Consider the following 57,306-nt stretch of genomic DNA (forward strand, 5'->3'; position numbering starts at 1 on the left):
CCCCCCCCCCCCCCCCCCCCCCCCGCCGCCCCCCCCCCCCCCGCCCCCGCCCCCCCCCCCGCCCCGCGGGGGCATACTGGTCTCCTGGGCGGTGGGCACCTCCGCGATGTTAGGACACAATATGGAGCATCACCTTACGTTCGATCAAGCCAGCGTGGCGTAGGACAGGCGGATGTAGTCAAGCATGGCGGGAGTGACCCAGGTGCCGTTCAACAGCGCGGGTTCCTGGTCGTGCGCGGCACGGATCTTGGCCAGCGTGGCCGGATCGCCGCCGATCTGCGCCAGGTAGAGCGCCATCCACTGGCGCGCCAGCGCTTGCGCCGACGGCGCGTCGTGCGGGATCCCGGTTTCCAGATGCCGATGCACGGCGGCGATCAGCGCAATCCATTCGTTCTGGTTCTTGCCGCTGTTCTCGCGCATGCCGCGCATCTCGTCGGCGCTCAGGTACTTCGCGTAGATGCACAGCTTGCGCGCGCCAAACGCCGCCGACACATACTGCTTCAGCGCCGGCGTGATGCGGGTGTGCTGCTGGGCCGCGGCCTCCTGGTCCAGCATCAGCGTCAGGCGGCGCGCGAACTCCGGATTGGCGGCGGTGTCGCGCTCCAACGTTTGCATCCAGCGTTCCGACAACGCGCCCGCTTGCGGGTCGTCCGCCGGCACGCCTTGCGCCATCAGCGTTTCCGCCTCGCCCACCAGCGCGATCCAGGCGGCGTTGCGGCGCGCATCCTGCTGCCAGAAGGGCAGGCGCCGCAACTCCTCCGGCGTGAAGTATCGTTCGTACAGGTTCATATGCTCCAGCGCCGCCAGCCAGTCTTCCAGTTCGGGATCGCTGCCGCTTGCCATTTGCTGTTGCAGCTGCGCGAGCTGCGCGCGCAGCGCGGTCGCCTGTTCGATCTGTTTGCCCAGCGCGGCGATCTGCTGCGCGACGATGTCGGCGAACGGCGCGTCGGGACTGGCGAGGAAGGTCGCGATGTCCGCCAGCGACATGCCGAACCGCCGCAGCGCCTGGATGTTGTGCAGCCGCGCGACGTCGGTGCGGTTGTAGAGACGGTAGCCGGAACCGGCGCGTGCCGACGGCGTCAGCAGGCCGATGCTGTCGTAGTGGTGCAGCGCGCGCACCGTCAGGCCGGAACGCGCGGCCAGTTCGCCGATCTTCAGTACTGATTTATCCATGCCGCATAGTTTACGTCAAACCGTGGCCCTGATCATGCGGAAGATGCCGCTCAGGCGCTGGCCGTTGTTGTGGCAGGCCAGATAGCGTTCTGTGAGCTCCTTCGGGCCGAAGTGTTCGACCTGGCTGTAGCCGAAGCGGCCCAGCATGTGCTCGAGCTTTTGCGGATCGAAAGAGCTGAGCAGGTGTTCGCCCTGCGCGGCCAGCGCCGTGGTCACCACTTGCAGGCCGGCGCGCTCGGCATCGGTCAGCTGGTCGTCGTGCACGCGGTAGTCGAACACGATGCTGCTGCCCGGCGCGCAATTGGCGATGTCCTGCAAGGTGTGCATCACCTGGTCCGGGCGCAGATACATGGTGACGCCCAGCCAGGAATGGCAGGCCGGCTTGTCGTCGGCCAGGCCGGCCCGCTGCAGGTCCGCGCTCAGTGTATCGTTTTCAAAATCGGTGGCGACGTAGCGCAGCGTCGCGGGTTCGCCGATGTCCGCCGCGCGCAGGCAGTCGCGCTTCCATTGCTGCGTGGCCGGCAGGTCGACTTCGAACAGGCGGGCGGATGGCGCGCAGTCGGCGCGGTAGGCATAGGTATCGAGGCCGGCGCCGAGGATCACGTATTGGTCGACCGCGCGGCGCTGCGCTTCGTACCAGCTGTCTTCGGCGAGGCGGGCGCGGACCGCCATCGTGGTGCGCATGGCGACGGAGAGCTGGTGGCGCTGGCGTACTCCATCGGCGCGCAACCGGGCTTCGGCATCGGGGCCAAGGATGCGCAGGGCGACAGAGTCGCGCAGGATCAGCGGCTCATCGAACAACTGGTGCGCGGCGCGCAGGGTGGCGGTCATCCAGGCGCTGGGCTTGGGGGCGGATGTGGGCTGCATGGTCATCTCCTTCACGATAATGCAGCCGATCGTAAAGCCTGACGTAGCGTCAGGCTCAAGCAAAATCTACTCGGGATCGCGAGGATGCAGGCTGGCCCACAGGTGGGCGGCGGCCATGGTGCGGTGAGGGCTGTATTGGGCGAGGATTTTTTCGGTGCGCGGCATGTCGGGCTTGGCGTCCTCGCCCAGCAAGGCTTGCAGCGCGGCGCGGATCGCCACGTCGCCGTGCAGCGAGCAGTCGGCGTAGCCATAGCCGCGCAACAGGCCGTAGTTGACGGTCCAGGGGCCGATGCCCTTGACGGCCAGCAGCGCGGCCGAAATCTGTTCGATGCTATTGGCTGGTGTGACGTCCAGCAGCAGTTCGCCGTCGCTGACCAGGTGGGCCAGCCGCAGCAAGGTCTCGGCCTTGGCGCGCGAGAATTTGCGGCTGGTGAGGTCGTCGACGGTCAGGCGCGCCACGTCGGCCGCGGTGGGGTAGCACCACAAGCCACTGCTGTGCTGGCGGCCGGCCTGCAAGATGAAGGTGCGGCGCAGCGAGATGGCGAACGACAGGTTGATCTGCTGGCCGATGATGGCCCATGTCAGCGCCTCGAACACGGTGGCCGACTGCACGATGCGCAGGCCGGGCTGCGCGCGCGTCAGCGGGCCGAACATCTTGTCCCCGGCGGCGAAGACGCTGAACGGTTCGGGATCGATGCGCAGGCCGAGGATGCTCAGCGCCGCCTCGCGCACCTGCTCCTGCGCGGCCTTGGACAGCTTGCCGTCGGCGTGGACGGTGCAGCCGGCGCTGGTCGGAGTTGAGACGCTGTCGGGCACGATCTCCAGCACCACCGGCACGCCGCCGGCCAGCATGCCTTTGCGCAGCCGCTCGGGACTCACTTCCTCGGCCACGCTTTCGGTGTCGCGGCTGTGGAAGGCCAGCACGTCATGCAGACGGTAGTTTGCCGGCAGGGATAGGGTAAAGGGCTTCACGCCGTCTTGGCCTTGCCGAGGAAGCCCAGGCTCGGACGGAAGCCGGTCACCAGCGCGGTGCCGGCGATGACCACGGCGGCGCCGACGAAGGTGTACCAGCCGACGCTCTCGCCGAGGAACAGCATGCCCCACAGGATGCCGAACAGGGGGCTGAGGAAGGTGACCGTCAGCGCCGACGACGGGCCGACGTCCTGGATCAGCCGGAAGTAGATCAGGTAAGCCACGCCGCTGCACAGGATGCCCAATGCGAGCACCGCGCCCATGATGCCGATGGTCGGTTCGCCCGGCGCCGGGAAGAACGGCAGCGCCGGCAGCACCAGCAGCGTCGACGCCCACATCGAGCCATGCGCGTTGGAGAACGGCTCGACGGCCTTGGCCTGCTTGGCGTAGTTGCTGGCGATGCCGTAGTTGAAGGAGGCGAACAGCACCGCCGCGATGGCGATGCCGGCGCCCGGCTTGGTGGTCACGTGGTCGAAGCCGACCAGCAGCGCGACGCCGCAGGCGCCCAGCAGCAGGCCGAACATCACCTTGGCGCTGACCATGCTTCGGGTCCAGATGGCGGCGATCAGCGTGCCCCACAGCGGCGTGGTGGCGTTCAGCACGGCCAGCAGGGAGGCCGACAGCGTGCGGGCGGCGAAGGCGAACATCAGGAACGGGACGGCGGAGTTGAACAGGCCGAGGATCAGGTAGTGCTTCCAGTTCTGGCGCAGGTTCAACGGCTTTTTCAGCACCAGCGCGATCACCGCCAGGAACAGCGAGGCGAACAGCACACGGTATTCGATCAGCACGGCGGCGCCCAGCACCGGCGCGGCGATCCGCATGAACAGGAAGGAGCCGCCCCAGATGGCGGCGAGGAAGATCAGGCGTAGCAGATTGGCGGTGCTCATGCGGATTCCAATTGTAGGTGCGGCGCCGGACAGCGCGGCGTCGCTATTGTCCCGCACTCGCGTGCGGCGGGCCAGCCGGTTCTTGCTTTTGAATTGTCCAGGCTTGCGCTTTTTATACCGCGCCGCTGTCGACCGCGCAGACTGCCTCGCCTGGCGCGACCGGCGAGGCGGCGTGCGGCACCAGCATCCCCGTTGGCACGCCGTTTTTAATCGCGGTCATCTCGGCCAGGATGGAAATCGCGATCTCGGACGGCGTCTTGCTGCCGATGTACAAGCCGATTGGCCCATGCAGGCGAGCCAGCTGTTCCGCCGTCAGGTCGAATTCCAGCAGCCGCTCGCGGCGCTTGCTGTTGTTCAGGCGTGAGCCGATCGCGCCGACATAGAAGGCGTCCGACTTCAGCGCCTCCATCAGCGCCAGGTCGTCCAGCTTCGGATCGTGGGTCAGCGCGACCACGGCGCTGCGGCGGTCGAGCTTCATGTCGATCACGATATCGTCCGGCATGTCGTGCACCAGCTGCACGCCGTCGACGTGCCAGCCGGCGCGGTATTCCTCGCGCGGGTCGCAGACGATGACGTGGTAGTCCATGGCCGTGGCGATCTGCGCCAGGAAGCGCGACAACTGGCCGGCGCCGATGATCAACAGGCGCCAGCGCGGGCCGTGCAAGGTCACCATGGCGCGTTCGCTGACCTGCATCTGCGCGCCCGGCGCGGCCTTGGCCAGTTCCACTTCGCCGGTCTGCAGATCGAGCCGGCGCTGCACCAGCTCGTGCTGTTCCAGCCGCACCAGCAGTTCGGCGATGCGGCTGCGCCCGGACAGCGGCTCGATCGCCAGTTCGATGGTGCCGCCGCAGGGCAGGCCGAAGCGGTGCGCCTCGTCGGCGGTGATGCCGTAGCTGACGATTTCGGGAATGTCGCGGCTGATGCCCTCGTCGCGCACGCGGGCGATCAGGTCGTCCTCGATGCAGCCGCCCGAGACGGAGCCGATCACCGTGCCGTCTTCGCAGATGGCCAGCGTGGCGCCCACCGGACGGGGACTGGAGCCCCAAGTCTTGATGACGGTGATCAGTTCGCAGCGGCGCCCGGCGGCGATCCATGCTGCGCTGGTTTTGAGTACTTCGAGATCGATACTATCCATGGATGGAATATACTACGCCTCTACAAAGCTTGCAGGGACTGCCCCATGACCAACCCAAAGGAAGACGACGGCTCGCCTAAATTCGGCCGTTTGCTGATCGTGCTGATACTTGCCGTGCTGCTGTGCGCCGGCCTGACCTGGCTGATGGGGAATGTGTTTCCCAATTTTCCCAACTAAGTTCCCAACTAAGTTCCCCGGCTAGCCCTTGCAGACGGCCGCCAGCGCGTTGTCGAACGGGCTGTCCGGCACGATGTCTTCCGGGCTGAATTTCTCGTATTTGTAGTTTTCAACCGGCTCGCCCTTGCCCATGGCTTCCGGATAGTAGATCTGCGACAGCAGCACCGTGGTGCGGTCCTCGCAGGAATACACGTGCAGCGCCTTGACCGAGCGGTAAGGCTTGCCCTCGGGCGTGATTTGCGGCTTGCTGAAGGTGTGCATGGACCAGACCTTGCGGGTCTTGTCGGCCTTGATGATGCTGCCCTTGTCGATGTAGAAGACGTCCGTCTTGCCGCCGCCAACCCGCGCCCATTGCGCCGCCTGGACCCCGCCGCACATCAGTATCAACATGAATGCCAACAAGCGGCGCATGGCTGTCTCCCGGTTTTACGGCATCAGTGTTTTCTTGGCCGCCTGCTTGCCTTTGATTTCGACGATGGTCTGGTCGATCACGGTGAGGCGCTTGCCGATGGCGGGATGGGTGGCAGTATAACCGTTCAGCACCGTCGCCGGATATTGGGCGGCCATGCGCTGCCAGAAGGCGTGCGCGTGATCGAGGTTGTAGCCGGCGCGTGCCACCATGTACAGCGACAGGTAGTCGGCCGCCGTGTCCAGATCGGCCGGCACCGGCTTGACGCCGGCGCTGCCGATCAGCATCGACAGGTCCGGCCGCACGGCGACCAGGTTGTCGATGATGCTGCCGACGGTGTAGGCCTGCTTGGTGATGGCGGCGTGGCCCAGCACATTGTGGGCGATGTCCTTGGCCAGCACGTAGGCGATGTTCTCGTCGGTTTGCGCGAAGTTGACCATGCCGCGCGTGATCATCACGCGCTGGCCGTCGGAATAGGAATTGATGTTGTCCGAATTGCCGATGTCGATCTTGAAAGCGCAGGCGCGGGTGACCGGTACGTTCAGTTCCTGGTTGCGGCCATTGCGGGCGACGATCAGGTTCAGCGACTGGTGGCCCGATACCAGCGGGCCGAGGATGCCGGCCGCCTGCGTTTCGGCGTTCTGGCCGGTCGGCAGGCTCTTCGTTTCGGCCGCCACCAGGCCGTCGCCCTTGCGCAGGCCGGCGCGCGAGGCGCCGCTGCCGGACAGCACGCTGGCCACTTCGAGGCGGTCGCCGTAGTTCAGCACCGCTTGCGCGGCGTCGACGAATTCGCCGGTGTACGAGTATTTGTTCTTGGCGGTGAAGCCGAGCAGGTTGCGCGCCTGCGTGCGACACAGGTCCGCATTGTTGATCAGCAGGGGACCGGCGATGCGGTACAGGCGGTCCTGCAGCGCCACCATCTGGCCCAGCGCCTCGCGCGCGGCGGCCATCTTGGCGGTGACCACCGGCGGTTCTTCGTTGATGACGCGGGCCACCACCGGCGCCGGTTCGGGCGCCGCGGGTTTGGATTTGAAGACCGAGCAGGCCGATAGCAGGGAGACCGCCGCCACGGTGGTCAAACGCCAAGACAACGAAGCGAGTTTATTGATTTTCTTTGTCTGCTGGACCATCCCGGTCTCCGTATGTTTTTTTAGTGTTTTCCAGTGCTGCCGAAGCCGCCGGCACCGCGTTCGCTGGTGTCGAACTCCTCGACCACGTTGAAACCGACCTGCAGCACCGGCACGATGATCAGCTGCGCCAGGCGTTCCATCGGGTTCAGCGTGAAGGCGCTGTGGCCGCGGTTCCAGGTCGAGATCATCAGCTGGCCCTGATAGTCGGAGTCGATCAAGCCTACCAGATTCCCCAGCACGATGCCGTTTTTGTGGCCCATGCCGCTGCGCGGCAGGATCATGGCGGCGTAGCCCGGATCGGCGACGTGGATCGCCAGGCCGGTAGGAATCAGCACGGTCTGGCCGGCTTCGATGACCATAGGCGCGTCGATGCAGGCGCGCAGGTCGAGACCGGCGGAACCCGGGGTGGCGTAGGCCGGCAGCTGGTCTTTCATGCGCGGGTCGAGGATTTTGACGTCGATGTTTTTCATTTATTTGGCAAATAAGGAGTGCTGGGAGATCCGTTTGGAGATCTCGGAAATCAGTTGGCGCGCCAAGGTCAGTTTGTCGGCGCGCGGCAAAATGGTGTGGCCGTTCTCGTCGAACAGGATGATGGTGTTGTCGTCCTGGCCGAAGGTGTGGTGGCCGATATTCCCGACCAGCAGGGGGATGCCTTTTTTCTCGCGCTTGTCGGCGCCGAACTGGATCAGGTTTTCCGATTCGGCGGCGAAGCCCACGCAGTAAGGATAGCCGGCCAGCGTGGTGCGGGCGGCGACGGTGGCCAGGATGTCCGGGTTCTGCTCGAACTTCAGGTCCGGCACCGAGCCGTCCGGGTTCTTTTTCAGTTTCTGCTCGCTGGAATTGGACACGCGCCAGTCGGCGACGGCGGCCACCGCGATGAAGATGTGCTGGTGGTCGACGTTGGCCATCACCGCGTCGTGCATCTGCATGGCGCTTTGCACGTTGATGCGGGTGACGCCGAACGGCGCCGGCAGCGCGGTCGGGCCGGACACCAGGATCACTTCGGCGCCGGCTTCGCGCGCGGCGCGGGCCACGGCGTAGCCCATCTTGCCCGAGGACAGATTGGTGATGCCGCGCACCGGGTCGATCGGTTCGAAGGTCGGGCCGGCGGTGATCAGGATGCGCTTGCCCGCCAGGACCTTCTGCTGGAACGACGCGATCAGCTCTTCGAGCAGCTGCGCCGGTTCCAGCATGCGGCCCATGCCCACTTCGCCGCAGGCCTGGTCGCCGGCGGCCGGTCCGAAGATGACGATGCCGTCCTCGCGCAGCTGCTGCGCGTTGCGCTGGGTGGCCGGGTTCTGCCACATCTCCACGTTCATGGCGGGAGCGACCAGCAGCGGCACGTGGCGCGGACGCGCCAGGCACATGGTCGACAGCAGGTCGTCGCAGACGCCGTGCGCCAGCTTGACCATGAAGTCGGCGGAGCAGGGCGCGATCATGATGGCGTCTGCGTCGCGGGTGACGTCGATGTGAGCCATGTTGTTGTCCACGCGCGGATCCCACTGGCTGCTGAACACCTTCTGGCCGGACAGCGCCTGCATGGTGACGGCGGTGATGAAGTGGGCCGCGGCGTCGGTCATCACGACCTGCACCGAGGCGCCGGCCTTGGTCAGCGCGCGGCACAGTTCCGCGGCCTTGTAGCAGGCCACGCCGCCGGACAGGCCGAGGACGATTTTCTTACCGGTGAGTTCCATCATGGTGCTACCTCAGTGGTTAACGATTCACCCGGCGCAGCTCGTCCAGGATGAACAGGCCGGCGCCAAGACAGATGGCCGAGTCGGCGAGGTTGAACGCGGCGAAGTGGCCGAATCCCTGCCAGTGGAAGTCCAGGAAGTCGATCACATGGCCGTAGATCAGGCGGTCGATGACGTTGCCGATGGCGCCGCCCAGGATCAGCGACAGCGCCCACGAGAACATGCGCTGGCCGCCGTGCTTTTTCAGCAGGATGATGATGTAGATCGCCGCGCCGATGCCGATGGCGGTGAAGAAGTAGCGCTGCCAGCCGCCGCTGTTGGAGAGGAAGCTGAAGGCCGCGCCCTTGTTGTAGGCCAGTACCAGGTTGAAGAACGAGGTGATGACTTTCTCTTCGCCGAGCTGGAAGGTCTTGGCGATGGTGATCTTGGACAGCTGGTCGAACAGGATGACGATGGCGGCAATGCCCAGCCAAGGCGTGAGGCTCGACGAGGATTTGGTCGGGAAGATTTTTTTAGTGGTGGCCATAAAATATTCGGTTGGTTCGTGGCGACGGTGCCGCCGATCGGGGTTGGAGATCGGCGGCCATCATATTAAGCGAACTTGCGTTTTTCGCCCGCACCAAACAGATTGCTGTGGCAGCGGCCGCACAGGGTCGGATGGTCCGCATGCGAGCCCACGTCGGCGCGGTAGTGCCAGCAGCGCTCGCACTTTTCAGCCGCCGAGGCGACCACTTCGACCGCCTCGTCCGCTTCGTTCTCCACCTGCACCGCCTGCGCGGCGGAGGTGATGAAGACGAACTTCAGGTCGTCGTCCAGGCTGGCCAGCAGCTGGTACTTGGCGCCGGCGGCCTTGATCGACAGTTCCGCCTGCAGCGACGAGCCGATCGCGCCCGAGGTGCGCAGGTCTTCCAGCTGCTTGGTGACGTCGGTGCGGACCGCGCGCAGGGCGGTGTACTTGTCCAGCAGGGCGGCCGCGTCGGCGGGCTGCGGCAGCGTCCACCAGGTTTGCGTGAAGATGGTCTCGTCGCTGGCCTTGTAGGCTTCCGGACCGGCGAAGATGGCCCAGGCTTCCTCGGCCGTGAACGACAGCGCCGGCGCCATCACGCGCAGCAGGCTTTGCGTGATGTGCCACAGCGCGGTCTGCGCCGAGCGGCGCGCCGGCGACGTCACGGCGGACGTGTACAGGCGGTCCTTCAGGATGTCGAGGTAGAAGCCGCCCAGGTCTTCCGAGCAGTAGTTCTGCAGCTTGGAATAGACCGGCTGGAATTCGTACTGCATGTAGTGCTCGGCGATTTCCGCCTGCAGCGCGGCCATGTTGGCGATCGCGTAGCGGTCGATCTCCAGCATCTGGTCGATGGCCACGGCGTCCTTGGATGCGTCGAAGTCCGACAGGTTGGCCAGCAGGAAGCGCAGCGTGTTGCGGATGCGGCGATAGGCTTCGGTGACGCGCTTGAGGATCTCGTCGGAGATCGACAGCTCGCCGGTGTAGTCGGTGGTGGCCACCCACAGGCGCAGCATGTCGGCGCCCAGCTTGTTCCAGACGTCCTGCGGCGCGACCGTGTTGCCGACCGACTTGGACATCTTCTTGCCTTCGCCGTCGACCACGAAGCCATGCGTCAGCAGGGCCTTGTAAGGCGGCGCGCCGTTCAGCATCGACGACGTCAGCAGCGACGAGTGGAACCAGCCGCGGTGCTGGTCCGAGCCTTCCAGGTACAGGTCGGCCGGGAAGGCCGACTGCTCCTTGTGCGAGCCGCGCAGTACCGTCTGGTGGGTCGAGCCGGAGTCGAACCAGACGTCCAGCGTGTCCTTGTTCTTTTCGTAGATGGCCGCTTCGTCGCCGATCAGGTCCTTCAGGTCCAGCGCCAGCCAGGCGTCGATGCCGCTCTTCTCGATCAGCTTTGCCACCTGCTCCAGCAGCTCCGGCGTGCGCGGATGCAGCGCGCCGGTTTCCTTGTGCACCACGAAGGCCATCGGCACGCCCCACTGGCGCTGGCGCGACAGCGTCCAGTCCGGACGGTTGGCGATCATGCCGTGCAGGCGCGCCTGGCCCCAGTCCGGGAAGAACCGGGTTTCGGCGATGCCCTTGAGCGCGGTTTCGCGCAGCGTATGGCCGCCGTCCTTCGGCTTGACGTCCATGCCGGCGAACCACTGCGAGGTGGCGCGGTAGATGATCGGCGTCTTGTGGCGCCAGCAGTGCATATAGCTGTGGTCGAACATCTTCACTTCGAACAGCGCGCCCACTTCCTTCAGCGCGGCGCAGATCGGCTTGGACGCCTCCCAGATCGTCATGCCGCCGAACAGCGGCAGCGAGGCGGCGAATTTGCCGTCGCCCATCACCGGGGTCAGGATCTGCTCGTCCTTCAGGCCGTGCGCGCGGCACGAGATGAAGTCGTCCAGGCCGTAGGCGGGCGCCGAGTGCACCACGCCGGTGCCGCTTTCGGTGGTCACGTATTCGGCCAGATACATCGGCGACAGGCGGTCGTAGAACGCGTCCGACGCGTGCAGCGGGTGGCGGAAGCTGATGCCGCCCAGCGCCGCGCCGTGGCAGGTGGCGATGGTGGTGCCTTCGAGCTTGTAGCGCGCCAGGCAGGCCTCGACCAGGTCTTGCGCCAGGATCAGCAGCAGGGGCTGGCCGTCACGCTCGGTCTGCACCAGCGAGTAGATCACCTCGGCGTTGACGTTCAGCGCCTGGTTGGACGGGATGGTCCATGGGGTCGTGGTCCAGATGACGACGAAACCGTTCTCGGTCGGCAGCTTGTCCAGGCCGAAGGCGGCGGACAGCTTGTCGAACTCGGCGAACTTGAAGCCGACGTCGATCGCCGGGTCGCGCTTGTCCTGGTATTCCACCTCGGCCTCGGCCAGCGCGGACTGGCAGTCGAAGCACCAGTTGACCGGCTTCAAGCCGCGATAGACGTAGCCTTTTTCCAGCAGCGTGCCGAGGGCGCGCAGTTCGTCGGCCTCGTTCGAGTAGTTCATCGTCAGGTAAGGATTCTGCCATTCGCCCAGCACGCCCAGGCGGATGAAGTCCTTACGCTGGCGGTCGACCTGCTCCAGCGCGTAGGCGCGGGCCTTGGTCAGCACTTCGGCGGTCGGCAGGTTCTTGCCGTATTGTTTTTCGATCTGGATCTCGATCGGCATGCCGTGGCAGTCCCAGCCCGGCACGTACGGTGCGTCGTAGCCGGCCAGGCCGCGCGCCTTGACCACCATGTCCTTGAGGATCTTGTTGACGGCGTGGCCGATGTGGATGTCGCCGTTGGCGTACGGCGGGCCGTCGTGCAGGATGAACTTGGGACGGCCGGCGGCGGCCTTGCGCACGCGCTCGTAGATTTTCTTGTCTTGCCATTCCTTGACCCAGTTCGGCTCGCGCTTGGCCATATCGCCGCGCATCGGGAACGGGGTTTCGGTCATATTGACCGGGTATTTGCTTTCAGGCTTCTTTGCAGATTTGTTGTCGGACATGGTTTTTCTTCAGTGATGTATTCGGGGTGTCTGTGTAGCCGGCGCGCGTAGCTGGTCGCGCGGCTAAATTCGGTCGGTGGCGTTGGTCGCGCCTACGCGCTCTTTGAAAAAGTCGCGGGCGATGGCCGCATCGCGGTCGATGGCGGCGGTCAGCGTCGGCAGGTCGACGTATTTTTCCTCGTCGCGTATCTTGTGCAGGAACTCGACGCGCACCTGCTTGCCGTAGCAGTTTTCGGCGAAGTCGAACACGTGCACCTCCAGCAGCACGCGGCCGCTGTCGTCGACGGTCGGGCGCACGCCCAGGCTGGCGACGGCCGGCAGCGGCTGCGCGGCCAGGCCGTGCACCTGCACGATGAAGATGCCGGACAGGGCGGGGCGGTGCGGCACGCGCAGGTTCAGGGTCGGGAAGCCCAGCGTGCGGCCCAGCTTCTGGCCGTGGATCACGTGGCCGGAGATCGCATAAGGATGGCCCAGCAGCGCCTGGGCGTGCCGGAAGTCGCCCTCGGCCAGCGCGGCGCGCACGGCGGAGGAGGAGATGCGGATGCTGCCGTTCATCACGGTCGGCAGGGTCTCGACGTGGAAGCCGTAGTGCCTGCCCGCTTCCAGCAGCATCTGCACGTTGCCGGCGCGGCGGGCGCCATAGCAGAAGTCGTCGCCGACCATCAGCCATTTGACGTGCAGGCCCTCGACCAGCACTTTTTCGGTGAATTCCTGCGGCGTCAGGGCGGCGAAGGGCGCCGAGAAGTGCTCGACGATGACGCGGTCGATGCCGTTGTCGGACAGCGATTGCAGCTTGTCGCGCAGGTTGGCGATGCGCGGCGGCGCCTTCGACAGGTCGCCGGCCTTGTGCGCGAAGAATTCGCGCGGATGCGGTTCGAAGGTCATCACGGCCGCCTCCAGCCCGAGGCCGGTGGCGGCCGCGCGCACGCGGCCCAGCAATGCCTGGTGGCCGAGGTGGACACCGTCAAAGTTGCCGATCGTGAGCGCGCAGGGCGCGCGCGCCGCTGCATTGGGAAGACCTCGAAATACCTTCATGGGAATCTGCTAAGAACTATCGCGAAATAGAGGATTATACGGGGAATCCCTCGAAGCGAAAAAAAAGCGCTGCCGGCGGACCGGGCAGCGCTTTTTCGCGGCAACTCCCGAATTACATCGGGTGGTTGATGTTCAGGGTCCAGTAGCGGGCCAGGTCGGCGGCGCCGTCCTTGCCTTTGACCGATTTCAGCGTCGACAGCGCGGCGGCTTTCTTGCCGGCGATCGATTGGGCGATGCCCTGGTGCAGTTTCACGGTTTCAGGATACTTGGCCGTGCCCAGCTTGACAGCCTGGTCCATCAGCGCCAGGCCCTTGTCGGCCTTGCCCTGGGAAACCAGCGCGTAGCCCATGTTGGCCAGCGCGTCGGCGTCCTTGTTCTTGACGGCTTCGGCTTCGTTGGCGGCTTGCTTGGCGTCGAACTCGGCCTGGGTCTTGGTGGCCAGGTCTTTCAGGCGCTGGTGACGAGGGGCGTCGGAACCGGTGCCCAGCGCGCCTTTCTTGTAGCCCTGGTCGATGATCTTGATGGCTTCAGCGGGATTGCCCGCTTGCAGCGCCAGCTGGGACATCTCCATGTACTCGCCCGGCTTGGTCAGCAGGCCGTTGGCCAGGCGCAGGCGCAGCACGTCCAGCGACAGCGTCGGCGAGAAGCCAGGCTTGCCCGACACGCGGTTCAGCAGGTCGGCCCAGTAGCTGGTCTTCGGATAGGCGCCGGCCAGGCGCTCCAGCGTCTGCACATAGCCTTCCTTGTCGTTTTGCTTGAGCTGGATGTTGGCCAGCATCTGCAGCGACGCTTCCGAACCGGCTTTCGACGATTGCAGCTCCTTGGCCGCTTCCGAGTATTTGCCGCTGATGTAGTAGGTCTGGATCAGCAGTTCATGCATCTGGCCGTCGTTTGGATTGTCTTTCAGCGAACGCTGGATCCAGGTGATGGCTTTTGGGTAGTCCTTGGCGCGGTAGTAGATGCCGGCCAGGGCCTGGGTGAATTTTGGTTGTTCGGCAGGCGACAGCTTGCCGGAATTGATGACCGCTTCGAAGGCCTTGGCGGCGGCGTCGTTATCGCCAGCGGCAGCTGCGGCCGAAGCGCGGGTGCGCTCGATCAAATAGGATTCGTGTGGGGACTTGCCACCGACAGCGTCGGCTTCTTTCAGTTTGGCGAGAGCTTCCTTGTTCTTGCCTGCCGCAGCCAGTTTCTGTGCTTCTTGCAATGGTTTGCCGATTTCAGCACGCACCGCGTCGGCCGCGTAGGCAACCGAGGAAAGACCAACCATAGGAGCTGCTGCAGTGAAACCAATAGCGGCCATTACCAGGCCGAGATGAGCGAGACGAAACTTGGTCATGGGTAAGTTTTCTTTCTTCAAAATGCGAAATAGGCAGGAATGGTCCTGCCTATCGTTGAACATAGAACTGATTATTGGAACTGTTCGTTGCCGACCAGGCCAATCTTGGTCACGCCGAGACGCTGAGCCGAAGCCATCACGCCTGCCACGACTTTGTACGACACCAGCTTGTTCGGACGCAGATGCACTTCCGGCTGGTCAGCTTGCGCTGCGACATCGGTCAGCTTTGCTTCCAGGGTGCCGCGGTCGGGAACGACAGCGTTATCCCACAGAATCGTGCCGTCGAAGTCGACGTCAATCGTGATCACCACAGGTTCCTTGGTAGGCGGTGGCGGGGTGCCGACCGGCATATTCAAGTTCACCGAGTGGTTGGCTTTTGGAATCGTAATGATCATCATGATAATCAGCACCAGCATCACGTCGATGAGGGGCGTCATGTTCATTTCCATCATTGGTTCCGGATCCGCGCCACCGCTTGGGGAGCCGACATTCATACTCATGGTGTTTCCTTTTAAGAAGGGCAGGCCCGGAGTCCAGGCCTGCGATGCACTAGAGGGAATTAACCCTTGTCAGGCGGTTCGGTGATGAAGCCGACCTTCTGAATACCAGCGCGCTGGGTAGTGTAAATAACCTTGCCGATAGCTTCGTAGCGAGTTTCTTGGTCGCCACGTACATGTACTTCCGGCTGAGGCAATTTGACCGCTTCCACCTTCAGATTGTCGAACAACTCATTCGCGTCGCGCATCCTCCGCTGATTCCAGTAGATATCGCCATCCTTGCTGACAACGATGTTGACATCTTCCGGCTTGGTCTGGATAACCTGGTTGGCTTCTTCCGGCAGCTTGATCTTGATCAGCTTCAAAACAACCGGGCTCGTGATCAGGAAGATAATCAGCAGAACCAACATGATGTCCACCAGGGGCGTCGTGTTGATTTCTGACATGACTTGATCTTCGTCTCCGCTATCGGAGCCTACGGACATCGACATGATTAATTATCCAATCTTTTTAGCGCCGGCTGCGCGGCCAGCTTCGCTGGTGGACATGGCGCCCGAGATCAGTACCGAGTGCACGTCAGCCGAGAACGAGCGCACGTCTTCCATTGCGGCCTTGTTACGACGGACCAGCCAGTTGTAACCCAGAACGGCAGGAACCGCGACGAACAGACCGAAGGCGGTCATGATCAGCGCTTCACCCACTGGACCTGCAACCTTGTCGATCGATGCGTTACCCGACATGCCGATGGCGATCAGTGCATTGTAAATACCCCAAACGGTACCGAACAGACCGATGAACGGTGCGGTCGAGCCCACGGTTGCCAGGAACGACAGGCCGTCTTGCAGACGCGACTGAACTTTGTCGACAGCGCGCTGGATCGACATGGTGACCCAGGTCGACAGGTCGATTTGTTCCAGCAGGGCGCCGTCGTGGTGCACGGTGGCCTTGGTGCCAGTTTCAGCGATGAAGCGGAATGGCGAACCGTCTTTCAGCGCAGCCGAACCAGCAGCGATCGACGATGCTTTCCAGAACTTGGCCGAAGTTTCTTTCGACTGTTTGAAGATCTTCATCTGGTCGATCAGTTTGGTGATGATGATGTACCACGAACCCATCGACATCAGCGACAGGATGATCAGGGTGCCGCGCGATACGAAACCACCGTTCCAGACAGCTTCGAAGCCGTATGGATTGTCCACTTCTTCTTTACCGCCCTTGGCGGCTGGAGCTTCTGCTGCAGGTGCTGGTGCTGCGGCCGCATCCGCTGCTGGAGCGGCTGCTGGTGCCGAAGCGGCTGCCGAGGCTGGCGCGTCAGCGAAAGCTGGTGCGCTTACCAGGGCGGTGGCTGCGGTCACGGAAAACAGCACAGCGGCCAGTACAGCGGACAAACGGGTATTCTTAAACATGCTTCCTCCAAATTGATAAAATAATCAGATCGCTGAACGTAATGACAACGAAAATTACTAGATGAGACGGTGCTCTGCCTCGGTTTTACTCCAGCGTCCAGACGTATTGCATCTGCATCCACGCTTCCGTCGGTTTCCCGTCGGTCAGACCCGGTTTGAATCGGCATTTACTGATGCCGGTTACCGCGGCCTTGTCCAAGTCCCTGAAGCCAGAGGATTTGACGATCTTGGAGTCGGCGACACGGCCGTCGGCTCCAATCAGGAACGATAAGGTCACCGTACCGGTTTCTTCGTTACGCAGGGAGGACTTGGGCCACTCCGGTTTCGCGCAAGTACTGAAGTCGGCCACTGCGGCGACGTTGACCGATTTTGCTGGTCCCGGCGGCGCTGCCGGCGGTGCCGGCGGCGTTCTTTGGATCTCGGTCGTCGCAGGTTTCACGTTGGTCGCGTTAGCGATCGTGTTCTGCGGCGGCGGAGGCTGCTGCACATTCACCTCAACTGGCGGGATGAAAGGCGGCGGTGGCGCTTTCATCTCTGGTGGAGGTGGTGGCGGTGGGAGTTCTTTCGGTGGAGGAGGTTTGACCTCCTCGATGATCTTGGTCTCCACTGGTGCGATCATCTTGCTCACCAGACGTTTACCCAAGCCCGTCACGATCCCATAAGCGACCAGGAGGTGCAACAAAACGACAATGGTAATGCCTGTAAAGTTCTTCCCGGTGCTTTTCTCGTTGTGCGTGAAATTCATGCCTGCTTTCTCCAATACCAACTCTTTTTGTTGCTACTAAACCCCAAAATGGCGACATAAAACAACAGCCGCATCCGGGACGTCGGCGAATTATACATACGAATTCTTGATTTTACATAGAATTTTCATCCCTAAAACCGGTTAAATTTCATAGGGTTTTCCTATATGGTAGCGCTCACTTTGCACTGTTCTAGATCAATCGGCAACACAGTTCTGCTCATTTTCGTGCGCCAACGCACCACGACATTACTTAGTTTTCCCTTAAGCCTAAAAACGGAATTTTATGCACGTAATTTTACTACGAGCAGTTGATAATTTGGCCGCAAAAGTTTCTTTTGTGAAATTATTGCGGATTCCCCGGTGCAAGAACATGCAGAAAAAGATTGACTTCCCGCCCGCTACATGCTTTCCACTAAAAAAAGCAGGGCCAGAACTATTCTTCTGACCCCGCGCCGCCGTCTCCGGCTATATCCCTTGCAAGAGCCGTGCCTGAAATCGGCGCCGGCGTTGCTCTATATATGTTGCTCAGCTCCCGCGCCCCCGTTTCTCGCGCTTGACCTCCATCGAGCTGACGACTTCGCCGTTCGGCCCCACGGTTTCCAGGTGCACGTCGAAGCCCCATAGCCGGGCCACGTGCTTGAGCACCTCGCCGGCCTGCTGGTTCAGCGGACGGCGCTGGAACTGCGTATGGCGCAGGGTCAGCGCGCGGTCGTCGCGGGTGTTGACCGACCACACCTGGATATTCGGCTCGCGGTTGCCCAGGTTGTACTGCTCGGCCAGCTGCTGGCGCACATAACGGTAACCGAGGTCGTCATGTATCGCGGAGATTGCCAGCTTTTCGTTATTGTCGTCGTCCAATACCGCAAAGAAATGGAACTCGCGTATCAGCTTGGGCGACAGGTACTGGGCGATGAAGCTTTCGTCCTTGAAATTGCGCATCGCAAAGTCCAGCGTCTTGCGCCAGTCGCTGCCGGCGATGTCGGGGAACCATTCGCGGTCCTCGTCGGTCGGGTGCTCGCAGATGCGGCGGATGTCGGTCATCATCGCGAAGCCCAGCGCGTAGGGATTGATGCCGCTGTAATACGGGCTGTTGACCGGCGGCTGGTAGACCACGTTGGTATGGCTCTTGAGGAACTCCATCATGAAGCCATCGCCCACCACGCCCTCGTCGTACAGCTGGTTGAGGATGGTGTAGTGCCAGAACGTGGCCCAGCCCTCGTTCATCACCTGGGTCTGGCGCTGCGGGTAGAAGTACTGCGAGATCTTGCGCACGATGCGCACCATCTCGCGCTGCCACGGTTCCAGCAGCGGCGCGTACTTCTCGATGAAGTACAGCAGGTTCTCTTCCGGCTCGGGCGGGAAGCGCGGCGCGGCCTTTTCCGCCTCCTCTTCCTCGCGCCGGGGCAGGGTGCGCCACAGTTCGTTGATCTGCGACTGCACATAGGCTTCGCGCTCCTTCTGCCGCGCCCGCTCCTGCGCCATCGACAGCTTGGCCGGCCGCTTGTAGCGGTCGACGCCGTAGTTCTGGATCGCGTGGCAGGAATCGAGCAGCAGCTCGACCGCGTCGATGCCGTGGCGCTGCTCGCACTCGGCGATGTAGTTCTTGGCGAATACCATGTAGTCGACGATGGCTTCGGCGTCGGTCCAGGTGCGGAACAGGTAGTTGCCCTTGAAGAAGGAGTTGTGGCCGTACGCCGCGTGCGCGATCACCAGCGCCTGCATGGTCAGGCTGTTCTCCTCCATTAAATAGGCGATGCACGGATCGGAGTTGATGACGATCTCGTAGGCCAGGCCCATCTGGCCGCGCTTGTAGCCTTTTTCGGTCGACAGGAAATGCTTGCCGAAGGACCAGTGGTTGTACGACACCGGCATGCCGACCGAGGTGTAGGCGTCCATCATCTGCTCGGCCGTGATGATCTCCAGCTGGTTGGGATAGGTGTCCAGCCCGAAGCCTTCGGCCACGCGGCGGATTTCCTGGTGGGCCTGCTCGATCAGTTCGAAGGTCCACTCGGACTGTTCGGGCAGGGCGCGCGGATGGCGCGGCTTGGGGGGCGGAAATTTCGTCATGTCGTTCATATGCGTTCCACTAAATCGGCTGCCTATTTCGGCTGTTTCTTGAACAGTTCGCGGAACACCGGATAGATATCGGCCGGCGTGACTATTTTCTGCATGGCGAAGTGCGCGTGGTGGTCCGGCACCTGCGAGTACTGCTCCCACAGGTTTTGCGCCGGGCCGTCGGTGATCTCGACGTAGGTGTAGTACTGCACCTTGGGCATGATGGTGTTGATCAGCAGCTGGCGGCACAGCACCGAATCGTTGTCCCAGTTGTCGCCGTCGGACGCCTGCGCCACGTAGCTATTCCAGCTGCCGGCGCCGTAGCGCTCGTCGATGATCTTGTCCAGCAGGTGCAGCGCCGACGACACCACGGTGCCGCCCGATTCGCGCGAGTGGAAGAATTCCTCCTCGTCGACCTCGGCCGCCGCCGTGTGGTGGCGGATGAACACCACCTCGATCTTGTCGTATACCCGCTTGAGGAACAGGTACAGCAGGATGAAGAAGCGCTTGGCGGTGTCCTTGCGGGTTTCATCCATCGAGCCGGAGACGTCCATGATGCAGAACATCACCGCCTGCGTCATCGGCTTGGGCACCTTGACGCGGTTGGAATAGCGCAGGTCGAACGGGTCGATGAAGGGGATGGCCAGCAGCCGCGTGTGCAGATGGTGGATTAATTTCTTCAGCTCGAGCACGCGCGGCGCGTCCAGCGGCGCGCCCTCGAGCAGCAATTCCTCCAGCTCGCGCTCGGCCTCGATGACGCGCTTGCGCGAACTGCCGCCGACCGCGATGCGCCGGCCCAGCGCGCCGCGCAGCGAGCGCAGCACGTGGATGTTGGACGGCGTGCCCGACATATTGTAGCCGGCGCGCTGGTTCTTGAATTCGGTGGTGGCCGTCAGCTGCGTCTTGATCATGTGCGGCAGCTCGAGGTCCTCGAAGAAGTAGTTCATGAATTCTTCGCGCGACAGCTCGAAGATGAAGTCGTCCTCGGTCAGCTGGTCGCTGTTGCCGGCCTTGCCGCGGCCGGCCCCGCCGCCGCCTTTGGGGCGGTTGATCTGGTCGCCCTTCTGGTATTCCTGGTTGCCGGGATTGATGGTTTCCCACACGCCGCCATGGGCGTGGCCGAAAGAAGGCTCGCCCACGTCCTTGACGGGGATGGAGACTTTCTCGCCGTTTTCAATATCGGTGATGGAGCGGCCCTTGATGGCGCGACCCACCGCGTCCTTGATCTGTGCCTTGTAGCGCCGTAGGAAGCGCTCGCGGTTGACCGCGGACTTGTTCTTGCCCTGCAAACGTCGGTCGATGAGATAAGTCAAAAGATGCCTCCTGCTGCGTTTGGTGCGGCGGTCGTAGCGAGGGGCGCGCCGCCGAGGCGCGCCCGGACTGCGGCCGTCTTAAGACGACTTCCTCACGCGCAAATACCATTCGCACAGCAAGCGGACCTGTTTGGCCGTATAGCCTTTTTCCACCATGCGCGCGACAAAGTCGGCGTGCTTGTTGGCGTCTTCGGCGCTGGCCTTGGCGTTGAACGAAATCACGGGCAGCAATTCCTCTGTGTTCGAGAACATCTTCTTCTCGATCACGGTGCGGAATTTCTCGTAGCTGGTCCATGAAGGATTCTTGCCGCCGTTGTTGGCGCGCGCGCGCAGACCGAAGTTGACGATCTCGTTGCGGAAGTCCTTGGGGTTCGAGATGCCTGCCGGCTTCTCGATTTTTTCCAGCTCGTTGTTCAGCGACTCGCGGTCGAAGCTCTCGCCGGTATCCGGGTCGCGGAATTCCTGGTCCTGTATCCAGAAGTCGGCAAAGGTCACGTAGCGGTCGAAGATGTTCTGGCCGTATTCGGAATAGCTCTCCAGGTACGCGGTCTGGATTTCCTTGCCGATGAACTCGACATATTTCTGGGCCAGGTGCTCCTTGATGTAGGAGAAGTATTTCTGTTCGGTCTCGGGCGGGAACTGCTCGCGCTCGACCTGCTGCTCCAGCACATACAGCAGGTGGACCGGATTGGCCGCCACCTCGGTATTGTCGAAGTTGAAGACCTTGGACAGGATCTTGAAGGCGAAGCGGGTCGACAGCCCGTTCATGCCCTCGTCGACGCCGGCGTAGTCGACATACTCGTGCATCGACTTGGCCTTCGGATCGGTGTCCTTCAGGTTCTCGCCGTCGTAGACCAGCATCTTGCTGAAGATGCTGGAGTTTTCCGGGTCCTTCAGGCGCGACAGGATCGCGAACTGCGCCATCATCTTCAGCGTTCCGGGCGCGCACGGGGCCTGGTACAGCGAGGAGTTGGCCACCAGCTTGTCGTAGATCTTGATCTCGTCGGTCACGCGCAGGCAGTACGGCACCTTGACGATGTAGATACGGTCGAGGAATGCCTCGTTGTTGCGGTTGTTGCGGAAGGTCTTCCATTCCGACTCGTTCGAGTGGGCCAGGATGATGCCGTCGAACGGGATCGCGCCGAAGCCCTCGGTGCCTTTATAGTTGCCTTCCTGCGTGGCCGTCAGCAGCGGATGCAGCACCTTGATCGGCGCCTTGAACATCTCGACGAATTCCATCAGGCCCTGGTTGGCCAGGCACAGGCCGCCGGAATAGCTGTAGGCGTCCGGATCGTCCTGCGAATAATCTTCCAGCTTGCGGATGTCGACCTTGCCCACCAGCGAGGAGATGTCCTGGTTGTTCTCGTCGCCCGGCTCGGTCTTGGAAATGGCGATCTGCTTGAGCACCGACGGGTAGCGCTTGACCACGCGGAACTGGTTGATGTCGCCGTTGAACTCGTGCAGGCGCTTGACCGCCCACGGGCTCGGGATGTTGCGCAGGTAGCGGCGCGGGATGCCGTAATCCTCTTCCAGCAGCACGCCGTCCTCTTCCTCGTTGAACAGGCCGAGCGGCGACTCGTTGACCGGCGAGCCTTTCAGGCAATAGAAGGGCACATGCTCCATCAGCGACTTCAGCTTTTCCGCGATCGACGACTTGCCGCCGCCCACAGGTCCCAGCAGATACAGGATCTGCTTGCGTTCCTCCAGCCCTTGCGCGGCGTGGCGGAAGTAGGAAACCACTTGCTCGATCACTTCTTCCGTGCCGTAGAACTCGCGGAATGCCGGGTATATCTTGATGACCTTGTTCGCGAAGATGCGTGACAGCCGGGTGTCGTTGCGGGTATCGACCAATGTCGGTTCGCCGATGGCGGCCAACATGCGTTCTGGGGCGCTGGCATAAGTCAGCCGGTCTTTTTTACAAAGTTCGAGATATTCCTTCATGGACATCTCTTCTTCTTTGGTCCGTTCGTACCGTGCGGCGTAGTTGTCAAAAATGGTCATTTGGGTGTCCTTTAATGTAAGCCTACTTGTCACGGGTCACCGGCAGTTTTGCCTGCCCTGGCCCTGGTCTGTGCATTCCCTTTCTGTATTATTTTTCTTATTGGCCAGCTTCCATTTGGTGGCACGGATTGCCCGTGCCGATGAGCTGGCTTTATCGCCGGTTGGCGGCTTTTATTTGTCGGTCGTAACGCTTCTTACGTCTATGAAATTGATTATTGCGCTATTGGTGCAGGAAGTCAAAAGATATGTCGTAATATCGTTAATACTCTTTCGTAAGCTGTTGATATGTAAAGATAATTTCCAAGAAAACAGTGTTCTTTTCGTGAGTTCAATGACATTTTTTTCGCTCATTTATGCCACAGTATCACGCCTGTGCGCGCCGTGCTGATCGCACCTCAAACAGATAAATTTTGCCGCAACTTGGCGGCCGCTGTCGCACTCTCGCATCATGCGCTAAGATGCGTTGATCCAGCCATCCGTCACAAGGGAAAAAGAATAATGTTGAACGAACAATTGCGCACCGTCGTGCAGCAGATGCCGAAGGCCGAACTGCACATCCACATCGAAGGTTCGCTGGAGCCGGAACTGATCTTCGCGCTGGCCCGGCGCAACAACGTCCAGCTGGCGTACGGCTCGGTGGAGGAATTGCGCGCGGCCTATGCCTTCACCGACCTGCAATCCTTCCTCGACATCTACTATGCCGGTGCCAGCGTGCTGCTGCAGGAGCAGGATTTCTACGACATGACGGCGGCCTACCTGAAGCGCGCCGAGCAGGACAACGTGCGCCACACGGAAATCTTCTTCGACCCGCAGACGCATACGGCGCGCGGCGTGCCGATCAAGACCGTGATCGACGGCATCCACCGCGCCTGCCAGGACAGCCCGGTCAGCGCCACGCTTATCCTCAGCTTCCTGCGCCACCTGTCGGAGGAAGACGCCTTCGCCACGCTGGAGGAGGCGCTGCCTTACCGCGACAAGTACATCGGCATCGGGCTCGATTCGTCCGAGGTCGGCAATCCGCCGGAGAAGTTCGCGCGCGTGTTCGCCAAGTGCCGCAAGCTGGGCTTCCACCTGGTCGCGCACGCGGGCGAGGAAGGCCCGCCGGCCTACATCGAGACCGCGCTCGACACGCTGAAGGTCGAGCGCATCGACCACGGCGTGCGCTGCCTGGAAGACGCGGCGCTGACGCAGCGCCTGGCGCGCGAGCAGATCGCGCTGACGGTGTGCCCGCTGTCCAACGTCAAGCTGTGCGTGTTCGAGCGCATGGAGCAGCACAACCTGCTGCAGCTGCTGGACGCCGGCATCGTGGCGACGGTGAACTCGGACGATCCGGCCTACTTCGGCGGCTACATGAACGCCAACTTCGTCGCCACCTTCGAGGCGCTGCCATTGGGCCTGTCGCATGCGCAGCGGCTGGCGCGCAACAGCTTCGCCGCCGCCTTCCTGCCGGCGCAGCAGAAGCAGAAGTTCCTCGATGAAGTCGACGCCTATTTCGCCGCCCTCGCACTGTAATCCCCCATGTTCAAACTCGCCCTGAAGATGACCGCGCGCGACTGGCGCGCCGGTCAATTGCGCTTCCTGCTGATCGCGCTGACGGTGGCCGTTGCCGCGCTGTCGGCCACCGGCTTCTTCATCGACCGCCTGCGCAGCGGCCTCGATCGCGACGCCCACCAGCTGCTGGGCGCCGACGTCGTCGTCAGCGCCGACCTGCCGGTCAACCCGGCGTGGCGCGCGGAAGCGGCCCGGCGCGGCCTGCGGATGACCGACACACTCAGCTTCCCCAGCATGGCGCAGGCGGGCGAGGGCGAGCAATCGACGTCGCTGCTGGCGTCGCTGAAGGCGGTCGGCCCCGGCTACCCGCTGCGCGGCCAGCTGAAGATCACCACCGACGCCGAACAGGCCGAGCAAAGCCAGGGCGCACCGGCCGCCGGCGTGCCGGCGCCGGGCACCGTCTGGATCGACGCCGGCCTGCTGGGCAGCCTGAAGACGCAGGTCGGCGGCCGGATCAAGCTGGGCGACAAGAGCTTCCGCATCGCCCAGCTGATCGCCTCCGAGCCGGACCGCGGCGCCAACTTCCTCGCCTTCGCGCCGCGCGTGATGTTCGCGCTGGCCGACGTCGAGGCGACCAATCTGATCCAGCCCGGCTCGCGCGTGTCCTACCGCCTGCTGGTGGCGGCACCGGCGTCGCTGAAGAACGGCGCGGCCGTGGCCAGCGCCTACGAGCAATGGCTGCAGGCGGAAATCAAGAACAACAACACCAAGGGCGTGCGCGTCGAGTCGCTGGAGAACGGCCGGCCCGAAATGCGCGCCACGCTGGACCGCGCCGACCGCTTCCTGTCGCTGGTCGGCCTGCTGTCGGCGATGCTGGCGGCGGTGGCCGTGGCGATGGCCGCGCGCCGCTTCATGCAGCGCCACCTGGATGCCTGCGCCATGCTGCGCTGCCTGGGCCTGACGCAGAACCAGGTCACGCTGATGTACCTGACCGAATTCCTGCTGGTCGGCCTGGTGGGCAGTCTGATGGGCGTGGCGGTCGGTTTCGGCGGCCACTACGTGCTGCTGGAAGTGCTGGGCAAGCTGGTGTCGGCCGACCTGCCGGCGCCGACCATCTACCCGGCGCTGCAGGGTGTGGCCACCGGCATGCTGCTGTTGGCCGCGTTCGCGCTGCCGCCGATACTCCAGCTGCGCAAGGTGCCGCACAACCGCGTGATCCGGCGCGAGCAGGAGCCGCCGCAGATGGCGGCGCTGGCCACCTATGGCCTCGGCATGGCCGGCTTTGTCGTGCTGCTGCTGTGGCAGGCGGGCGACGCGCAGCTGGCGCTGTACACGGCGCTGGGCTTCCTCGGCGCGTTCGCCGTGTTCGGGCTGGTGGCCTGGGGCGGGCTGGCCGCGCTCAAGCCGCTGCGCCGCGCGATCGACCACCAGAGCTGGCGCTTCGCCGTAACGTCATTGCAGCGCCGTCCCGGCGCGACGGTGGTGCAGGTGGTGTCGCTGGCCTTGGGCATGATGGCGCTGCTGGTGCTGACCGTGGTGCGCGGCGACCTGATGACGGCCTGGCGCAACGCCACGCCGCCGGATGCGCCGAACCGCTTCATCATCAACATCCAGCCGGAGCAGGCCGCCGACATCGGCAAGCGGCTGCAGGCGGCGGGCGTGGCGTATGCGCCGCAGTATCCGATGATACGCGGCCGCCTGACCGCCGTGAACGGCAAGCCCGTCACCGCCGAGACCTACACCGAGGACCGCGCCAAGGGCCTGGCCGATCGCGAATTCAACCTGTCGACGATGGCGCGCATGCAGGCCGAGAACAAGATCAGCGCCGGCCAGTGGTTCGCCGACAAGCCGGGCGCGCCGGAAGCCTCGGTGGAAGAGGGCATCGCCAAGACGCTGCGCTGGAAGCTGGGCGACAAGCTGCGCTTCGACATCGCCGGCGCGCCGGTGGACGCCACCATCACCAGCCTGCGCAAGCTGGAATGGGGTTCGATGCGGGTCAATTTCTTCGTCATCATCAACCCTGCCGCGATGACGGAAGTGTCGCAGAGCTGGATCACCGCCTTCCATCTGCCGCAAGGGCAGGGCGCGGTGATGAACGCGTTGACGCGCGATTACCCCAACCTGACCATCGTCGACGTCGGCGGCCTGCTGCGCCAGGTGCAGGCGGTGCTGGACCAGGTGGTGACGGCGGTCGAGTTCCTGTTCGTGTTCACCTTGGCCTCCGGCGTGCTGGTGCTGTATGCGGCGCTGATGGGATCGCAGGACGAGCGCACCCGCGAATCGGGCCTGCTGCGGGCGCTGGGCGCCACGCGCAGGCAGCTGTCGCAGGCGCAGCTGATCGAGTTCTCGCTGGTGGGCGCCTTGTCCGGCGTGCTGGCGGCGACCGGCGCGGCGGCCATGGGCTGGGCGCTGGCCACGTACCAGTTCAAGTTCGCCTGGAGCTTCAACCCGTCCGTGTGGGTGGTCGGCTTGCTGGCCGGCGCGCTGTGCGCCATCGCCGGCGGCTGGCTGGGCCTGCGCAACGTGCTGCGCCAGCCGCCGCTGCAGACGCTGCGCGAGGCTTAAGGCTTAAGACTTAAGCCGCCACGCTTTCCTGCGCCATCTGCTCCTTGAGGAACTGGGCGTAGGAATAGGGCCGCTTGTCGAAGTAGTGCGACGGCAGGTCGAACAGCGCCCAGTAGTAGGTCTCGCGGCCCTGGCAGATCTGCGGCGCCGCGCAGTAGCGGTGCCAGTTGTCGGCCACGCGGCTTGAATACATGCCGTCGCCGTAGGGATCGGAGAAGAACGGCAGCACGCGGCGCTCCAGCAGCGCGTCCAGCAGCGACGGCGGGGCGTCGCTGTCGCGGGCGATCTCGTATTGCGCGTACATGCCCTGTTCGGTCTCTATCATCATCAGGCTGGCCTTGCCGTGCTTGTCGAGGAACAGGATGCCGGTCGGCGCCGGGAAGATGTAGTGCTCGACGAAGCCCTTGCTGTCGCTGAGCTGGCGCACCAGCTGGGCCAGCGCCGGGTCGCCGAGGAAGTGGTAGTTATGCAGCAGCACCAGCTCGCGCAGCGTCTCGGACTGCGCGTCGAAATACGCCCGCTGCAGCGCGGCGATCTCCAGCTCCAGGATGTCGAGCGCGTGGTCGTCGCTCTTCTTGATGTAGCGGTCGATCAGGCCGCGGTTGAAGGCGCCCACGGCGATCTTCTCGTCGGCGGCGCCGGTGAACAGGATCTTCTTGCACGGCAGGTGCGCCACCGCCTCGCAGAATTCCAGCCCGTTCATCTGCGGCATCGAATAATCCACCACCAGCACCGACGGCGTCGCGAAGCGCTGGCGCTGCTCGCCGATGCGGTAGATGCACTCCAGGTCCAGCGCCACGTTGCACTGGTCGGCCGGCAGGTTCTGCATGTCGAAATTGACGTGCAGCGGTACGCTCCCCGATTGGGTTCCCTGTCGCAGCCATTGCAGCGCGGCCGTGGTGTCATGGAAGGTCTTGCTGGCCAGCATGGGATCGAGCTGGAACGACAGACTTTTCAGGAACGAGTCGCTGTCGTCGACCAGCACGGTCAGCGTGGGATGGGAGTAGACGGGCAGATGCATGTTTCACCTCGGGAGGGACGGCTGGGGAAATTCCAGGACAAAAATCGCATAGGCGCTCTCGCGCGATACGCAACGGATGGTGGCGTTCCAGGCGCTCATGATTTCTTCGCACAGCGCCAGGCCGATGCCGGCGCCGTTATGCGGCGGAAAGGAGTAGAAGCGGCGGAAGATCAGCGGCATCTGCTGGGCCGGAATGCCGCAGCCGGTGTCGATGAATAGCAGGCGCGGCGGCACATGGGCGCCGTCGACCACGATGCGCACGCGGCCCTTGCCGGCGCGCTGCACGGCTTTCAGCGCGTTGCGCAGCAGGTTCAGCAGGATCACCACCGACAGCTCGGTCTGGCCGGAGAAGGTGAAATTGCGGCGCACCTCGAGCGCGACGATTTTTTGCTGGCCCGCGTTGACGAAGGGGTAGCGCTTGAGCATGCCCTCCACCACGCCGTCCATCATCACCGTCTCGACCGGCCGCAGGTTTTGCCGCACCGCCGTCGCGCTGAGCAGGAACAGGTCGATCATGTGGTTCATGTGGCGCACTTCGAACTGGATGCGGGCCAGCGCGTCGACGGTGCCGAGGCGGTCTTCCAGGTTGCGGCCGCCGGCGTCGGAAAACAGGCGCAGCAGGCCGCGCACATTGGCGTCGACGCTGGTCAGCGGCGTGCGCAGCTCGTGGGCCACGGTGGCCAGGCCGGCGCCCAGGCCGGCCAGCTTTTCCTGCGCCAGCACGTGGCGGCTGATCTTGGCGGCCGACAGCGCGGCGATGGTGAACCAGTGGATCGGCACCTGCTGCAGCACGGATTGGCTGAGCAGCGTGGCGCCTTCGCCCAGCCCGACGACGGCGGCGACCGCCAGCGTGGTGCCGGCCACGTAGGCCTTCAGCGCCAGGCCGGTGTCGAAATGGAACAGCACCACCAGGCCGATCAGCAGCGATTCGCTCCACACGCCCGACGCATGGTTCATCAGGAACATGAAGGTGAAGAAGAACGGGAAAATATAGCTCAGCGTGACCACCAGATAGATCTGCAGCATCCTGCGGCTGAACTGGCGCGCGAACAGTCCCAGCGCGCTCAGCAGGATCCCCAGCAGCCTCAGCGGCAGCGATTCGTATTCCTGCGGAAAGAAATGCTGCCAGATCACGTAGTACAGCGGCATGCCCACCGTGCCTATGCAGGCCAGCAACAGCACGCGCACCATGGCATGGTCCTCGCGGCCATGGTAGAGCAGCAAGGCCTGGATCTTTCCGTGCTGCCAGCGTTTCCAGCGTTCTTGCAGAGGGGGCTTCATTGTGAGATTGACTTTTATCAAGTTCCCATGATCGCCTTAATTTGCAACTTCAACCGGCAATTCAAATCAAGAGTTGATCCGCATCAATCTCTTCATGTTTTTTTGGCCTCATGGTTGGCATTGGATTCATAAAAAAACAACCTTTTCCAAAACCCATACAGGAGCAAAAAAATGCCTCACGCGATTGCTATAGATCATGCCCAGCCCCGCGCTTTTGCTTTACCGGCTGAACAGCAAATGCCCGAATTCGTGACCCGCCGCATGGACGAACATTACATTACCCGTATTGAGCAATTGCTGGGCGGCGAGCATCCGCATGCATGGCAACCGACGCCGGCCGGCGCGGTTTTCCTCGCCGGAAACGATTACCTGTGCCTGGCTGGGGAGCCGGCGCTGGTGGGCGCGCAGATCGCGGCGTTGCGCCGGGGACCGGGCGAGCTGCTGATGTCGGCCGTGTTCCTGCAGGAGGGCAGCGCCCAGCACCGGCTGGAACAGAAATTCGCGCGCTTCATGGGGGCGCAGGACGGCATCCTGGCCCAGTCCGGCTGGGCCGCCAACGTCGGCCTGGTGCAGACGCTGGCGGCGCCGGGCATCCCGGTCTACCTGGACATGCAGGCGCACGCCTCGCTGTGGGAAGGCGTGCAATCGGCCGGCGCCACGCCGGTGACCTTCCTGCACAACGACATGGAACATCTGCGAAAGCAGCTGGCGCGCCATGGCAGCGGCCTGATCGTGGTCGACGCGCTGTACAGCACCAACGGCAGCCTGGCGCCGCTGGTGGAGCTGGTGGAAATCGCCGAACGCTCCGGCTGCCTGCTGATCGTCGACGAATCGCACTCGCTGGGCACGCACGGCCCGCGCGGCGCCGGGCTGGTGGCGGAACTGGGGCTGAGCGAGCGGGTGCATTTCCGCACGGCATCGCTGGCCAAGGCGTTTGCCGGGCGCGCCGGCTTCATCACCTGCTCGACCAAGTTCAAGGGCTATTTCCTGTCGGAGTCGCGGCCCGCCATCTTCAGCTCGTGCATGCTGGCGCACGAGCTGGCCTGGTTCGACGCCGCCGTCGACTTCGTGGCGGCGGCCGACGACCGCCGCGCCGCGCTGCACGCGCATTCGCGCGAGGTGCGCGAGGAATTGAGCGCGCTGGGCTACAACGTCGGCGACGGCAGCGAGCAGATCATCGCGCTGGAGCCCGGCCCGGAGCCCAAGACGCTGGCGCTGCGCAAGCTGCTGGAGCGGCGCGGCGTGTATGGCGCCATGTTTTGCGCGCCGGCCACGCCGAAGAACCGTTCGCTGGTGCGGCTGACGCTCAATTCCGGGCTGGACCGGTCGCAGCTGTCGCGCATCGTCCAGGCCTGCGACGACATCCTCGACGAGATCGACCTGGAGAACTGGTCGTCCACGCGCCGCCTGCGCCGGCTGGCGCTGGTGTAAGAGCGCCTGAAGGCGCGGATCGCCGCCCGGTACGCTATCATGGAGGCTATGACTGAATCCCGAACTCTCTATGAAGTGATCGGCGGCGAATCGCGCGTGCGCGAGATGGTCGACCGGTTTTACGATTTGATGGAACTCGAGGCGGAGTTCGCGCTGCTGCGCTCCGTGCATCCGCCCACGCTGGACAACGCGCGCGAACGGCTGTTCATGTTCCTCAGCGGCTGGATGGGCGGGCCGGACCTGTACATCGCGGAACACGGCCATCCGCGCCTGCGCATGCGGCACATGCCGTTCGCCATCGGCACCCAGGAACGCGACCAGTGGCTGCGCGCGATGGCATGGGCGATGGAAGATGTCGGCATCGACGAGGCGCTGCGGTTGCGGTTGATGGAGTCCTTCTATCAAACCGCCGACTGGATGCGCAACAAGCCGGATTGACGCCATGAGCCAGACCGAATTTTTTGTGCTGCTGGCGATCGGGCTGGCCGTGCTGGCGCTGCAGGTGCTGGCGCTGCTGCGCGGGCGCGCCGGCGGTGATGCTGCGGCCAGCGCCGGCCTGGCCGAGCGCATCGAGCGAGTCGAGCGCGAAGTGAGGATGCAGCTGCAGACCACGGCGCAGGCCACGCACGCGGCCAGCGTGCAGCAGTTCGAGGCGATGCGCCGCCAGCTGGAGGCGCAGGGACTGGTGGGACGCGACGAGCAGGCGCGCAGCCTGAAGCAGTTCGCCGACAGCATGAACCTGGCCCTGATCCGGCTGACCGAATCGAACGCCGCGCGCATGCAGGAGGTGCGCGCAACGCTGGAGGCGAAGATCAAGGACTTGCAGGCCGACAATGGCTCGCGGCTGGAAGAGATGCGCAAGACGGTCGACGAGAAGCTGCATGCGACGCTGGAGGCGCGCTTGAGCGCATCGTTCCAGCAGGTGTCGGAGCGGCTCGAGCGCGTGCACCAGGGGCTGGGCGAGATGCAGCAGCTGGCGCTGGGCGTCGGCGACTTGAAGCGGGTGCTGACCAACGTGAAGACGCGCGGCACCTGGGGCGAGGTGCAGCTGGAGATGCTGCTGGAGCAGGTGCTGACGCCGGAGCAGTATGCCAAGAACGTCGAGACCATCGCCGGCAGCGGCGCGCGCGTGGAGTTCGCGCTCAAGCTGCCGGGCCAGGTCGAAGGCGGCGCGCCGGTGTGGATGCCGATCGACGCCAAGTTCCCGAAGGAGCAGTACGAACGCCTGCTGGATGCGGCCGAGCGCGCGGACGCGGACGGCGTGGCGCTGGCCGGACGGGAGCTGGAACGTGCGGTGCGTGTCGAGGCCAAGACGATTTCGGAGAAATACGTCTCGCCGCCGCACACCACCGATTTCGCCATCCTGTTCCTGCCGACCGAGGGCCTGTATGCGGAAGTGATGCGGCGTCCCGGCCTGGCCGACGAGCTGCAGCGCGTGAACCGCATCAGCATCGCCGGGCCGTCGACCTTGTCGGCGCTGCTCAACAGCTTGCAGATGGGCTTCCGCACCTTGGCGCTGGAAAAGCGTTCGTCGGAAGTGTGGCAGGTGCTGGGCGCGGTGAAGACGGAGTTCGGCAAGTTCGGCGACGTGCTGGCCGCCACCAAGCTGTCGCTGGAGCGCGCGGCCAAGAACATCGAGACGGCCGAAACCCGCAGCCGCCAGATGGCGCGCAAGCTGAAGACGGTGGAAGCATTGCCGAGCGAGGCGGCCCAGCTGCTGCTTGGTCCTGAACTAGACAAGAACGATCTGGATGTAGACTAAAACGAGACTAAAAACGGAGCTTGCCATGCCTGCTCGTCCCCCTGATTTTTCCACGGTCGGCATGCCGGCCGTCCAGCGCAGCAAGATCGTCAGCGCGGCCGACGCGGTCGGCCTGATACGCGATGGCGACACCATCGCCACCGGCGGCTTTGTCGGCGTGGGATTCGCCGAGAACATCGCCGTGGCGCTGGAACAGCGCTTCCTGGCCGACGCCCATCCGCGCGACCTGACGCTGGTCTACGCGGCCGGCCAGGGCGATGGCAAGGACCGCGGCCTGAACCACTTTGGCCACGAAGGCCTGCTGAAGCGCATCATCGGCGGCCACTGGAGCCTCGCGCCCAAGCTGCAGCAGCTGGCCATCAGTGGCAAGGCCGAGGCCTACAACCTGCCGCAAGGCGTCATCAGCCAGCTGTTCCGCGACACCGCCGCCGGCAAGCCCGGCCTGCTGACCCACGTCGGCCTCGGCACCTTTGTCGATCCGCGCCACGGCGGCGGCAAGATCAACGACCGCACCACCGAGGAACTGGTCGAGCTGATGACCATGGGCGGCAAGGAGTACCTGTTCTACAAGGCGCAGCCCATCCACGTCGGCATCATTCGCGGCACCACGGCCGACGCCAACGGCAATGTCACCATGGAGCGCGAGGCCCTGACGCTGGAAGCGCTGGCGATCGCGATGGCGGCGCACAACTCGGGCGGCATCGTCATCGTGCAGGTGGAACGGATCGCCGAACGGGGCACGCTCAATCCGCGCCAAGTGAAGATCCCCGGCGTACTGGTCGACTGCGTGGTGGTGGCGGAAAAGCCCGAATACCATATGCAGACCTTCGCCGAGCCTTACAGCGCGGCCTTTGCCGGCGAGGTGCGCGTGCCCTTGTCGGCGGTGGTGCCGATGCCGCTGTCCGAGCGCAAGATCATCGCCCGGCGCGCGTTGATGGAGCTGCGTCCGAACAACGTCGTCAACCTGGGCATCGGCATGCCCGAGGGCGTGGCCGCCGTGGCGGCCGAGGAAAAGCTGCTGGACCTGGTGACGCTGACGGCGGAGCCAGGCGTGATCGGCGGCATGCCGGCCGGAGGCCTGAACTTCGGCGCGGCGACCAATGCGGACGCCATTATCGACCAGCCGTACCAGTTCGATTTCTACGACGGCGGCGGCCTCGATGTCGCGGTGCTGGGCCTGGCGCAGGCGGACCGCCACGGCAACCTGAACGTCAGCAAATTCGGCAGCCGCCTGGCCGGCGCGGGGGGCTTCATCAACATCAGCCAGAACGCGCGCAAGGTGGTGTTTGTCGGCACCTTCACCGCCGACAAGGGCGCCACGCGCAAGTTCATCAACGAAGTCGAGCACCGCACCTACAGCGGCGAATACGCGGCGCGGCGCGGGCAGGAAGCCTTGTTCGTCACCGAGCGCTGCGTGTTCCGGCTGGTGCTCGACGGCGGCATGTCGGGCCTGGAGCTGGTCGAGATCGCGCCGGGCATGGACCTCGAGCGCGACATCCTGGCGCATATGGATTTCAAACCGGCGGTCAGCGCGCAACTGAAGCTGATGGACGCGCGCATCTTCTCGCCGCTGGCGATGAACTGGCGCGGCGATTTCTTGGCGCAGCCGCTGGAACGGCGGCTGGTGTACGACGCCCAGCAGCAGCTGTTCTTCGTGAACTTCGAAGGCTTCGAGGTGACCGATGCGGCCACCATTGCCACCATCTGCGACATGGTGGCGGAGCGGCTGGCGCCGCTGGGCCGCAAGGTGCCGGCGGTGATCAACTACGACAACTTCTCCATCGCGCCGGACTTGATGGACGATTACGTCAAGGCGGTCAACGGCCTGGCGGAGCGCTACTACAGCAAGGTCACGCGCTACGCGCACAGCACTTTCATGCGCGCCAGTCTGGGCCGGGCGTTCCGGCGCATCGAGAAAGATGCAGCGTTGTTCGTCAACTCGGCCGAGGCGCTGCTGCGTCTCAGAGAAGATAGCTAGCGTTTCTGTAGTCGTTCCAGCCGCAGCCGGTGGCGTTCGTCGGTGACGCTGCGCGCCGCCAGGTACACCGCCAGCGCGACCGACAGGCCGCTGCCGCCGGCCAGCAGGAACATCAGCAGGATCTGGTAGCGCACCGCGTCCATCGGGTCCATGCCGGCGAGGATCTGGCCGGTCATGATGCCGGGCAGCGTGATGATGCCGGCCGCCGACATCTGGTTGATGATGGGGATCAGGCCCTTGCGTACCGAAGCCCGGATCAGCGGCGCCAGCGCCTCGTTGCGCGAGGCGCCCAGTACCAGTTGCGCCTCGATCGCGCCGCGGGCGTCGACCACGCCGCTGTAGAAGGTATCGAGTCCGAGGCTGGCGGAATTGAGCACGTTGCCCAGCACGATGCCGATCAGCGGGATCGCGTATTGCGGCTCGTACCACGGCGTCGGATGCAGCACCGTGAACAGGGCCAGCATCACCGTGGCGATGCTGGACAGGCCGACGCTGGCGGTGCTCAGCCACACGCCGGGCCAGCCGCGCAGGCCGTGCGCGGGCCGCACCGCCACCTCGCGCGCGGCGGCGACGATCATCAGCAGCGCGACGGCCAGCGTGGCGGCCGGCGAGGCCAGCGCGAACACCCAGCGCAGCACCACGCCGACCAGCAACAGCTGCACCACCATGCGCAGGGCCGACCACAGCATCTGGCGTTGCATGCGCAGGCCGAGATAGGCCGAGATGGCGGCGTTCAGCAGGATCAGCGAGGAGGCGACGGCCAGGTCGACCGCGCTGGGCTGGATCGGCGTCATACCGGTCATGGCGCGGCTTCCGTCAGGCGGCGGTCGCGCATGATCATGGAGCGGTGGCCGAGGGTTTGCGCCTGCGCTTCGGAGTGCGTGACCAGGATGATCGACAGGCCGGCCGCCAGTTCCTTTTGCAGCAGCCGTTCCGTGGCGGCGACCGATTGCGGGTCCAGCGCGGCGGTGGGTTCGTCGAGCAGCAGCACCTGCGGCCGGCAAGCCAGCGAGCGTATCAGCGCCATGCGCTGACGCTCGCCGGTGGACAGGCGGCCGATCTCATTGTCCAGCAGGTCCGGCGACAGGTTCAGTTGCGGCAGCAGTTCGCGCACGTGGTCCATCTGTCCCGGCTTGAAATGACCGGCGGCGGTCGGCAGCCACCACGCGGCCTCGGCCGGCTGGTAGACCACGCTGGCGCGCCACGCGGGAGCGGGCATGGCGGCGCGGGCGACGCCGTTCAGTTGCGCCTCGCCGGTATTCGGATCGAGGTCGCACAGCATGCGCAGCAGCAGGCTCTTGCCGGCGCCGGATGGGCCGGAGATGGTCAGGCACTGGCCCGCTGCCAGGTCGAAGGAGAAGGGGCCGGCCAGCGTCGATTGCAGTTCGCGGATGTGCAGGCGTGGAGTGGCCGGTGGGTTCATCAAGCCAGGCCGGTTATATCAACCCGTCGAACAACAGCACCTCGACCATCTCGCCGGCGGCGACGTTGCCCTGCGCGTCGTGCAGCACGACGATGCAGTTCGCGTCCGTCATCGAGCTGAGGATGCCCGAACCTTGGGCGCCGGTCAGGCGCACTTGCGGTTCGCCATCGGCGCCGGTGTCCAGGATGCCGCGCTGGTATTCGGTGCGGCCGGGGCGCTTGCGTATCGCTTGCGCGGCCTTGGCGCGCATGGCAGGGATGCCTTGATTTTGCGTGCCCATCATGCGCAGCAGGGCGGGGCGGGCGAACATGTAGAACGACACCATGACGGCGACCGGATTGCCGGGTAGGCCGAACAGCCAGGCGCTATGGCCGTCCGCTTGCACCTGGCCGAAGGCGAGCGGCCGGCCGGGACGCATCGCCAGCTTCCAGAAGGCGACGTCGCCGAGGCGGGCCATGATGTCGCGCGTGTAGTCGGCCGCGCCTTCGGAGACGCCGCCGGAGGTGACGATGGCGTCGGCATCGGCGGCGGCGGTACGCAGCGCCGCTTCCAGCGCGGCGGGATCGTCGCGCACCACGCCCATGTCGATCACTTCGCAGCCGAGCCGCGTCAGCATGCCGAACAGCGTGTAGCGGTTGCTGTCGTAGACGCAGCCGTCGTCGAGGCAGTCTCCCAGCGAGCGCAGTTCATCGCCGGTGGAGAAGAAGGCCACGCGCAGCTTGCGCAGCACGCTCACCTCGGCAATGCCCAGCGATGCGACCAGGCCCAGGTCGGCGGGACGCATGATCTTGCCCCTGGCCAGCGCGATGCCGCCGGCCTGCAAATCTTCGCCGGCGCGGCGCAGGTTGGCGCCCGCGCGGATCGCGCCATGCCCGATGGTGACGGTGTGCTCGCCGATGTGCTCGGCCAGTTCCTGCGGCAGCACGCTGTCGCAGCCGGGCGGGATGGCGGCGCCGGTCATGATGCGCACGCACTCGCCGGCTTGCGGCGCCTGCGTGCACGGCCGGCCGGCGTAGGCGATGCCGATGACCTTGAGCGTGACTTCGGGCGCGCCGGCGTCGGCGGGCAGGTCGGCGCCGCGCAGGGCGTAGCCGTCCATCGCCGAGTTGTCGTAGGCCGGCACGTTGATCGGGGAGATGATGTCTTCGGCAAGCACGCGGTCGAGGGACGCACGCAGGGCCAGTTTTTCGTTGCCGTCGACCGGCGCGACCCGCTCGCAGATGATGCGGCGGGCTTCGGCCACAGGCAGCGTGTCGGCGTCCCCCGCAGGCGCAGGCACGGCGGTCGGTGCCGGCTGTTCACGCTCGTGCTGCTGCAGTTCGGTCAGCGTATTGATGTTGCGGAAGGCGTCGGCGTCGTCGAACAGCACTTCGGCCACGCGCAGCGATTTGTACCAGCTCTCCATGCGGCGCGCGCCGGTGTCCAGGTAGGCGTCCAGCTGCGGCAGCAGGCTGGCCTTCATCAGGCTGAAGACGGGATGCAGCTGGCGGTAAGGTTCCGCGGCGCCGTCTTCCTTTTCCATCGTCACGGCGACGGCCAGGTCGGCGTTTTCTGCCTGCATCGCCGCGTAGAGCCGCTCGGCCAGGTCGGCCGGCAGGAAAGGCGAATCGCAGGGCGCCGTCAGCAGCAGCTCGGTCGGACAGTACTGCAGGCCCACCTGCAGGCCGGCCAGCGGGCCTTCAAAGCCGTCGATGAAATCCGGCAGCACCGGCGCGTCGCCGGCCGCCGCCTGGTACTGCGGCAGGTTGCGGTTGGCGTTGATGGCGACGATGGAGACCTGCGGCGCCAGCCGTTGCAGCACGTGCGCCACCAGCGTGGCGCCGCGAAACGGCTGCAGGCCCTTGTCGACGCGCCCCATGCGCGTGCCGCGCCCGCCCGCCAGTATCAGTCCGGTGACCTTGCTCTTCAAAGACAAACTATCCCCCGATGTAAGACATTTCCACTTTGTTGGCGCGCTGCAGGCCGTCCGTCTGGCTGGTGCGTAGTTCCGAATAGCGGTCGCCGCGCGCGCGCCACAGCTGGGCGACGACGCTGGCGATTTCCTCGTCGCTGCGGCCGTCGCGCAGCAGTGCGCGCAGATCGTGGCCGCTGGTGGCGAACAGGCAGGTGTACAGCTTGCCCTCGGTCGACAGGCGCGCGCGGCTGCAGTCGCTGCAAAACGCCTGGGATACGCTGGAAATCAGGCCGATCTCTCCGCTGCCATCCGCGTAGCGCCAGCGCGCGGCGGTTTCGCCGGTGTAGTTGGCGGCCACCGGCTCCAGCGGCATTTCGGCCTGGATGCGGCGCACCACCTCGGCCGACGGGATCACCTCGTCCATCTTCCAGCCGTTGGAGGCGCCGACGTCCATGTATTCGATGAAGCGCAGGATGTAGGGCGTGTTCCTGAAATGGCGCGCCATCGGCAGGATTTCCTGGTCGTTCATGCCGCCCTTGACCACCATGTTGATCTTGATCGGACCCAGGCCCACCTGGTGCGCCACGTCTATGCCGTTGAGCACATCGTCGACCGCGAAGTCGACGTCGTTCATGCGCTGGAAGGTGGCGTTGTCGAGCGCGTCGAGCGAGACGGTGATGCGCTGCAGGCCGGCGTCCTTCAGCGACTGCGCCTTGCGCGCCAGCAGCGAGGCGTTGGTGGTCAAGGTCAGGTCCAGCGGCTTGCCGTGGACGGTCTTCAGCTCGGCCAGCATGGCCACCAGCTTTTCGATGTTCTTGCGCAGCAGCGGCTCGCCGCCGGTCAGGCGGATTTTTTCGACGCCGTGGGCGATGAAGGTTTTCGCCAGCCGGGTGATTTCCTCGAACGACAGCAGCGAGGTATGCGGCAGGTATTGATAGTCGTTGTCGAACACCGCCTTGGGCATGCAGTACACGCAGCGGAAGTTGCAGCGGTCGGTGACCGAGATGCGCAGGTCGTGCAGCGGACGGGCCAGTTGATCGCTCAGCAGGCCGGTCGGCGCTTCCAGGATCGCGGGGATGGCCGGCGCAGCATGCGGCTGCCTGACTATCGGGATGATTTTTTCTGCCATGAGTGATGCAATCTTGCTTTTTTTAAAATCGACGCGGCGGATGGTTATGCGCCCAGACAGCTACGATACCACGAGCGGCATACGAACATTGGCACAGCGAAAAAGCAGAAGGAAAAAAAGGGAAGCATCAAGCTTCCCTTTTTTGTTTTACCGGACCGGATTATCGGCGGGTATCGACTTGCACCAGCGGCTCGTCATTTTGCGGCGGCAGCGGCTTGCGCTCGCGTGGCACGCGGGCTGGGGCGACTGCCTTGGCGGCGGCTTCCTGCGCGGCGCGCAGCTTGGCTGGATCGGTGGCTGCCAGCGTCAGGCCGGCGGAGCCGAGCACTGCCTGCAGGTCGATCGGTGCCGATGGCGCCACCGGTGCCGGTGCAGGCGCTGGAGCGACAGCTACCGGAGCCACTGCTGGCTGGGCAACTACCGGCGCAGGTGCCGGAGCAGCGACCACCGGCGCGGCTTCCACCACGACCGGAGCGGCTACCTCGGCAACCACTGCCGGCGCTTCGACGACTGGCGCTACAACTGGTGCTGGTGCCGGTGCCGGTGCGGCAGGTGCCTCGACTTCGGCGGCAACCGGTTCGACCAGTGGCACGGCTTCGACGACCGGCGATGCCGGTGCAGCTTCAACGGCTGGCTTTTCAGCGAACGCGTATTCAGCGACTGGTGCAGGTTCCGGTTCCGCCACGGCGGCAACGACAGGCTCGGCGGCTGGTGCTGCCGGCGCTTCCGCGACTACCGGTGTGGCAGGCGCAACTGGCGCAGCGGCTGCCACTGGCGCCTCCACTGCCGGCGCTGCGGCTGCTTCGACTGGTGCGGCAACGTCGCTGGCAACGGCTGCCTCGGCGGCTGTGGCGGTGAAGCTCATGGCGATCTGCTCGCCTGGCTCACCGGCTTCACCGGCCGCTGCGGACTCCTGGCCTTCAACGCCTTCAGCACCTTCGCGGTCGCGGCGATTGCGGTTGCGGCCGCCACGACGACGACGACGACGCGGTTCTTCGCCATCGGCCGCTTCGTTCTCTTCACCTTCCGGGCCGGTCACCGGCGCGGTTTTCAGGATGCTGGTGGCGGCGTCGGTCACCGGACCGGTCGACGGCACGCCGGCATTCAATGCCAGCTCTTCAACCTTGGCTTCGACCGGAGCCTTGTCGGCACGCGGTTCGCGCGGTGGGCGCGGCGTACGTTCCGGGCGTTCCGGACGTTCTGCGCGTTCGCGTGGCGCCTGGCCTTCCGCGGCCTGGTTTTCACGCGGTTCGCGCGGCTCGCGTGGCGGACGCGGCGGGCGTGCCGGACGGCCGTTGGCGTCGACTGCCTTCGCTTCGTCGGCTGCCGGACGGGCCGGGGCCGCGCCTGGTTCGCGCTCTTCGCGCTCGCCGCGGCCGGCACCCTTGCCGTTACGGTTGCGGCCGCGTGGGCCACGTGCGTTGCGGTCGCCGCGGTCGCCCGACGGCGCCTTGACCACGATGGTCGGCTGCTGCGGCAGCGCAGGGGTTTCCGGCTTGCCGGTGAAGAAACTGATCAGCTTGGCAAAGAAACCTTGCTCGGCCGGTGCCGGCACCGGGGCCGGGGCTGGCTTGATGACGGTTTCGCTCGGCTTGCGCTCGACCAGCGGTGCAGGCTGGTCCGGGGTGATGGTCTTGACCATGGCTTCCTGGCGCGGCTTGGCTTCTTCCTTCTGGCGCTTGCTGTAGGCCATGTCGGTTTCGGCTTGCTCGGCCAGCGAGTAGCTCGCCTGGCTGTCTTCCAGGCGCGGATCGTCGTGCTTGATGCGTTCCAGCTTGTAGTGCGGCGTGTCCAGATGCTTGTTCGGGATCAGGATCACGGAAATGCGGTGACGGTTTTCGATCTTCAGCACTTCGCCGCGTTTTTCGTTCAGCAGGAAGGCTGCCACGTCCACGGGAACCTGCACGTGGATGGTGGCCGAGTTTTCCTTCATCGCCTCTTCCTGGATGATGCGCAGCACCTGCAGGGCGGACGATTCGGTGTCGCGGATGTGGCCGGTGCCGGAGCAGCGCGGGCAGGTCACGTGCGAACCTTCGGACAACGACGGACGCAGGCGCTGGCGCGACAGTTCCATCAGGCCGAAGCGGGAAATCTTGCCCATCTGGACGCGGGCGCGGTCGTGGTGCAGCGCGTCTTTCAGGCGCTGTTCGACTTCGCGCTGGTTCTTGGCCACTTCCATGTCGATGAAGTCGATCACGATCAGGCCGCCCAGGTCGCGCAGGCGCAGCTGGCGGGCCACTTCTTCGGCCGCTTCGCAGTTGGTGTTGAAGGCGGTGGTCTCGATGTCCGAACCGCGGGTGGCGCGGGCCGAGTTGACGTCGACCGAGACCAGCGCTTCGGTGTGGTCGATGACGATGGCGCCGCCCGATGGCAGCGGCACGGTGCGCGAGTACGCGGTTTCGATCTGGTGCTCGATCTGGAAGCGGGAGAACAGCGGCACGTCGTCGCTGTAGCGCTTCACGCGGTGCACCATGTCCGGCATCACGTGGCTCATGAACTGGTGAGCCTGTTCGTAGATGTCGTCGGTGTCGATCAGGATTTCGCCGATGTCCGGCTGGAAGTAGTCGCGGATGGCGCGGATCACCAGCGACGATTCCTGGTAGATCAGGAACGCGCCGGATGCCGACTTGCCGGCGCCTTCGATCGCGCGCCACAGTTGCATCAGGTAGTTCAAGTCCCACTGCAGCTCGTCGACGTTGCGGCCGATGCCGGCGGTGCGGGCGATGACCGACATGCCTGGCGGCAAGTCCAGCTTGTCCATGGTTTCGCGCAATTCCTGGCGCTCTTCACCTTCGACCCGGCGGGAAACACCACCACCGCGCGGGTTGTTCGGCATCAGCACCAGGTAGCGGCCGGCCAGCGAGACGAAGGAGGTCAGGGCGGCGCCCTTGTTGCCGCGCTCTTCCTTTTCGACCTGGACCATGATTTCCTGGCCTTCGCGCAGCGCTTCCTTGACCGAGGCGTTACGGACATCGACACCTTCGCGGAAGTAAGTGCGTGCTACTTCCTTGAATGGCAGGAAACCGTGGCGATCTTCGCCGTAGCTGACGAAGCAAGCTTCCAGCGACGGTTCGATGCGGGTGATCACGCCTTTGTAGATGTTGGACTTGCGCTGTTCGCGTCCGGCGGTTTCGATGTCGATATCGATCAGTTTCTGACCGTCGACGATCGCTACGCGCAGTTCTTCTTGCTGCGTAGCATTAAACAACATGCGTTTCATTTTTATTGACTCCGCGACCCGTAGGTCATCTCTGTGCCGCCCGGCTGGTTGGGCCGGGGCAGCGTGGTACAGGGATATACGCGAGAATCAGGTGATTGCGGTGGGTATGCCCATCCTGTGCGGCGCAGAAACGCGGACGTATCATCCGCGTTGCGGCCGCAACTGGGCGCATGAGGTCGATCGACATGCCGCTGTGCTCGCATCACCTGCAACTCATCCATGCGGCCCGTGGGGGCGGCAGAGAAATGCGGGCGGTGAACAGCGTCGTTGAGAGCCAAATCCTGGCCAAGCCTACGTACTACAAGTATCGCAACTTCGCGAAGTAACAATGCATCAGGCTTGTTTCAGCCTTCCATCGAGCTTGCAGCAAAGCATGGGGTCTGGCGAAAACGGCAAGCGTTATCAACTTCATCTACCGGCCAGCTTGGCTCTTGACCAAGCTGGCCGGACTTTATCCTTACAATCCAATCAATCCGATTCAGCATCCTTGCCGGCATCCGATTACAACAACGGTGCAACCTTGATTCCGGCAGGGGTGGTGCGTATACATTTTTTCCTCTGAATTTGCAATTTGGCGAGGCCAGTGGAGACGCCCCTGTGTAAAATGTGCTTTTATTCTTACACCTTGCCGCAGATTGAACCGCAGCGAAACAATTATATATTCAAAATGAAGGACTTAGAGAGATTTCTGGGAAGACAGAGCAAATGAAGCAACAAAATGATGTTAACCCACCTTCAACACCGCAGGATCGCCTGCCGATTCCGCTGCAAGCACAATTCGTCACAATTACTGAAGAAGAAGCCGGTCAGCGCATCGATAACTATCTGTTGCGCGTTTGCAAAGGCGTGCCGAAAAGCCACGTCTACCGCATCCTGCGTTCGGGAGAGGTGCGTGTTAACAAAGGGCGCATCGATCAATTGTACCGATTGGTACAGGGTGATATCGTCCGTATTCCGCCGGTCCGCATCGCGGAAAAGGCCGACACCACCCATGTGCCGGCCGCCGAATTCAAGGTCATTTTCGAGGATGCCCACCTGCTGGTGATCGACAAGCCGGCCGGCGTGGCCGTGCACGGCGGTTCCGGCGTGTCGTTCGGCGTGATCGAGCAGTTGCGCGCCTCGCGTCCGGACGCCAAGTTCCTGGAACTGGTGCACCGGCTGGACCGCGACACCTCCGGTTTGCTGTTGCTGGCGAAGAAACGTTCGGCGCTGACCAGCCTGCACGAGCAGATGCGCGACGGCCATACCGACAAGCGCTACCTGACGATGGTGGCGGGCGACTGGAAAAACGCGCGCCAGCACATCAAGTTGCCGCTGCACAAGTACACCACCGCCGACGGCGAACGCCGCGTCGCGGTGCAGGCCGAGGGCATGCCCTCGCACACGGTGTTCACGCTGTTGAAGAAATTCAAGGATTTCGCGCTGCTGGAAGCCGAGCTGAAGACCGGACGCACCCACCAGATCCGCGTGCACCTGTCATCTTCCGGCTTCGCCATCGTAGGTGACGATAAATACGGCGATTTTGCCCTGAACCGCGCCTTGCTGAAGGCCGACGCCACACGCGGCGCGCTCAAGCGGATGTTCCTGCATGCGCACCAGATCACGTTCACCCATCCGGATTCCGGAAAAATCATGACGTTGAACGCGCCATTGGCCGCCGAATGCGAGCGATTCTTGGTAAGCTTGGGAAAACCTCTTAACTAATCGCAAATATTATGAAGGAGCCGGCCTGCGTCGCGGCCGGAACACATGGCAAGAAAGCAATTTGATCTAATCGTCTTCGATTGGGATGGTACGTTGATGGATTCCACCTCAACGATCGTCAAATGCATACAGGCGGCGGCGCGCGACCTGTCCCTGCCGATACCGCGCGACGATGTTGCGGCCCACGTGATCGGCCTCGGCCTGCATGAGGCCATGCAGGCGGTGCTGCCGGAAGTCGATCCGTCCTACTATCCGCGGATGGTGGAGCGGTATCGCTATCACTTCCTGTCGCGCGACCATGAATTGACGCTGTTCCCCGGCGTGATGGACATGCTGACGGAGCTGTCGCAGAACGGCTATTTCCTGGCCGTGGCGACCGGCAAGAGCCGCGTAGGCCTCAACCGCGCCATGAACGACGTCAAGGTGCTGTCGATGTTTGACGCCACCCGTTGTGCGGACGAAACCTTCTCCAAGCCGCACCCGGCCATGCTGCAGGAGCTGACGCGGGAGTTGGGTCAGGATATGCGCCGTACGGTGATGATCGGCGATACTTCGCATGATTTGCTGATGGCTAACAACGCCGGCGCGGCTGCCGTGGCGGTGCAGTACGGCGCCCATCCGGTCGACCAGCTGGCCGCCTGCAATCCGCTGTATTCGGCCGCCACGGTGGCGGAGTTGCATCGTTGGCTGAGCGAGTACGCGTGATGGCGGACGAGCAGATCCTGGTCTGCGCCTCCGACGCCGTGCAGGAAGGCGGCAGGGGAGTGCGCTTTGCGCTGACCGCCGGCGGCGAGGATGCCACCGGTTTCGTGGTGCGCTACGGTGGCAAGGCTTACGCCTATCTGAACCGCTGCGCCCACGTGCCGATTGAACTGGACTGGGCCGAAGGCGAGTTCTTCGAGTCCAGCAAGCTGTACATCATGTGCTCGACGCACGGCGCGATCTATGTGCCGGAAAGCGGCTTGTGCGCCGGCGGCCCCTGCCGGGGCGGGCGCCTGCGTCCGATCGGCGTGGTCGAGCGCGAGCAGCAGATCTACTGGCAACCGGACGACTATGTGCGCCCCGTGCGCGCCTGAACATACTAAAAGACGACTATGAGCGATAACATCAGCGAAAACGGCGACAACGGCATTGGCGGCGAAAAAAGCGCCCCCTCCGCAACCCCGCTCCCGGCCAAGCCGCAGGTGACGGCCTCCAACTGGGAGCGCGAAGTGCTGGAAAAGCTGGTATTCGCCACGCTGAAGGAGCAGAAGGCGGCGCGCCGCTGGGGCATCTTCTTCAAGGCGGTCACCCTGCTGGTGATCGTGGTCGCCCTGAGCGCTTACCTGGACATCAGCTGGACCGGCTCGGACGGCGAAACGCTGGGCCGCCATACGGCGCTGATCGAAATCGAGGGCGCCATCGAGTCCGAGGGCAGCGGCGCGGCGTCGGTGGTGATCCCGGCGCTGAACAAGGCGTTTTCCGACAGCGGCTCGGTGGCCGTGGTGATGCATATTAATAGTCCCGGCGGCAGCCCCGTCCAGGCCGGCATGATCGTCGATGAAATGGTGCGCCTGCGCAAGGGCTATCCGGCCAAGCCGCTGTACGTGGTGGTCGACGAGATCTGCGCGTCCGGCTGCTATTACATCGCCGCCGGCGCCGACCGCATCTACGTCAACAAGGCCAGCATCATCGGCTCGATCGGCGTGCTGATGGACGGCTTCGGCTTCACCGGCATCATGGAAAAAGTCGGCGTCGAGCGCCGCCTGCTGACGGCCGGCGAGAACAAGGGCTTCATGGACCCGTTCAGCCCGCTGACCGAAAAAAACAAGCAATACGCGCAGACCATGCTCAACGAGATCCACCAGCAATTCATCCAGGTGGTGCGCAGCGGCCGCGGCAAGCGCCTGAAGGAAACGCCGGAAATGTTCTCCGGCCTGTTCTGGACCGGCGCCCGCAGCATCGATATGGGCCTGGCCGACGCCTTCGGCACCGTCGACAGCGTGGCGCGCGACGTCGTCAAGGCCGAGGACATCATTGACTATACCCAGCATGAAGGCTTGCCTGAGCGCGTGCTGAAGAAATTTGGCGCAGCAATGGGCGCCGGCGCGGTGAAGGCGGCGGTGGATAACGTCAGGCCCAGTCTGCGTTGAGTCGCGACTAACAAGACTGGCCTGCCGATTAACATTATCAATCCAGCCTTTTTTCGGCTTGCATATCCGATTTGGTGAACTATAGTGGTTTTGTAGTTCTTTCCAAGGGGGCCGATATAAACAGTTTATCTTGTTGTCAGCACGAACTTGATTCAGTTTGATGGAACTACTGGCCGCATCACGAATGCGGAGTAGAGAGAATTTCGATTCCTCGTAAAGAGTCCTGTAATGGGGCTGAGAACAGCGGCGCAATGCCGCTGTTTTCAATTGGCGCGTCGGTTTGCGGCTCGGGCTGGCCGAAACCGCCGGCATCGAGCCAGGCCAAAAAGTGCGCCTGCCGGGTCGCGTGCCAGATGGCCAGCGCGGTGGCCGGCCCCTCGTCGGGTGCGGTGCCGCAGCGGCAGCGCACCAACAGCAGACCGGTTCTGTGCGTGGCGGCCTGTTCTTGCGCCGCCGGGCTCACGGTGAGGGAGGTAGTCATGGTATGTCCTGCTGAGTAATTCCTAGTTCATTAGGCCGATTCCTAATGTAGTTTCATACTATCAATACAATTTGCCGTGACACTTGATATGTATCAATGAAGCTTCATGCCCGGCACCGCTTTCCGGCCCACTTCCGCGCGGCTTCCCGCTGATAGTCGCATCCTGTAAAATCCGGACCATGAGTAAACTATCCCTAGACCGCATCTTGCAATCGCAAGGTTACGGCACCCGCAAGTATTGCCGCTCCCTCATCGAGGATGGCGAAGTCAGCATCGCCGGCGTCGTGCACGACAATTACAAGGAAGCCGTCGAGACCGACGGCCTGGTACTGACCATCTTCGACGAGGAATGGGTTTACCGCGAACACCTGTACATCGCGCTGAACAAACCCGCCAATTTCGAATGCTCGCGCAAGCCCAGCCACCATCCGGGCGTGCTGACCCTGCTGCCCGAGCAATTCAGCTGGCGCGAAGTGCAGCCGGTCGGCCGGCTCGACCACGACACCACCGGCATGCTGCTGATGTCCGACGACGGTCCGTTCATCCATGCGCAATCGTCGCCGAAGCGCCACGTGCCGAAGATCTACCAGGCTACGACGCAGGAAGCGGTGACCGACGAGCTGGTCGCGCAGCTGCTGGCCGGCGTGCAGCTGCACGATGAACCGGCGCCGCTGGCCGCGCAAACCTGCGTCAAGCGCGGCGAGCACCAGCTGGAAATCGTGCTGGAGCAGGGCAAATACCACCAGGTCAAGCGCATGCTGGCGGCCGCCGGCAACCATTGCAGCGCCTTGCACCGCTCCGCCATCGGCACGCTGACCCTGGAATCGCTGGGCATCGCCGAGGGCGAGTGGTGCTACTTGACGCCGGAGCAACTCTCGATGTTGGCCCCCGCATGAAGCTGGCGACCCTGAAGGACGGCACCCGCGACGGCCAGCTGATGGTGGTCTCGCGCGACCTGAAGACTGCGCAGCTGGCCGACGGCGTGGCGCGCACGCTGCAGCGCGCGCTCGATGACTGGACTTTCATCGCGCCGCAGCTGGAAGCGATCTACCTGGACCTGAACCACGGCCGCGGCCGCCGCAGCTTCGACTTCGAGCCGGCCAACTGCATGGCGCCGCTGCCGCGCGCGTTCCAGTGGGCCGACGGTTCGGCCTACGTCAACCACGTCGAGCTGGTGCGCAAGGCGCGTGGCGCCGAGATGCCGGCCTCGTTCTGGGACGATCCGCTGATGTACCAGGGCGGCAGCGACGATTTCCTCGGTCCGACCGACGACATCGCGCTGCTGCGCGAGGAGTGGGGCATCGATTTCGAGGCCGAAGTGGCGGTCGTCACCGACGACGTGCCCATGGGCGCGACGCCCGACCAGGCGCACCAGCGCATCCGCCTGCTGATGCTGGCCAACGACGTGTCGCTGCGCAACCTGATTCCGGACGAGCTGGCCAAGGGCTTCGGCTTCGTGCAGTCCAAGCCGGCCACCAGCTTCTCGCCGGTCGCCGTCACGCCGGACGAGCTGGGCGACGCCTGGAAGGGCGGCAAGGTGCACCTGCCGCTGTTGTCGACCTGGAACGACAAGCTGGTCGGCAAGCCGCATGCGGGCGTCGACATGACGTTCAATTTCCCGCAATTGATCGCCCACCTGGCCAAGTCGCGCAACGTCCGGGCCGGCACCATCGTCGGTTCGGGCACCGTGTCCAACAAGGACGCCAAGCGCGGCTATTCCTGCATCGCCGAGCAGCGCTGCCTGGAAATGATCGCCGGCGGCGAGCCGGTGACGCCGTTCATGGCCTTCGGCGACACCATCCGCATCGAAATGCTGAACGATGGCAAATCCGTGTTTGGCGCCATCGAGCAGACCGTCAAGCTTGCCGTAAGGAATTAACGAGTAGCCACGGAAATACCGGCGTATTCCACCGATGGTCTCTTACTGCCGCGCCCGATAATGTCATGGTCGACATCAACCCACGCAGCAGGCAGATTCCATGGCAGAAGACAGCGACGCAGAAAAGACCGAACCCGCGTCACCGAAGCGCCTCGAGCAGGCGCGTGAGGAAGGCGACGTTCCGCGTTCGCGCGAGGTGGCGACGTTCACCGTGCTGATGGCGGCCGGCGCCGGCCTGTGGATGACCGGCGGCGGGCTGATACGCCAGCTCAACGCCACCCTGGTGTCCGGCCTGTCGCTGAACCAGGAGCAGATTTTCGATTCCGACGTGCTGCTCAACCGCATCCTGGTCGACGTGGTGCAGGTGATGATCGCCTGCCTGCCGCTGGGCATCGCCGTGATGGTCGTCGCGCTGGCGTCGCCGCTGCTGGTGGGCGGCTGGCTGTTCAGCGGCAAGGCCTTCATGCCGAACTTCGGCAAACTCAATCCCGTCAACGGCATCGGCAACATGTTCTCGACCAACGCGCTGGTCGAGCTGTTCAAGGCGCTGGCCAAGGCCATCGTGGTCGGCTTCGTCGCCTGGCTGGTGGTGATGAAGCAGAAGGACGCCGTGATCGGCCTGGCGGTCGAGCCGCTCAAGCTGGGCACCGTGCACGTGCTGGACATGCTGGCGAGCAGCTTCATGTTCATCACCGGCGCGCTGGGCCTGATCGCCGCCATTGACGGCCCTTACCAGATGTGGCACTACGCGAACAAGCTGAAGATGACGCGCCAGGAGCTGATCCAGGAGTCGAAGGAATCGGACGGCAACCCGCAGGTCAAGGCCAAGATCCGCCAGCTGCAGCGCGAGATGGCCAAGCGCCGCATGATGGCCGACGTGCCGACCGCCGACGTGGTGGTGACCAACCCGACCCACTACGCGGTGGCGCTGAAATACAGCGACGGCATGCGCGGCGCGCCGAAAGTGGTGGCCAAGGGCACCGACGAGGTGGCCGCGAAGATCCGCGAGATCGCCAGGGAACACAAGGTGACGATGCTGGAAGCGCCGCCGCTGGCGCGCGCGCTGTTCAAGCACACCGAGATCGGCGACGAGATTCCGGAAGCGCTGTACTCGGCCGTGGCCGAAGTGCTGGCCTATGTGTTCCAGCTGCGCCTGTTCAGCAAGGGCGGCGGCAACCGTCCGGACATACCGAAGAAACTCGACGTGCCGCCGGAGCTCGATCCGCTGGACCCGGCCTTTGTGCCCAAGCATGGCAAAAAACCTGATTTGAATAACGGAGCATCCGCATGAACGCCCTGAGCAACCTGAAACTGCCGCCATGGATGCAAGGCATAGCCAATAGCCGCAACAAGAGCAGCCTGGCCGCGCCTATCCTGATCATCATGCTGCTGGCGATGATGGTGCTGCCGCTGCCGGCGTTCGTGCTCGACATCTTCTTCAGCTTCAACATCGCGCTGGCGGTGATCGTGCTGCTGACCAGCCTGTACACGGTCAAGCCGCTCGATTTCATGGCCTTCCCCACCATCCTGCTGGTGTCGACCATGCTGCGCCTGTCGCTCAACGTGGCGTCCACCCGGGTGGTGCTGACCGAAGGCCACACCGGCGCCGACGCGGCCGGCAAGGTGATCGAGGCCTTCGGCCACTTCCTGATCGGCGGCAACTACACGGTCGGCATCGTGGTCTTCATTATTTTGACGATCATTAACTTCACCGTGGTGACCAAGGGTGCGGGCCGTATCGCCGAGGTGGGCGCGCGCTTCGCCCTGGACGCGATGCCGGGCAAGCAGATGGCGATCGACGCCGACCTGAATGCCGGCCTGATCGGCGAAGCCGACGCCCGCAAGCGCCGCAGCGAAGTGGCGCAGGAGGCGGAATTCTACGGCGCCATGGACGGCGCCAGCAAATATGTGCGCGGCGATGCCGTGGCCGGCATCCTGGTGACGGTGATTAACGTGGTCGGCGGCCTGCTGGTCGGCCTGCTGCAGCACGATCTGACCTTTGCCGACGCGCTGAAGAACTACACGCTGCTGGCCATCGGCGATGGCCTGGTGGCGCAGATCCCGTCGCTGGTGATTTCGACCGCGGCCGGTATCGTGGTGTCGCGCGTGGCCAGCGAGCAGGACATCGGCACCCAGGTGGTGGGGCAGTTGTTCGCCAAGCCGCAGGTGCTGTACATCACCGCCGCCATCATCGGCGGCATGGGCCTGATTCCTGGCATGCCCAACCTGGTGTTCCTGCTGCTGGCCGGCGTGCTGGCCGGTTCCGCCTACCTGATGACGCGCAAGGCCGCCGCCGGCAAGACCGCCGAGGTGGCCGCGGCCGAGGCCGCCGCCGCGCCGGCCGCCGCGCCGGAGCAGGAAGAGGCCAGCTGGCAGGACATCATGCCGGTCGACACCCTCGGCCTGGAAGTGGGCTATCGCCTGATACCGCTGGTGGACAAGACGCAGGGCGGCGAGCTGCTCAAGCGCATCAAGGGCATCCGCAAGAAGTTCGCGCAGGAGGTGGGCTTCCTGGCGCCGCCGGTGCACATCCGCGACAACCTGGAGCTCAAGCCGTCGGCCTACCGCATCACGCTCAAGGGCGTGGAGGTGGGCACCGGCGAGGCCTTCAACGGACAGTTCCTGGCGATCAATCCGGGCATGGCCAGCGGTACCCTGCCAGGCCTGGTGACCAGCGATCCGGCCTTCGGCCTGCCCGCCACCTGGATCGACGCCAATCTGCGCGACCAGGCGCAGGGCATGGGCTACACGGTGGTCGACGCCGGCACCGTGGTGGCGACCCACCTGAACCACCTGATCACCACCCACGCTTCCGAACTGCTGGGCCGCGCAGAAGTGCAGGCGCTGCTGGATCATCTGGGCAAGGACGCGCCCAAGCTGGTGGAAGACCTGGTGCCGAAGATGGTGTCGCTGTCGACCCTGCAGAAGGTGTTGCAAAACCTGCTGGTGGAAGGTGTGCACATCCGCGACATGCGCTCCATCATCGAGACCCTGGCCGAGCATACCGTGCATACGCAGGATCCGAACGACCTGACGGCGCTGGTGCGCATCGCGCTGGGCCGGGCGATCGTGCAGCAGCTGTTCCCGGGCGCCAGCGAGTTGTCGGTGATGACCCTGGATAATCGCCTGGAACGCTTGCTGATGCAGGCGCTGGCGGCCAGCGGTCCGGACGGGGCGGGCATCGAACCCGGCCTGGCCGACACCATCGCGCAGCAGGCGCAGCAGGCCGCCGCGCAGCAGGAAGCGCTGGGCTTGACGCCGGTGCTGCTGGTGCCGGGACCGCTGCGCGCCTTGCTGTCGCGCTTCCTGCGCCGCGCCTTGCCGCAGTTGAAGGTGCTGTCACATGCCGAGATTCCGGAGACCAAGACCATCCGCGTGACGGCGCTGGTGGGCCAGCAGCCGGCATAAGTTTGACGCGGTCGCGGACGCGTCCATGCGGGCAGCCTAGACTGCTCGCATGGACAACGACGACTACGACACGCCGTGGAAGGAAGTGGTTACGCACCACTTTCCGGAATTCATGGCTTTCTATTTTCCTTCGGCGCACGCGGCCATCGAGTGGTCGCGGCCGCACGCCTTTCTCGACCAGGAGTTTGCGGCGCTGACCCGCGATGCCGAGCTGGGCAAGCGCTTGCTCGACAAGCTGGTCAGCGTACATCTGGTCGATGGCGGGCAGCAGTGGGTGCTGGTGCACTTGGAGGTGCAGGGCTGGCATGACCGCGATTTTGCCGAGCGCATATTTGTCTACAATTATCGCGCTTATGATCGCTATCGCCGCGCGGTCGCCAGCCTGGCGTTGTTGACGGATGATAGCAAGCGCTGGCGACCGGATACGTTCGGTTACCGCCTGCTTGGCAGCGAAATGGGGATCAGATTTCCTGTCGTCAAACTGGGGGATTTTTCCGATCGGATCGCTGAGTTGGAGATGCATCCGAATCCCTTTGCACTGGTTACCGTCGCCTATCTGCAAGCGCGGCAGACCCGGAATAGCATCCATCGGCGGCGCATCGCCAAGTGGCGCCTGACCAAGCTTTTGTATCAGCGTGACTGGGGCAAGCAGCGTATTATTAATTTGTACCGAGTGATCGATTGGATCATGCGTTTGCCACAGGGACTTGAAGCACGATTGCGGGAGGGCATCCTGCAAATGGAAAGGAGGAAGACCATGACTTACCTGTCTTCGATAGAGCGCATAGGCATGGAAATTGGCATGAAAAAGGGCATGCAACAAGGACTGGAAGAAGGACGGCAAGAAGGGCGGGCGGAGTTGCTTGCCGAGTTGCTGGCAAGGCGTTTCGGCGAGCTCGGTGGGGATGTGCGGGAGCGGTTGGCTACGGCGACCGCGGAGCAACTGTCCGTCTGGGGCGCGAACTTTGTCGATGCGCGGTCGCTGGCCGACGTTTTTCGGAGCGGCTAGGCCGCCCCGGCCGCAATAGCGAAATGCGGCCCATTTGCCCCCCTGTTCAATGGATCGTTTCCAGAGTGCATCGTCAATAATGGCACTGTCGAGTAAAGGCGTCTCATCCGGAAGACGCGCTGCTCCATCCAGTTCCCTGAGAGACGGCCATGAACGTGAAAAAATTTACCGCACCGACGTCCCGCGAAGCGCTGCGCAAAGTCCGCGAATCGCTCGGCCCCGATGCCGTGATCCTGTCCAACCGCCAGGCCGACGGTGGTGTTGAAATTCTCGCCCTTGCCAACGACGATGCCGCCTCGCTGGCCATGCCGGCGCCCCATACGCCGATGGCCGATCCGGCGCCGTCGCTCGACCTGAATACCGCCGTGCCGCAAGGCCGCGCCGACCAGCGCATCGAGCCGCGCTTTGAGTCACGCATGGAACCGCGCATGGAATCGCGTACAGATTCCCGCTTCGAGCCGCGCATGGAAACCAACTACCCGACGCCGGCGCCAGCCGCCCAGCCATCCCTGCCAGCGCAACCGGTGCGCCGCGTGGTGGCTTCGGCTTCGTCGTTCGCCACCGCCACCAAGGCCGCCGCTGCCGCGCCAGCGCCGGCCAAGGCATCGGTCGACGTCGACCAGATCGCCGCGATGGTGGCCGCCGCCGTCGCCAGCGCCAAGGAAAACGCCGCCGCCGAAATGCACGGCATGATGAGCGAAATCCGCGCCATGCGCGGCATGATGGAAACCCAGTTGGCCGAAATCTCCTGGGGCGCGACGCAGGCGCGTGAACCGCAGAAAGCCGCCGTGCTGCGCGAAATGCTGGCCGCCGGCTTCTCCGCCAGCCTGGCGCGCTACCTGCTCGACAAGATGCCCGCCAACCGCGACGCCGCCGACAGCCTGCGCTGGATCAAGACCGTGTTGACCCGCAACCTGTCGACCATGGCCAACGAAGAAGCGCTGATCGACCAGGGCGGCGTGTTCGCGCTGGTCGGCCCGACCGGCGTCGGCAAGACCACCAGCACCGCCAAGCTGGCCGCGCGCTGCGTGATGCGCCACGGCCCGGACAAGCTGGCCCTGATCACCACCGACGCCTATCGTATCGGCGCCCACGAGCAGCTGCGCATCTACGGCAAGATCCTCGGCGTGATGGTGCACTCGGTGAAGGACGAAGCCGACCTGCGCATCGCGTTGAAGGAACTGAAAAACAAGCACACGGTGCTGATCGACACCGTCGGCGTCAGCCAGCGCGACCAGATGGTCACCGAGCAGGTGTCGATGCTGCAAGGCGCCGGCTCCGACGTCAAGCGCCTGCTGTGCCTGAACGCCACCGCCACCCAGGAAACCCTGAACGAAGTGGTGCGCGCGTATCAGGGCAGCGGCCTGGCCGGTTGCATCATGACCAAGCTCGATGAAGCGGCCGCCATCGGCAACGTGCTGGACGTGGTGATCCGCCAGAAACTGAACCTGTTCTACGTGTCGAACGGCCAGCGCGTGCCGGAAGACCTGCACCTGGCCGATCCGGCCTATCTGATCGACCGCGCTTTCAAGCTGAAGCGCGACGTCGTCAACAGCCAATACCTGGACGCCGAACTGCCGCTGTTGATGAGCAATGCGGGCAATGCCGGCGCGCTGCGCGAGGTGCACCTTGGCTAATTTCGATTTCGACCAGGCGGAGGGACTGCGCCGCATGCTGGCGGGGCCCAAGCCCCGCATCGTCACTTTTTTGTCGGCCACCCCGCAGGATGACAAGGGCGCCATGCTGGTCAACCTGGGCGCCTCGCTGGCCCGCGCCGGCAACGACGTGCTGCTGGTCGACGCCTGCGCCAGCGCCCACGGCGTGGCCTCACGCCTCGGCGTCGACGGCGGCGCCAGCCTGCTCAACGTGGCGCGCCAGGAATGCGGACTGAATCAGGTGATACACCAGGTGCCGCAAGGCTTCGCTGTGGCGTCGATGACACGCGGCCAGCCGCGCTGCGGCCCTGACGAAACCCGCCGCCTGGCCAAGGCTTTCGACGTGCTGGCCAAGCAGACCGGCATCGTCATCGTCGACGGCGAATTCGACGGCGAGGCTTTCCCGGTGCCGGTCATGGCCAGTTCGGAAATCGTGGTCCAGGTATCGAATAGCGCTACCTCGATCAAGGCCGCGTACAGTATGATCAAGCGCCTGAACCAGGAGCTGGGACGCCGTCCATTCGGAATTCTGGTCACCGGGGCTTCCGAATCGGAGGCAAAGGTGGTATACGATAATATGGCACAGGCAGCCAGCCGATACCTCGCCGTGAACCTCGTTTCGATGGGGTCGGTGCCGGCGGATGAATACCTGCAGCGCGCGGCACGCTTGGGGCGTGCGGTGGTCGATGCGTTTCCGCTGGCCGGGGCTTCGGTGGCGTTTCGTCAACTGGCGGGGCGCTTCGCGCTGGCTGGCTCGCCTTCATTCCAATAGAAGGCGTTTCCTTGAGGAGTAACAGCATTATTTTGGCGCTCAATTAACACAAAAACAGCCTATGTACACGGTCAAAGGGAAAGCGGACAAGGATTCTTTGCTGACGGAGCATATGCCGTTGGTCAAGCGCCTGGCCCATCACATGAAGGCGAAACTGCCGCCCAGCGTCGAAGTCGACGATCTGGTGCAAGCCGGAATGATCGGCCTGCTCGACGCCATCAGCCGTTACGAGGAAACCCATGGCGCCCAGTTTGAAACCTACGCCGTGCTGCGCATCCGCGGCGCCATGCTCGACGAACTGCGCAACAGCGACTGGCTGCCGCGCTCCATGCGCCAGAACATGCGCAAGATCGAGACCGCGATGAGCACCCTGCAGCAGCGCCTGGGCCATCCGCCGACCGAGTCGGAAGTGGCCAAGATGCTCAAGCTGTCGCTGGCCGACTACCAGGAAATGCTGTCCGACGGCGGCGGCCACCAGCTGGTGTACTACGAGGATTTCCACGACGACGACGGCAACGACAGCTTCCTCGACCGTTACTGCTCGGATGAAGACAGCGACCCATTGCGCTCGCTGCTGGACGGCGACTTCCGCCAGGCCGTGATCGACGCCATCGACGCGTTGCCGCCGCGCGAGAAGATCCTGATGGGGCTGTACTACGAGGAGGAGCTCAACTTGAAAGAAATCGGCGCCGTGATGGGCGTATCGGAATCGCGCGTGTCGCAGCTGCACACGCAAGCCGTGGCGCGCCTGCGCGCCTCACTCCGGGAGCGGTCTTGGACTGGGCCAGCGTAGCCGGGGTGCTGCTGGCGCTGGCCGGCATCGTCATCGGCCAGTCGCTTGAAGGCGGCAAGCTCTCTTCGCTGCTGCAGCCGGCCGCGTTTGCGATCGTGGTGGTCGGCACCTTCGGCGCCGTGCTGCTGCAGACCCGCTTCCGCACCTTTGTGCGCGGCCTGCAGATGCTGCGGCTGGTGTTCGCGCCGCCGGCCGACACCCGCGCCGTGCTGGCGCGCGACATCAACGCCTGGAACCTGGCCGCGCGCCGCGACGGCCTGCTGTCGCTGGAGCGCTACATGCTCGCCTCCAAGCACCAGTTCAACACCAAGGGCCTGCGCCTGATCGTCGACGGCATCAATCCCGACAAGCTGCGCCAGATCCTCGACACCGAAATCACCGCCTACGAAACCGAGGAAAGACAGGCGGTGCGCATCTGGGAATCGGCGGCCGGCTACTCGCCGACCATCGGCATCCTGGGCGCGGTGCTGGGCCTGATCCACGTGATGGAAAACCTCACCGATCCGAGCAAGCTCGGTTCCGGCATCGCGGTCGCCTTCGTCTCGACGATCTACGGCGTCGGGCTGGCCAACCTGCTGTTCTACCCGATCGCCAACAAGCTCAAGGCCATCGTCACGCAGGAAGTGCACCAGCAGGAAATCGCTGCCGCCGTGTTCTACGACATCGCCACCGGCGACCACACGCGCGTCATCGACGAACGCATCGCCACGCTGCTGCGGGAGCACTGACATGCAGTACCGGCGCGCGCGCAGGAAGTTCGACGACGAACCGGAGAACCATGAGCGATGGCTGATCTCCTACGCCGACTTCATCACGCTGCTGTTCGCGTTCTTCGTCGTCATGTACGCGATTTCCTCCGTCAATATCGGAAAATACAAGGTTTTCTCCGACGCCTTGGGCGATGCCTTCGGCGGCGCTGGCGCGGCACAGCCGATTAACACGCAGATCCAGAACCTGCCGATCCCCAATCCAGGCCTGAAGCGCCGCACCGAGATGCTGCGCAAGGAAAAAGAGCACATGACCAAGCTGGCGCAGGACTTGTTGTCCACGCTGGCGCCGCTGGTCAAGGAGGGCAAGGTGCGCGTGACGCAGAACAGCCGCGGCGTCAGCGTCGAGATCAACGCCTCGGTGCTGTTCGATCCGGGCGACGCGCGCCTGACCAATGAGTCGACCGAAGCGCTGCGCGCCGTCGCCGGCCTGCTGAAAAACGACGAGCACAATGTGCAGGTCGAGGGCCATACCGACAATCAGCCCATCCGCAACGCGCTGTTCCCGTCCAACTGGGAATTGTCGGCGGTGCGCGCCAGCAGCGTGGTGCGGCTGTTCATCGACGCCGGCGTGGCGCCGGAGCGCCTGACCGCGGTCGGCTTCAGTTCGAACGTGCCGGTGGCGTCCAACGACAACGCGATCGGCCGCGCGCGCAACCGCCGCGTGGCGGTGACGATACTGTCGGGACTGCCGGATACGGTAACGGAATTGCCGACGCAGGCGCCGGCGCAATAAGGAAAGTAAGAAGCTTAGCCGGCGAGGAAGCCGCGGCTGCGGGGCAGGGTGGTGGACATGCCGCCGGGGCCGTAGAAATTATTCGCCGCGCCGCCCTGCGGACGCAACGCCTGCAAGGCACCCTGCGTATGGCCCATCTGCTTGTTGATCAACATGCCGTTGATGCGGTTCAGTTCCTTGGCTTCGCGGCTTTGCTCCAGCAGCGTTTTCCACAGCGGGGCCGCTTCGGCGGCATCGGCGCCGCTGGCGGCGATCCACGCATCCATGCCCGATTCCTGTGCCGGGTAGCCGGCCTTGCCCAGGGCGCGGTGGCGCTGGGCGGACAACAAGGTCATCTGCGTGACCAGGGCCGATTTCTTGGTCGTGACGGCCGTCAGGCTGTCGAGGTCCGCCGCCACCAGGTATTGCTGCTCCTGCTTCAGGACGCCCAGCAGGGTCGTCATGATCTGTTGTTCTTCGCGCAGGCTGTTCAGCGGGGTAGCGGTTG

General features: G+C 64.1%; 50 protein-coding genes (1 of these 50 only partly in view). 21 read left to right on the plus strand and 29 right to left on the minus strand.

The genetic code is table 11. The annotated features are described in order from the left end of the window. Window positions 1-144: 144 nt before the first annotated feature. From ACCD07_RS22610 to ACCD07_RS22630, 5 genes are all read right to left on the minus strand, one after another. A complete protein-coding gene (locus ACCD07_RS22610; RefSeq protein WP_413448639.1) occupies window positions 145-1,173 on the minus strand; it encodes a MerR family transcriptional regulator in 1,029 nt (342 codons plus the stop codon). A gap of 15 nt (window positions 1,174-1,188) precedes the next feature. After that, on the minus strand, window positions 1,189-2,040 hold the full coding sequence (locus ACCD07_RS22615) for a class I SAM-dependent methyltransferase (RefSeq protein WP_413448640.1): 852 nt from the start codon (window positions 2,038-2,040) through the stop codon (window positions 1,189-1,191). Window positions 2,041-2,106: 66 nt separating this feature from the next. Beyond that, on the minus strand, window positions 2,107-3,012 hold the full coding sequence (locus ACCD07_RS22620; protein ID WP_413448641.1) for a DNA-3-methyladenine glycosylase family protein: 906 nt from the start codon (window positions 3,010-3,012) through the stop codon (window positions 2,107-2,109). Continuing rightward, on the minus strand, window positions 3,009-3,899 hold the full coding sequence (locus tag ACCD07_RS22625) for a DMT family transporter (protein WP_176654137.1): 891 nt from the start codon (window positions 3,897-3,899) through the stop codon (window positions 3,009-3,011). The genes ACCD07_RS22620 and ACCD07_RS22625 overlap by 4 nt, the downstream gene beginning before the upstream one ends. Before the next feature lie 112 nt (window positions 3,900-4,011). Next, entirely contained in the window at window positions 4,012-5,034 is a 1,023-nt protein-coding gene (locus tag ACCD07_RS22630) for an XdhC family protein (RefSeq protein WP_176654138.1), read from the minus strand. A gap of 45 nt (window positions 5,035-5,079) precedes the next feature. On the opposite strand from ACCD07_RS22630, the gene ACCD07_RS22635 reads away from it, so the two are divergent. Continuing rightward, window positions 5,080-5,211, plus strand: coding sequence for a hypothetical protein (locus ACCD07_RS22635; protein ID WP_353403246.1), 132 nt, complete (start codon window positions 5,080-5,082; stop codon window positions 5,209-5,211). 21 nt (window positions 5,212-5,232) lie between these two features. Here the strand turns inward: ACCD07_RS22635 and ACCD07_RS22640 are convergent, their stop codons facing one another. The 15 genes from ACCD07_RS22640 to ACCD07_RS22710 form a co-directional block, all read right to left on the minus strand. After that, the gene (locus tag ACCD07_RS22640; RefSeq protein ID WP_176654139.1) at window positions 5,233-5,622 is read right to left on the minus strand and encodes a surface-adhesin E family protein; all 390 of its coding nucleotides are present in this window, start codon (window positions 5,620-5,622) and stop codon (window positions 5,233-5,235) included. Window positions 5,623-5,637: 15 nt separating this feature from the next. Beyond that, window positions 5,638-6,750 carry a M48 family metallopeptidase gene (locus ACCD07_RS22645; protein WP_176654140.1) on the minus strand — a complete coding sequence of 371 codons (1,113 nt, stop codon included), beginning with the start codon at window positions 6,748-6,750 and terminating at the stop codon, window positions 5,638-5,640. Between the two features lie 20 nt (window positions 6,751-6,770). Then, the gene (dut, locus tag ACCD07_RS22650) at window positions 6,771-7,220 is read right to left on the minus strand and encodes a dUTP diphosphatase (protein ID WP_176654141.1); all 450 of its coding nucleotides are present in this window, start codon (window positions 7,218-7,220) and stop codon (window positions 6,771-6,773) included. Next, the gene (gene coaBC / locus ACCD07_RS22655) at window positions 7,221-8,444 is read right to left on the minus strand and encodes a bifunctional phosphopantothenoylcysteine decarboxylase/phosphopantothenate--cysteine ligase CoaBC (RefSeq protein WP_353403417.1); all 1,224 of its coding nucleotides are present in this window, start codon (window positions 8,442-8,444) and stop codon (window positions 7,221-7,223) included. Between the two features lie 19 nt (window positions 8,445-8,463). After that, window positions 8,464-8,970 (minus strand): signal peptidase II, encoded by a 507-nt coding sequence (lspA, locus tag ACCD07_RS22660; RefSeq protein ID WP_353403244.1) that lies wholly within the window; start codon window positions 8,968-8,970, stop codon window positions 8,464-8,466. A 65-nt stretch (window positions 8,971-9,035) separates the two neighbouring features. Further along, entirely contained in the window at window positions 9,036-11,903 is a 2,868-nt protein-coding gene (gene ileS / locus ACCD07_RS22665; protein WP_413448642.1) for an isoleucine--tRNA ligase, read from the minus strand. A gap of 63 nt (window positions 11,904-11,966) precedes the next feature. Next, the gene (locus ACCD07_RS22670) at window positions 11,967-12,938 is read right to left on the minus strand and encodes a bifunctional riboflavin kinase/FAD synthetase (RefSeq protein ID WP_176654144.1); all 972 of its coding nucleotides are present in this window, start codon (window positions 12,936-12,938) and stop codon (window positions 11,967-11,969) included. A gap of 112 nt (window positions 12,939-13,050) precedes the next feature. After that, window positions 13,051-14,238 (minus strand): tetratricopeptide repeat protein, encoded by a 1,188-nt coding sequence (locus ACCD07_RS22675; protein WP_413448660.1) that lies wholly within the window; start codon window positions 14,236-14,238, stop codon window positions 13,051-13,053. Between the two features lie 107 nt (window positions 14,239-14,345). Then, window positions 14,346-14,774, minus strand: a complete 429-nt coding sequence (locus ACCD07_RS22680; protein ID WP_218087932.1) for an ExbD/TolR family protein — start codon at window positions 14,772-14,774, stop codon at window positions 14,346-14,348. 59 nt (window positions 14,775-14,833) lie between these two features. Next, on the minus strand, window positions 14,834-15,262 hold the full coding sequence (locus tag ACCD07_RS22685) for an ExbD/TolR family protein (RefSeq protein ID WP_353403241.1): 429 nt from the start codon (window positions 15,260-15,262) through the stop codon (window positions 14,834-14,836). Window positions 15,263-15,268: 6 nt separating this feature from the next. Beyond that, complete coding sequence (locus ACCD07_RS22690; protein WP_218087933.1) at window positions 15,269-16,174, minus strand: MotA/TolQ/ExbB proton channel family protein; 906 nt, start codon at window positions 16,172-16,174, stop codon at window positions 15,269-15,271. 85 nt (window positions 16,175-16,259) lie between these two features. Continuing rightward, entirely contained in the window at window positions 16,260-16,919 is a 660-nt protein-coding gene (locus ACCD07_RS22695; protein ID WP_176654145.1) for an energy transducer TonB, read from the minus strand. A gap of 525 nt (window positions 16,920-17,444) precedes the next feature. Then, window positions 17,445-18,995 (minus strand): SpoVR family protein, encoded by a 1,551-nt coding sequence (locus ACCD07_RS22700; protein ID WP_176654146.1) that lies wholly within the window; start codon window positions 18,993-18,995, stop codon window positions 17,445-17,447. Window positions 18,996-19,018: 23 nt separating this feature from the next. Beyond that, on the minus strand, window positions 19,019-20,287 hold the full coding sequence (locus ACCD07_RS22705; RefSeq protein ID WP_176654147.1) for a YeaH/YhbH family protein: 1,269 nt from the start codon (window positions 20,285-20,287) through the stop codon (window positions 19,019-19,021). Window positions 20,288-20,365: 78 nt separating this feature from the next. Beyond that, window positions 20,366-22,288 carry a PrkA family serine protein kinase gene (locus ACCD07_RS22710; RefSeq protein WP_176654148.1) on the minus strand — a complete coding sequence of 641 codons (1,923 nt, stop codon included), beginning with the start codon at window positions 22,286-22,288 and terminating at the stop codon, window positions 20,366-20,368. 498 nt (window positions 22,289-22,786) lie between these two features. Here ACCD07_RS22710 and ACCD07_RS22715 point away from each other — a divergent pair, with 498 nt between their 5' ends. Continuing rightward, window positions 22,787-23,800: an adenosine deaminase gene (locus ACCD07_RS22715; protein ID WP_413448643.1), complete on the plus strand. Its 1,014-nt coding sequence runs from the start codon at window positions 22,787-22,789 to the stop codon at window positions 23,798-23,800. Between the two features lie 6 nt (window positions 23,801-23,806). After that, window positions 23,807-26,344, plus strand: coding sequence for an ABC transporter permease (locus ACCD07_RS22720; protein WP_413448644.1), 2,538 nt, complete (start codon window positions 23,807-23,809; stop codon window positions 26,342-26,344). Between the two features lie 10 nt (window positions 26,345-26,354). Here ACCD07_RS22720 and ACCD07_RS22725 read toward each other — a convergent pair whose 3' ends face one another. After that, on the minus strand, window positions 26,355-27,365 hold the full coding sequence (locus ACCD07_RS22725; protein WP_353403238.1) for a hypothetical protein: 1,011 nt from the start codon (window positions 27,363-27,365) through the stop codon (window positions 26,355-26,357). Window positions 27,366-27,368: 3 nt separating this feature from the next. Further along, complete coding sequence (locus ACCD07_RS22730; RefSeq protein ID WP_176654152.1) at window positions 27,369-28,646, minus strand: sensor histidine kinase; 1,278 nt, start codon at window positions 28,644-28,646, stop codon at window positions 27,369-27,371. 237 nt (window positions 28,647-28,883) lie between these two features. Here ACCD07_RS22730 and cqsA point away from each other — a divergent pair, with 237 nt between their 5' ends. Genes cqsA through ACCD07_RS22750 form a run of 4 tightly spaced genes read left to right on the plus strand, consistent with a single transcriptional unit; the run spans window position 28,884 to window position 33,817 of the window. After that, window positions 28,884-30,077, plus strand: a complete 1,194-nt coding sequence (cqsA, locus tag ACCD07_RS22735) for an alpha-hydroxyketone-type quorum-sensing autoinducer synthase (RefSeq protein ID WP_413448645.1) — start codon at window positions 28,884-28,886, stop codon at window positions 30,075-30,077. Between the two features lie 39 nt (window positions 30,078-30,116). Next, a complete protein-coding gene (locus ACCD07_RS22740) occupies window positions 30,117-30,515 on the plus strand; it encodes a group II truncated hemoglobin (RefSeq protein ID WP_353403235.1) in 399 nt (132 codons plus the stop codon). 4 nt (window positions 30,516-30,519) lie between these two features. Further along, window positions 30,520-31,839: a DNA recombination protein RmuC gene (locus tag ACCD07_RS22745; RefSeq protein WP_413448646.1), complete on the plus strand. Its 1,320-nt coding sequence runs from the start codon at window positions 30,520-30,522 to the stop codon at window positions 31,837-31,839. Between the two features lie 25 nt (window positions 31,840-31,864). After that, window positions 31,865-33,817 carry an acyl CoA:acetate/3-ketoacid CoA transferase gene (locus ACCD07_RS22750; protein WP_413448647.1) on the plus strand — a complete coding sequence of 651 codons (1,953 nt, stop codon included), beginning with the start codon at window positions 31,865-31,867 and terminating at the stop codon, window positions 33,815-33,817. Here the strand turns inward: ACCD07_RS22750 and ACCD07_RS22755 are convergent. The 5 genes from ACCD07_RS22755 to ACCD07_RS22775 form a co-directional block, all read right to left on the minus strand. Beyond that, complete coding sequence (locus tag ACCD07_RS22755) at window positions 33,814-34,611, minus strand: ABC transporter permease (protein WP_176654479.1); 798 nt, start codon at window positions 34,609-34,611, stop codon at window positions 33,814-33,816. The two genes, ACCD07_RS22750 and ACCD07_RS22755, sit on opposite strands and share 4 nt — an antisense overlap. Window positions 34,612-34,616: 5 nt before the next feature. Further along, on the minus strand, window positions 34,617-35,240 hold the full coding sequence (locus ACCD07_RS22760) for an ATP-binding cassette domain-containing protein (protein ID WP_413448648.1): 624 nt from the start codon (window positions 35,238-35,240) through the stop codon (window positions 34,617-34,619). 13 nt (window positions 35,241-35,253) lie between these two features. Further along, entirely contained in the window at window positions 35,254-37,155 is a 1,902-nt protein-coding gene (glp, locus tag ACCD07_RS22765; RefSeq protein WP_413448649.1) for a gephyrin-like molybdotransferase Glp, read from the minus strand. A gap of 1 nt (window position 37,156) precedes the next feature. Continuing rightward, entirely contained in the window at window positions 37,157-38,263 is a 1,107-nt protein-coding gene (moaA, locus tag ACCD07_RS22770; protein WP_176654159.1) for a GTP 3',8-cyclase MoaA, read from the minus strand. 160 nt (window positions 38,264-38,423) lie between these two features. Further along, on the minus strand, window positions 38,424-41,483 hold the full coding sequence (locus ACCD07_RS22775) for an Rne/Rng family ribonuclease (protein ID WP_413448650.1): 3,060 nt from the start codon (window positions 41,481-41,483) through the stop codon (window positions 38,424-38,426). Window positions 41,484-42,188: 705 nt separating this feature from the next. On the opposite strand from ACCD07_RS22775, the gene ACCD07_RS22780 reads away from it, so the two are divergent. Genes ACCD07_RS22780 through ACCD07_RS22795 form a run of 4 tightly spaced genes read left to right on the plus strand, consistent with a single transcriptional unit; the run spans window position 42,189 to window position 45,319 of the window. Then, window positions 42,189-43,187 (plus strand): RluA family pseudouridine synthase, encoded by a 999-nt coding sequence (locus ACCD07_RS22780; RefSeq protein WP_176654161.1) that lies wholly within the window; start codon window positions 42,189-42,191, stop codon window positions 43,185-43,187. 45 nt (window positions 43,188-43,232) lie between these two features. Continuing rightward, the gene (locus ACCD07_RS22785) at window positions 43,233-43,892 is read left to right on the plus strand and encodes an HAD-IIIA family hydrolase (RefSeq protein ID WP_176654162.1); all 660 of its coding nucleotides are present in this window, start codon (window positions 43,233-43,235) and stop codon (window positions 43,890-43,892) included. Further along, window positions 43,892-44,263 carry a Rieske (2Fe-2S) protein gene (locus ACCD07_RS22790; RefSeq protein ID WP_413448661.1) on the plus strand — a complete coding sequence of 124 codons (372 nt, stop codon included), beginning with the start codon at window positions 43,892-43,894 and terminating at the stop codon, window positions 44,261-44,263. The genes ACCD07_RS22785 and ACCD07_RS22790 overlap by 1 nt, the downstream gene beginning before the upstream one ends. Window positions 44,264-44,281: 18 nt before the next feature. Beyond that, complete coding sequence (locus ACCD07_RS22795) at window positions 44,282-45,319, plus strand: S49 family peptidase (RefSeq protein ID WP_218087934.1); 1,038 nt, start codon at window positions 44,282-44,284, stop codon at window positions 45,317-45,319. Between the two features lie 178 nt (window positions 45,320-45,497). Here the strand turns inward: ACCD07_RS22795 and ACCD07_RS22800 are convergent, their stop codons facing one another. Continuing rightward, window positions 45,498-45,800 (minus strand): hypothetical protein, encoded by a 303-nt coding sequence (locus ACCD07_RS22800; RefSeq protein ID WP_413448651.1) that lies wholly within the window; start codon window positions 45,798-45,800, stop codon window positions 45,498-45,500. A 179-nt stretch (window positions 45,801-45,979) separates the two neighbouring features. Here ACCD07_RS22800 and ACCD07_RS22805 point away from each other — a divergent pair, with 179 nt between their 5' ends. From ACCD07_RS22805 to motD, 10 genes are all read left to right on the plus strand, one after another. Further along, on the plus strand, window positions 45,980-46,696 hold the full coding sequence (locus ACCD07_RS22805; protein WP_176654164.1) for a pseudouridine synthase: 717 nt from the start codon (window positions 45,980-45,982) through the stop codon (window positions 46,694-46,696). Then, window positions 46,693-47,679 (plus strand): fumarylacetoacetate hydrolase family protein, encoded by a 987-nt coding sequence (locus tag ACCD07_RS22810; protein WP_353403228.1) that lies wholly within the window; start codon window positions 46,693-46,695, stop codon window positions 47,677-47,679. Before ACCD07_RS22805 ends, ACCD07_RS22810 begins: the two co-directional genes overlap by 4 nt. Before the next feature lie 100 nt (window positions 47,680-47,779). Further along, window positions 47,780-48,970 (plus strand): flagellar biosynthesis protein FlhB, encoded by a 1,191-nt coding sequence (flhB, locus tag ACCD07_RS22815; RefSeq protein WP_176654166.1) that lies wholly within the window; start codon window positions 47,780-47,782, stop codon window positions 48,968-48,970. Next, window positions 48,967-51,087 carry a flagellar biosynthesis protein FlhA gene (gene flhA, locus ACCD07_RS22820; RefSeq protein ID WP_353403227.1) on the plus strand — a complete coding sequence of 707 codons (2,121 nt, stop codon included), beginning with the start codon at window positions 48,967-48,969 and terminating at the stop codon, window positions 51,085-51,087. Before flhB ends, flhA begins: the two co-directional genes overlap by 4 nt. Window positions 51,088-51,136: 49 nt before the next feature. Further along, the gene (locus ACCD07_RS22825) at window positions 51,137-52,096 is read left to right on the plus strand and encodes an Rpn family recombination-promoting nuclease/putative transposase (RefSeq protein ID WP_413448652.1); all 960 of its coding nucleotides are present in this window, start codon (window positions 51,137-51,139) and stop codon (window positions 52,094-52,096) included. A gap of 149 nt (window positions 52,097-52,245) precedes the next feature. After that, window positions 52,246-53,733, plus strand: coding sequence for a flagellar biosynthesis protein FlhF (gene flhF, locus ACCD07_RS22830; protein WP_176654168.1), 1,488 nt, complete (start codon window positions 52,246-52,248; stop codon window positions 53,731-53,733). Next, window positions 53,726-54,523: a MinD/ParA family protein gene (locus tag ACCD07_RS22835; RefSeq protein WP_176654169.1), complete on the plus strand. Its 798-nt coding sequence runs from the start codon at window positions 53,726-53,728 to the stop codon at window positions 54,521-54,523. The genes flhF and ACCD07_RS22835 overlap by 8 nt, the downstream gene beginning before the upstream one ends. A 61-nt stretch (window positions 54,524-54,584) precedes the next feature. After that, a complete protein-coding gene (locus ACCD07_RS22840; protein ID WP_176654170.1) occupies window positions 54,585-55,316 on the plus strand; it encodes an RNA polymerase sigma factor FliA in 732 nt (243 codons plus the stop codon). Further along, window positions 55,298-56,044, plus strand: coding sequence for a flagellar motor protein (locus ACCD07_RS22845; protein ID WP_176654171.1), 747 nt, complete (start codon window positions 55,298-55,300; stop codon window positions 56,042-56,044). The genes ACCD07_RS22840 and ACCD07_RS22845 overlap by 19 nt, the downstream gene beginning before the upstream one ends. A 1-nt stretch (window position 56,045) precedes the next feature. After that, window positions 56,046-56,819, plus strand: coding sequence for a flagellar motor protein MotD (gene motD, locus ACCD07_RS22850; RefSeq protein WP_176654172.1), 774 nt, complete (start codon window positions 56,046-56,048; stop codon window positions 56,817-56,819). A gap of 14 nt (window positions 56,820-56,833) precedes the next feature. Here motD and ACCD07_RS22855 read toward each other — a convergent pair whose 3' ends face one another. Continuing rightward, on the minus strand, window positions 56,834-57,306 hold the 3' portion of the coding sequence (locus ACCD07_RS22855; RefSeq protein WP_176654173.1) for a flagella synthesis protein FlgN. It continues 4 nt past the right edge of the window; the window shows 473 of its 477 coding nt (coding positions 5-477); its start codon lies beyond the right edge, outside the window; the stop codon is at window positions 56,834-56,836.

The organism is Duganella sp. Dugasp56, from assembly GCF_047304105.1.
In the GTDB taxonomy this organism is placed as follows: Bacteria; Pseudomonadota; Gammaproteobacteria; order Burkholderiales; family Burkholderiaceae_D; genus Rugamonas; species Rugamonas hordei.

Coding starts and splice junctions, on each gene's coding strand:
- ACCD07_RS22610 (WP_413448639.1), bottom strand. CDS start 1,173: ATGGATAAATCAGTACTGAAGATCGGCGAACTGGCCGCGCGTTCCGGC.
- ACCD07_RS22615 (WP_413448640.1), bottom strand. CDS start 2,040: ATGCAGCCCACATCCGCCCCCAAGCCCAGCGCCTGGATGACCGCCACC.
- ACCD07_RS22625 (WP_176654137.1), bottom strand. CDS start 3,899: ATGAGCACCGCCAATCTGCTACGCCTGATCTTCCTCGCCGCCATCTGG.
- ACCD07_RS22630 (WP_176654138.1), bottom strand. CDS start 5,034: ATGGATAGTATCGATCTCGAAGTACTCAAAACCAGCGCAGCATGGATC.
- ACCD07_RS22635 (WP_353403246.1), top strand. CDS start 5,080: ATGACCAACCCAAAGGAAGACGACGGCTCGCCTAAATTCGGCCGTTTG.
- ACCD07_RS22640 (WP_176654139.1), bottom strand. CDS start 5,622: ATGCGCCGCTTGTTGGCATTCATGTTGATACTGATGTGCGGCGGGGTC.
- ACCD07_RS22645 (WP_176654140.1), bottom strand. CDS start 6,750: ATGGTCCAGCAGACAAAGAAAATCAATAAACTCGCTTCGTTGTCTTGG.
- dut (WP_176654141.1), bottom strand. CDS start 7,220: ATGAAAAACATCGACGTCAAAATCCTCGACCCGCGCATGAAAGACCAG.
- coaBC (WP_353403417.1), bottom strand. CDS start 8,444: ATGGAACTCACCGGTAAGAAAATCGTCCTCGGCCTGTCCGGCGGCGTG.
- lspA (WP_353403244.1), bottom strand. CDS start 8,970: ATGGCCACCACTAAAAAAATCTTCCCGACCAAATCCTCGTCGAGCCTC.
- ileS (WP_413448642.1), bottom strand. CDS start 11,903: ATGTCCGACAACAAATCTGCAAAGAAGCCTGAAAGCAAATACCCGGTC.
- ACCD07_RS22670 (WP_176654144.1), bottom strand. CDS start 12,938: ATGAAGGTATTTCGAGGTCTTCCCAATGCAGCGGCGCGCGCGCCCTGC.
- ACCD07_RS22675 (WP_413448660.1), bottom strand. CDS start 14,238: ATGGCCGCTATTGGTTTCACTGCAGCAGCTCCTATGGTTGGTCTTTCC.
- ACCD07_RS22680 (WP_218087932.1), bottom strand. CDS start 14,774: ATGAGTATGAATGTCGGCTCCCCAAGCGGTGGCGCGGATCCGGAACCA.
- ACCD07_RS22685 (WP_353403241.1), bottom strand. CDS start 15,262: ATGTCGATGTCCGTAGGCTCCGATAGCGGAGACGAAGATCAAGTCATG.
- ACCD07_RS22690 (WP_218087933.1), bottom strand. CDS start 16,174: ATGTTTAAGAATACCCGTTTGTCCGCTGTACTGGCCGCTGTGCTGTTT.
- ACCD07_RS22695 (WP_176654145.1), bottom strand. CDS start 16,919: ATGAATTTCACGCACAACGAGAAAAGCACCGGGAAGAACTTTACAGGC.
- ACCD07_RS22700 (WP_176654146.1), bottom strand. CDS start 18,995: ATGAACGACATGACGAAATTTCCGCCCCCCAAGCCGCGCCATCCGCGC.
- ACCD07_RS22710 (WP_176654148.1), bottom strand. CDS start 22,288: ATGACCATTTTTGACAACTACGCCGCACGGTACGAACGGACCAAAGAA.
- ACCD07_RS22715 (WP_413448643.1), top strand. CDS start 22,787: ATGTTGAACGAACAATTGCGCACCGTCGTGCAGCAGATGCCGAAGGCC.
- ACCD07_RS22720 (WP_413448644.1), top strand. CDS start 23,807: ATGTTCAAACTCGCCCTGAAGATGACCGCGCGCGACTGGCGCGCCGGT.
- ACCD07_RS22725 (WP_353403238.1), bottom strand. CDS start 27,365: ATGCATCTGCCCGTCTACTCCCATCCCACGCTGACCGTGCTGGTCGAC.
- ACCD07_RS22730 (WP_176654152.1), bottom strand. CDS start 28,646: ATGAAGCCCCCTCTGCAAGAACGCTGGAAACGCTGGCAGCACGGAAAG.
- cqsA (WP_413448645.1), top strand. CDS start 28,884: ATGCCCGAATTCGTGACCCGCCGCATGGACGAACATTACATTACCCGT.
- ACCD07_RS22740 (WP_353403235.1), top strand. CDS start 30,117: ATGGAGGCTATGACTGAATCCCGAACTCTCTATGAAGTGATCGGCGGC.
- ACCD07_RS22745 (WP_413448646.1), top strand. CDS start 30,520: ATGAGCCAGACCGAATTTTTTGTGCTGCTGGCGATCGGGCTGGCCGTG.
- ACCD07_RS22750 (WP_413448647.1), top strand. CDS start 31,865: ATGCCTGCTCGTCCCCCTGATTTTTCCACGGTCGGCATGCCGGCCGTC.
- ACCD07_RS22755 (WP_176654479.1), bottom strand. CDS start 34,611: ATGACGCCGATCCAGCCCAGCGCGGTCGACCTGGCCGTCGCCTCCTCG.
- ACCD07_RS22760 (WP_413448648.1), bottom strand. CDS start 35,240: ATGAACCCACCGGCCACTCCACGCCTGCACATCCGCGAACTGCAATCG.
- moaA (WP_176654159.1), bottom strand. CDS start 38,263: ATGGCAGAAAAAATCATCCCGATAGTCAGGCAGCCGCATGCTGCGCCG.
- ACCD07_RS22775 (WP_413448650.1), bottom strand. CDS start 41,483: ATGAAACGCATGTTGTTTAATGCTACGCAGCAAGAAGAACTGCGCGTA.
- ACCD07_RS22780 (WP_176654161.1), top strand. CDS start 42,189: ATGAAGCAACAAAATGATGTTAACCCACCTTCAACACCGCAGGATCGC.
- ACCD07_RS22785 (WP_176654162.1), top strand. CDS start 43,233: ATGGCAAGAAAGCAATTTGATCTAATCGTCTTCGATTGGGATGGTACG.
- ACCD07_RS22790 (WP_413448661.1), top strand. CDS start 43,892: ATGGCGGACGAGCAGATCCTGGTCTGCGCCTCCGACGCCGTGCAGGAA.
- ACCD07_RS22795 (WP_218087934.1), top strand. CDS start 44,282: ATGAGCGATAACATCAGCGAAAACGGCGACAACGGCATTGGCGGCGAA.
- ACCD07_RS22800 (WP_413448651.1), bottom strand. CDS start 45,800: ATGACTACCTCCCTCACCGTGAGCCCGGCGGCGCAAGAACAGGCCGCC.
- ACCD07_RS22805 (WP_176654164.1), top strand. CDS start 45,980: ATGAGTAAACTATCCCTAGACCGCATCTTGCAATCGCAAGGTTACGGC.
- ACCD07_RS22810 (WP_353403228.1), top strand. CDS start 46,693: ATGAAGCTGGCGACCCTGAAGGACGGCACCCGCGACGGCCAGCTGATG.
- flhB (WP_176654166.1), top strand. CDS start 47,780: ATGGCAGAAGACAGCGACGCAGAAAAGACCGAACCCGCGTCACCGAAG.
- flhA (WP_353403227.1), top strand. CDS start 48,967: ATGAACGCCCTGAGCAACCTGAAACTGCCGCCATGGATGCAAGGCATA.
- ACCD07_RS22825 (WP_413448652.1), top strand. CDS start 51,137: ATGGACAACGACGACTACGACACGCCGTGGAAGGAAGTGGTTACGCAC.
- flhF (WP_176654168.1), top strand. CDS start 52,246: ATGAACGTGAAAAAATTTACCGCACCGACGTCCCGCGAAGCGCTGCGC.
- ACCD07_RS22840 (WP_176654170.1), top strand. CDS start 54,585: ATGTACACGGTCAAAGGGAAAGCGGACAAGGATTCTTTGCTGACGGAG.
- motD (WP_176654172.1), top strand. CDS start 56,046: ATGCAGTACCGGCGCGCGCGCAGGAAGTTCGACGACGAACCGGAGAAC.